Genomic DNA, 53,756 nt, shown 5'->3' with positions numbered 1-53,756 from the left:
CAGGGAGATGCCGATGGTCTGGAGCTGTATCTGGAGCATATCCATCGCCCCGAACAGCAGCGAAGCGAGGAAGGTCCCAATCGGGTTGTAGTTGCCGAACAGGTACGCCACGATGGCGATCCAGCCCCGGCCATCGACGATAGTCGCGCCGGTGCCGGTGAAGCCGCTGCCGATGCCAATCGAGAGGGTCGCGCCGGCCAGCCCCGCCATCGCGCCGGAGAACACGACTGTGGCGTACCGGACCCGGTTGACGTCGACGCCCGCGGTGTCGAGGGCGCTCGGGTTCTCGCCGGCCGCCCGCACCCAGTAGCCGTAGCGGGTGCGGTAGAGCACGACCCACGCCGCGACGGTCAGCAGGACGGTGAGCGGTATCAACGGCGACGAATCGAAGACCAGTCGCCCGAGTACGGGTATCGAGGAGAGTACCGGCACCGTGATGGCGTCGATGTTGGGGAGGCTCGGACTCGAAACCCCACCCCAGATGACCGTCGCGGTGAACGGACCGAAGCCGAGACCGATGAACCAGACCGCGAGTCCCGCGACGATCTGGTTCGCCTCGTACTTTACTGTGAGCACGGCGAACGCCACGGTCAGCAGCGAGCAGACGACGACGGCGGCGAGAAGCCCAACCCAGAGGTCACCCTGTGTGACCGCCCCGCCACCGGCGAGCAGCCACGGAACCGCCGCACCAGTGAGCGCTCCGAATATCATGAATCCCTCCAGCCCGATGTTGAAGACGCCGCTCTTTTCGGCGTACAGACCGCCGATGGCCGCGAGCGCGATGGGCATCGCGGACTGGAGCGCACGCTGGAACGCTCCGACGGTCACCAACTCGTCGCCCGGGAAGTCGAACAGCGTCGCTGCGCCGCCGAGCAGCAACACGACGACGATGATGCCGGTGACACTCACGGTGAGCCGGTTGCGGGCGGCATAGTCGGCGACGCTCATTTCCCATCACTCCCGAGTCCGAGCCGTCGTCCGGCCATCCGAAACAGTTCGGGTGCGGCGACGAACAGCACCACGAGCCCGACCACCCCATCGACCAGCTCCGGTGGCATGTCGAGGGTGAACCCGATGTACTGTCCACCGGCGTCGAGTCCGCCGAAGAGCAGTCCCGCCGGCACGACCCCGAGCGGGTTGTTCGCCGCGAGCAGGCTCACGGCGATGGCGTCGAAACCGAAGCGCGGGAAGGTGTTCGGGTCGCTGTAGTAGCCGAGCACCATGATGGCAAAGAGCGCACCCGTGAGACCGGCGACCATCCCGGAAAACGTCATCGTGGTCACGATGGTCCGCTTCGTGTCGACGCCCGAGTAGGCGGCGACGGATTCCTGATGGCCGGTCGTCACGAGGTCGTAGCCAAAGCGCGTGCGGGTCATGACGACGTACACGCAGAGAACCGTCGCCAGCGCGACGACGAGACCGATTACCGAGAACGTGGCGCTGTCGAATATCACCGAAGGAAGGTCGACGTACGACGGAAACGGCTCGGTGTTCGGTGCCGAGGCACCTTCGGGACGGAGAAATCCATCGACGAGGAAGAAGACGACGCCCGACGCGATGAAGTTGAGCATGATCGTCGTGATGACCTCGTTCGCGCCGGCGTAGGCCTTCATTATCCCGGGGAGCGCCGCGTACGCGCCCCCGGCAACGAGCGCCGCGAGCGTGCCGAGAACGACGAGCGTGACGCCCCCGACCGCTCCCGTCGGCACCATCGGCGCGAGGAACAGAATCGTCAGCGTCGTCGCGAACCCGCCGACGACGAACTGGCCCTGGACGCCGATGTTGAAGACGCCGGCCCGGAAGGCGATGGCGACGGCCACGCCGGCGAGAATGAGCATCGTCGACTGGCGGAGCATGAACGCGACGTTCGAGGTGGTCCCCACCGCACCGTAGACCAGCGCGGAGAGAAACGCCACCGCATCGTAGCCCGTGGCGGCGACGATGACCGCGCCGAGCACCAGCGCCAGCGACGTCGACGCCACCGCGATGGCAAGCCGCTCCAGGACCGACGCCTGTAGCATTCGGTCTGCGGCCCGGTCGAGGGCCGTACGCGCCCGGCCGGTTGCACTGCTCACGACCGCACGCTCCTGTCACGCGTTCGTTCGTCGCCGTCGGTCTCGGTTTCGTCTGGCTCTTCGATTTCCTCGCGCGTGCGCCCGGCCATCATGAGACCGAGCTGTTCCTCGGTGACGTCGGCGGGGTCGACGACATCGACGAACCGTCCTTCGTACATGACCGCGATACGGTCGGCTAGCTGTTGGATTTCGTCGAGTTTCGAGGAGACGAGCAAGATCGCAAGCCCCTCGTCGCGCATCTCCCGCAGGCGCTCGTGGATGAACTCGATGGAGCCGATGTCCACCCCTCTGGTCGGATGCGTGGCCGCGACGAACGCCGGATCGTGACCGAGTTCGCGGCCGACGACGAACTTCTGTTGGTTCCCACCGGAAAGCGACCCCGCCTTCGCGTCGCGGTTTGCGGGTTGGACGTCGTAGGACTCGATGATGTCGTCCGCGTGCTCGCGGACGGCCGTCCAGTCGAGAAGCCCGTTGTGGGCGTACGGTTCGACCGTCTGATTGCCAACGAGGGCGTTGCGCACGAGGTCGTAATCCTGCACCAGCCCCGTCTCCTGGCGGTCTTCCGGGATGTACGCGATGCCCGATTCGATGCGATGGCGGCGACTCGTGTCCGTGATGTCGGCACTATCGAACGTTATCGTCCCGGATTCAGCGCTTCGAAGGCCGGTGAGCGCTTCGACGAGTTCGGACTGGCCGTTCCCCTCGACGCCCGCAATGGCAAATATCTCGCCCTCGCGGACGTCGAAGTCGACACCGCCGACTCGTTCGAGACCACGGTCGTCCGCGACGCGAAGGTCGTCGACGTCGAGGATGGTCTCGCCGGGCGACGTCTCTCGCGCTTCGGTGTCGAATAAGACGTCACGCCCGACCATCATCCGGGCGAGTTCCTCTTGGGACGTCTCCGCTGCATCGACGGTGCCGACGGCTTTGCCATCCCGGAGCACGGTGATGTCGTCGGCGGCCATCGCCTCGTCGAGTTTGTGCGTGATGAAGATGAGCGAGTGGCCCTCGGCAGTGAGTCCGTCCATCACTGCGAAGAGGTTCTCCACCTCTTGGGGAGTAAGCACCGCCGTCGGTTCGTCGAGAATCAACACGTCGGCCCCGCGATAGAGGCTCTTGACGATTTCGACGCGTTGCTGGACGCCGACGCCGAGTTCTTCGATGGGGGTGTCGAGGTACTCGTCGACCTCGAAGCCGTAGGTCGAACAGATGTCCGCGATGGCAGAGCGGGCACTCGTCACGTCCACCAACCCGCCATCGGTCGGTTCGTGGCCGAGAACGATGTTCTGGACGACGGTCATCGTATCGACCAGTTGGAAGTGCTGGTGTATCATCCCGATGCCGGCGTCGATGGCCGCCCGCGGCGAGTCGAAATCCCGACCACTGCCGTCGACGGTGATTCGTCCCTCGTCGGGGTCGTAGAGACCGTAGAGGACGCTCATCAGCGTCGATTTCCCCGCACCGTTCTCGCCGATGAGGGCGTGGACGGTTCCCTTCTCCAGCGTGAAGTCGACCCCATCGTTGGCGACGACATCACCGAAGCGCTTGGTGATGCCATCGAGGCGGACGGCGGGCGTTCGCGTGCTGGTCATGGCGTTCGTGGTTTGGTTCGTGTCATCAGTAGCGAGACGAGTGGGATAAACGGCTCACTGACACCCGGATGCGGTGCACGGGACCGTGACGTCGCCGTTGAGGATGGCCTGTTTGGACTCGTCGAGGTTGTCCTCGACGACGCTCGGGAGTTCCGGGCCGATGGCCTTGCCGAGCACCACCGCGACGGCGTCCTGTTCGAGTCCGAGCACGTTGTTGCCCTGAACGGTGTTCCACTTGTCCTGCACCACGGCTTTCGCCACCTGATACGTCCCTCTGTTGATGTATTTGACTGCCGACCCCATGATGACGTCTTGGTACTTCGAGAGGGTCGTGGACTGGTCGGCGTCGACGCCGATGGCGAAGCGGTTCGCACTCTGTGCGGCCTGGAAGACGCCCTGTCCGGCGGCCGACGCTGCATGATAGACGATGTCCGCGCCGGCGTCGTACTGCGAGCTGGCGATGTTGTTCGCGGTCTGGGTATCGGTGTAGTTGCCGATGTAGCCGACCTTGACGCTGGCGTCCCCGTTGACGTACTTCGCGCCGGCTTTGTACGCGCGCTCGAAGGCGTTGATGAGCGCGCCGTCCTCGCCGCCGACGAAGCCGACGGTCGCCTGCCCGGGACTCGTCGAACTCCCCTTGAACCCGAACTCGCGTGTCGTCATCGTGCCGGCGAGGACGCCCGCCTGATACGACATCTGGTGGTTCGCCCACGCGTAGCCCGCGACGTTCGGCTGCTCGACGTTGTCGTTGATGAGCATCCACTTCTGGTCGGGGTACTGGGTGGCGTTCGTTTCGAGGGCCTGCGTGTGGTTGTAGCTGACGAGAACGATGAGGTCGTAGTCGGGGTTCTGACTCTCCGCGAGCCGCGACTGGACAGTCTTATAGTTCGACTGGTTCGTCTCCTCGACCTGCTGGAGACTGACGTTGAACTCGTCTTTGGCGTTCTGGAGACCCTGCCACGCGAGGTCGTTGAACGCCTGGTCGCCGAAGCCTGCCGGACTCGAAACGATGGCGATGTTCGTGGTATCGCCACCGCCCCCACCGCTTCCGCCCCCACCGCTGCCGCTTCCGTTACCGCCGCCGGAACCGTTGCCGCCACCGCTCCCACCGCTACTGCTTCCACCGCTTCCGTTACCGCCACCGCCGACACACCCGGCGAGAGCCGCCCCACCCAACAGGGCGCTCCCCGACTTCAGAACGCTACGTCTGTCGATGTCGCCCGCCGTCAGTTTCCGTGCGTACGCACGCCTCGACTCCCCGTCCACCCGGTTGTCGTTTGTCATCGTAACTCAAGACATTACTACGTCAAGAGTTAAATGTTTCGGTAGTGAACATCCCGGAACACAACAACTCTAGTGGGGCTATCGTCATGCAGACCCGTCTCCGGCCGACGACGGCCTCATCCGGCGAACGTGGTCGCCATCAGTGGCCGGTCAGCATCGGCTCGAACGGGCGTTCCGAGACGTGTCGGAGACGTCTCATCGGAACGGACGACACCGACGGTCGTGGCCTGAGCTCACTCGCTCAATCGATTCCGGTGGACGATACCGACGTTGTTCGCGGTGGTCTCGGTGAACTCACGGAGCGCGTCGGCGGTGTCGCCCTCGCCGAGGACGAGCGGTGCACCCTCATCGCCCTCCCGCACACGCGGGTCAAGCGGTATCTCGCCGAGGAATGGCATGCTGGCCTCGTCGGCGAACTCACGGCCGCCACCCCGTCCAAAGAGGTCATGTTCGCTGCCACAGTCCGGGCAGACGAACCCGCTCATGTTCTCGACGATACCTAGGACAGGAGTCTCGTGTTTGCCGAACATCTCCAACCCCTTGCGCGCGTCGTCGACGGCGACCTCTTGAGGAGTGGTGACGATGACCGCGCCGGCGATTGGAACACTTTGAAGCAGGGTAAGCTGCGTGTCGCCGGTGCCCGGCGGGAGGTCCACCACCATGTAATCGAGCGCGCCCCACTCCACGTCCTCGAACAGTTGGGTGAGCACCTTGTGGACCATCGGCCCGCGCCAGATGACGGGGTCGTCCTCGCCCACGAGGAAGTCCATGCTCATGAGTTTCATGCCGTACTTTTCGGGCGGGATGAGCTGTTCCTCGGCGGTGGCCTGCGGGCGCTCGTCGCTGCCGACCATCCGCGGGACGTTCGGGCCGTAGATGTCGGCGTCGAACAGACCGACGCGCGCGCCGAGTTGGGAGAGACCGGCCGCGAGGTTCACGGCCACAGTCGATTTGCCGACGCCACCCTTGCCCGAAGCGACGGCGATGACGTTTTTCACGCCCGGTAGCACCTCGTCGTCGCGCTCGATATCGGCGGTGAGTTCGCTTTCGATGCCCTCCTCGCTCAATACCTCGCGCACGCGGGCCGCGATGGCGCTCTCGGTCGGCGAGTAGGGCGCGCCGAGCGCGAGCGAGATGTGGGCGACGCCGTCCTGAATGTCGATGTCGTTGACGAGGTTCGCCGTCACGATGTCCTCGCCGAGGTCCGGGTCTTCGACCTCCGCGAGTAGCGAACGCACGTCGGATTCGTCCATACGGGAGCTATCCTCGGACGAGCGATAAGGATTGTGAACCCAGTAGTCGTCGGGTGTGCTGACGAAAATCCCACAGCCGACATGCCGGTTCCAATCGTTGCCTCGACTGGTATCGTGACCGGGTTCGGTGGGCGAGAGCAGACTTTATGGCCCAGTGCATGGAATCCCCACGGTATGGGTGACGAGGCGACGCTGGACGAGTTTACAACTGAGAGTAACCAAGACACACCAAACAAAGAGCAGGATGCAGTTGGATTGGAACAGGAACAGTTTGGCCCGTTTACTCTATCAGCACCCGGCGATTGGACGGCGAAACGCCTCGGTGATATTAAACGGCTAATCACCAGAGGGAAGCAACCAACATATGACGACAACGGTGTTCCGGTAATCAATCAAGAATGTATCTACTGGGATGGCTGGCACTTCGAGAATCTCCGATATTTGAATGAAGAGGTTGCAGAGGGATGGAAAAACAAATACTTCCCACAATCGGGGGACATAATTCTCAACTCGACAGGACAAGGGACACTTGGACGAGCGCAGGTCTATCCCGATAACGACCGGAGAGCCATAGATTCGCACGTTACACTGCTCCGTACTGACGAAGAACTTAATCCATACTTTCACCGATATTTTTTGGAAAGCCGTCTTGGTCAGGCGCTTCTTTACTCGATGTGCGTGAACGGGTCAACCGGACAAATCGAACTCTCGAAAACCCGTCTTGACCTACTTCCGATTCCATTTCCACCACTCGAAGAACAGCGCAAAATCGCCACCGTACTCTACACTGTTGACCAAGCGATTCAGAAGACCGAGGAAATCGGAAAGCAGACAAAACGAGTGAAGCAAGGTCTGGCTCAGAAACTCATTCATACAGGAATAGAAGATTGCGAAACAAGAAAAACATGGATGGGCGAAATCCCGGTTCATTGGGACGTTCAGGAGTTGTCTGAGATAGTTGAGTTCAGCCAGAATGGAATCTATAAGCAAGAAGACGAATACGATGGAGATTATCCTATCATCAAGATGGGTGATATATTCGGAGGGGTAACCTTAGACCAACCAATCAAGGAAGCTGTCCGTCTTACTGATGAGGAAATAGATAAATACGCAACTAAGGCAGGTGATTTAGTGTTCGCAAGGCACGCGCAGGCGGGATGGGGAGCTGGAGACTGTACTTATGTTCCTGAAATGAAGAAACCTGCCGTTATCGAATCGAATATGGTTCAGGTTCGATTGAACCACGAGGTTAAACCTCTGTTCTATGCACAGTACTTCAATAACGAAATCGGAGTCAAATCTATCAAGCGAATCACGACGACAGGGAACATCAAAAGTATCTCACAGGGCGATTTGATGAATCTCAAAGTCCCTATCCCACCGGAGGAAGAGCAAAAAGAGATTGCGAAGGCACTGACTCTGTTCGATGAACAAGCTAATCATTCAGAGTCCGAAGTGGAACGCCTTCGCCGTTTCAAACAGGGCCTCATGCAGGACCTGCTCTCGGGCGCGGTCCGCACCCACGAGGCGGCCATCCCGGACGAGACACTGCAACCGAAGCAGGCGTGATGGCGTTCGGAGACGGCCGCCTCACGGGCCGTGAAGCGTTTCGTTGTCCTTAAATACCCGCGTCGGGTTAGCGTTCGTACGACGTACTGTAGGGGGCCGACCCCGAGTCCGGCAGGGCGCAACTACGGACGGGTCGTGGTAGCCAAGCTTGGCCCAAGGCGCAGGGTTGCTAACTCTGTGGCGCACAGCCTCCGGGGTTCGAATCCCCGCCACGACGCTCAGGACACATCATGAGTGCAGAAGACCCAGACACAGAGGCCGAGGACGAAGAAGAGGAGGACATCCGCTACTTCGTCCGCATCGGCCAGACCGACCTCGACGGGACGAAGAGCGTCGAGCGTGCGCTGATCGGCATGAACGGCATCGGCCGGCGCACCGCTCGCATCATCGCCGAACAGGCGAACATCGACCGAACCGCGACCCTCGGCCGACTCGACGACGGCGACGTCGAGTCCATCGTCGAGCACGTCCAGGAGTTCGCGTCGGACGTGCCCGAGTGGCTCACCAACCGCCCGAAGGACTACTTCACGGGCGAGGCGAGCCACGAGGTCGGCAACGACCTCTCGCTCACTCGCCAGCAGGACATCAACCGCATGCAGATGATAAGTTCATACAAAGGTGTGCGCCACGAGCGCGGCCAGAAGGTCCGCGGTCAGCGCACCAAATCCACCGGTCGCTCGGAAGGAACCATCGGCGTGAACGTCGAGGCGCTCCAAGAGGAGATGGAAGAGGAGGCGGAGGGCGAATAGAATGGCCCTCGGTTCCAACACGAAAGGCTACGAGACGCCGAACCATCCCTTCCAGGGCGAGCGCATCGCCGAGGAATCCAATCTCGTCGGGCGTTACGGCCTGAAGAACAAGGAGGAACTCTGGCGAGCGCAGTCCGAACTGCGCGGCTTCCGGCGCGAAGCCCGCCGACTGCTCGGTGAAGCACAGGGCGACGCCGACGAAGCCGAACAGGAAGGCGAGGAGTTCCTCGACCGGCTTCGACGGCTCGGCATCCTCAGCGAGACCGACAGCATCGACGACGTGCTGAGTCTCGAAGTCACCGACGTACTCGAACGCCGCCTCCAGACCGTGGTCTACCGGGAAGGGCTGGCGAACACACCGAAACAGGCCCGCCAGTTCGTATCTCATGGTCATATCGTCGTCGGCGACAGCCGAGTGACGGCTCCCTCGCGGAAGGTCGCCACCGTCGAGGAAGGCGACGTTGACTTCGACGAGACGAGCTCGCTCGCGGACGAACTGCATCCCGAGCGCGCGGAGGGCCAGGAATGAGTGCCGAAAACGAGACCGAGGACCGCTGGGCGGTCGCTCACGTCTTTGCCTCCTTCAACAACACCATCATCTCCGTCACGGACCAGACCGGCGCGGAGACGCTCGCCAAATCCAGCGGCGGCACCGTGGTGAAGCAGAACCGTGACGAGGCGTCGCCCTATGCGGCGATGCAGATGGCCGAGACCGTCGCCGAGGAGGTGCTCGCCCAAGGAATCGAGGGTGTGCACGTCAAGCTCCGCGGTCCCGGTGGGAACCTCCAGCAGAGTCCCGGTCCCGGTGCGCAGGCAACCATCCGGGCACTCGCGCGGGCGGGTCTCGAAATCGGGCGCATCGAGGACGTCACACCCATCCCCCACGACGGGACACGCGCGCCCAAATCGAGCGGGTTCTGACCGATGAGCACCGAGTACGACGTCGAGTTCGTCGACCGCGACGAGCGCGAGGCCAGATTCCTCGTGCGGGGCATCACGCCGGCCTTTGCCAACGGCATCCGCCGGGCGATGGTCGCGGACGTGCCCACGCTATCGATAGATACGGTCAGAATGGTCGAGAACTCCTCGGTGATGTTCGACGAGCAGATCGGCCATCGACTGGGAATGGTTCCCTTGAGCGCGCCACCCGAGGAGTTCGAGATGGGCGAGAGCGTCACCCTCGGACTCGACGTATCGGGTCCCGAGACGGCCTACTCGGGCGACCTCCAGAGCACGGACTCGATGGTCGAGCCAGCGGAGGAAAACGTTCCCATCATCGAACTCAAGGACGGTCAGCGCCTCGAAGTCGAGGCCGAGGCCGTCCTCGACACCGGCAAGGCCCACGCCAAACATCAGGGTGGGGTGGCAGTGGGCTATCGCCATCTGCAAACCGTCGAGGTCGTCGGCGACCGCGAAGAGTTCGCCGACGAGGAGCCGAACATCCTCCGCGGAGTCATCGAAGATGACGGCGAGTTGATTCCGACCGAGGAGTTCGACCACGACCTCACCGAGCGCTATCCGGGCAAGGACCTCGACGTGCAGGACGTGCCCAACGCGTTCGTCTTCCACGTCGAAACTGACGGGTCGATGAGCGTCGAGGAGTTGGTGCTCGCGGCGGTCGACTCGCTCGAAACGCGCGCGAACGAACTGGGCGAGGCAGTCCAACTGTGACCCATCGCCCCACGAACCGGTCGCGGTCGCCCACCGAGAGCGGACGACGAGCAGCCGTGACGCCGGCGACCGAAACCGATTTGTGGGGACGGGAAAAAGACGATTTCGCGTGCAGGGATAGCCAAGTCAGGTCAACGGCGCAGCGTTCAGGGCGCTGTCTCGTAGGAGTTCGCAGGTTCGAATCCTGCTCCCTGCATGGTTTCTGGGACAACTTATGAACAAAACGAACCCGAGACTCACGAGTCTCATCACCGAGTTACAGTCGGCCGCCAGCGAGCGGGACAGTCCCGTCTGGCAGACGGTGGCCGACCGCCTCGAAAAGCCCCGGCGCACCCACGCCGAGGTGAACCTCGGGCGGATAGAACGCTATGCGAACGAAGACGAGACGGTCGTCGTTCCCGGCAAAGTCCTCGGGAGCGGCGTGCTCGAAAAGTCCATTACAGTTGCGGCGGTCGACTTCTCCGGCACGGCCGAGACGAAGATCGAACAGGTCGGCGAGTCAGTCAGGCTCGAAGACGCCCTCGAACGCAATCCCGAGGGGTCGAACGTACGGGTGATTCGATGAGCGACGAGTTCGAACCGGACGTCGTCGTGGACGCACGCGACTGTATCCTCGGTCGTGTGGCCAGTCAGGTCGCCGAGCGCGCCCTCGACGGCGAGACGGTCGCGGTCGTCAACGCCGAGGAGGCCATCATCACCGGCAGCGACGAGGACGTGATGGGCGTGTTCGAACAGCGTGCCCAACTCGGTTCGGACAGCGGACCGTACTACCCGAAACGTCCCGACCGCATCATGAAGCGGTCGATTCGGGGCATGCTGCCCTACAAGCGCCCGCGCGGCCGCGAGGCGTTCGAGAGCATCCGTGTCTACGTCGGCGACACCTTCGAGGACGACGCAGAAGTGCTGGAGGGGACGTCGCTGGATAGGCTTTCGAACATCAAGTTCGTCCAGCTCGGCGAGGTCAGCGAGAACCTGGGCGCGAACGTGACGTGGTAAGATATATGGTAACAAACACATCAGGGAAGAAGAAGACAGCCATCGCCCGCGCGACCGTTTCGGACGGTGAAGGTCGCGTGCGCGTGAACGCACAGCCCGTCGAACTCGCAGAGCCGGAACTGGCTCGATTGAAGATGCTCGAACCGTTCCGTATCGCCGACGAGCAGCGCGAGAACGTCGATATTTCAGTCGATGTCCGCGGCGGCGGCACGGTCGGGCAGGCCGACGCGGTGCGGACGGCCATCGCCCGCGGACTCGTCCAGCACGAAAACGACGCCGAACTCCGGGATGCGTACATGGAGTTCGACCGGTCGCTGCTCGTGAACGACGTCCGCCAGTCCGAGTCCAAGAAGTGGGGCGGGCCGGGCGCACGGGCACGCTATCAGAAGTCCTACCGTTAATATGTTCGAGGTGACAACAAGGAGTCCACGACGATGATGGTACCCGTGCGGTGTTTCACGTGTGGCAACGTCGTCAGCGAGCACTGGGAGGCCTTCGAGTCCCGCGTCGATGACGGCGAGGACCCGGGTGCGGTGCTCGACGACCTCGGGGTGGGCCGGCATTGCTGTCGGCGCATGCTCGTCTCGCACACCGACCTCGTGGACATCGTGGCTCCCTATCAGTGATGTCGATGGTGAGCCAACGCTACAACCGATACGAGAAGGCGCGCATCATCGGCGCGCGGGCGCTCCAGATAGCCTACGGCGCACCCGTGTTGGTCCAAACTGAGAGTACCGAACCCATCCTCATCGCGGCCGAGGAGTACGACGCCGACGTGTTGCCCTTCACGGTAAAGCGGGGCGGGCGATGACGCTCGTCACCGAGATTCGCCTGCGCGAGATACTCGATTCGCGCGGGAATCGCACGGTTGAAGCCGAGGTCACGACCGAATCGGGCGGATTCGGCCGGGCGGCGGCTCCGAGCGGCGCGAGCACGGGGGCCCACGAGGCGACCTCGTTGCCCGCCGGCGAGGCCATCGCCAGCGCCCGCGAGCACGCCGTCCCGCGCATCGAGGGGCAGGTCTATGCGGGCGACCAGCGCTCGGTCGACGGCGCGCTGCGCGCCGCCGATGGTACTGATGACTTTTCGGAAATCGGCGCGAACAGTGCAGTAGCCATCTCGATGGCGAGTGCGAAGGCCGCCGCCGACACGCTCGGCGCGCCGCTGTACCAGCATCTCGGTGGAGCCTTCCGCGGCAACGAGCTTCCTGTTCCTCTTGGAAACGTCATCGGCGGCGGCGAGCACGCGAAAGAGGCGACCGACATTCAGGAGTTCCTGTCGGTGCCGGTCGGTGCACCCAGCGTCACGGACGCGGCCTTCGCCAACGCGCAGGTCCACGGCGAAGTTCGGAGCATCCTCGACGAGCGGGGGATTGCTGCCGCGAAGGGCGACGAGGGCGCGTGGGCACCGGCCATCGACGACGAGGAGGCGTTCGAAATCGTCGCCGAAGCCACCGAGCGGGTGGCCGGCGAGGTCGGCTTCGCCATCGGTATGGGTCTCGACGTGGCCGCAGCGGAGCTGTACAACGCCGACGAAGACGTCTATCGGTACGGCGACATCGAGCGCACGCCCGACGAGCAGGTCGAATATATCACCACTCTCGCCGACGAATACGACCTCACCTACGTCGAGGACCCGCTCGACGAGGAGGACTTCGTGGGTTTCGCCGACCTCACCGAACGAATCGACGAGACGCTGGTCTGTGGCGACGACCTGTTCGTGACGAACGTCGAGCGTCTCGACCGCGGCATCGATGAGGGGAGTGCGAGCGCCATCCTGGTGAAGCCGAACCAGATCGGCACGCTGTCCGATGCCGTCGATGCAGTCGAGCGCGCCGTCGAGAACGGTCTCACGCCCGTGATTTCTCATCGCTCTGGCGAGACCGAGGACACGACGATTGCACACCTCGCCGTGGCGACCGCGGCCCCGTTCGTCAAGACGGGCGCGGTCGGCGGCGAGCGAACAGCCAAACTGAACGAACTCATCAGAATCGAGGAAACCGCATGAGCAACAACGAAGAGGGTCTCGACGCGGCCGAAACGGAGATCGAAGAGGAGCCGACCGGCGAGGCCGGCGCGAATCCCGCCGAGGACCCCGACACGGACGTCAGAGACGAACCGAGCGACGACCAAGAGACCGGTCCAACCTTCGACGAGGACGTGATGGCCGACGAGGAGGCCGACCTCCTCATCCCCGTCGAGGACTATCTGGGGGCCGGCGTTCACATCGGCACCCAACAGAAAACGAAGGACATGGAGCGGTTCATCCACCGCGTGCGCACGGACGGGCTGTACGTCCTCGACGTGGGTCGGACCGACGAGCGCATCCGCACGGCCGCAGATTTCCTTGCGAACTACGACGCCGAGAACGTGCTCGTGGCCTCCTCGCGCCAGTATGGGAGGTTCCCCGCCGAGAAGTTCGCCGACGCCATCGGCGCGCGCGCCCGCACCGGACGATTCATCCCGGGCACGCTCACCAACCCCGACTACGACGGCTATATCGAGCCGGACGTACTGGTCGTGACCGACCCCATCGGCGACTCGCAAGCGGTGACGGAGGCCGTCACGGTCGGCATTCCGGTGATCGCGATGTGCGACTCGAACAACTCCGTGAGCAACGTCGACCTCGTCGTGCCGACGAACAACAAAGGTCGGCGAGCGCTGTCGGTCGTCTACTGGCTGCTCGCCAACGAGACCGTCGACCGCACCGGCGGCAAGCCGGGCTATGCGCTTGAGGACTTCGAGGAAGGGATTTGAGGCTACCTCTCTGGAGTCAGTAGTTTATTCCGCCACCACCGGCGGACCCACCACCGCCATCGGTCCCGATTGTCGTCTCGCTTCCAGTAGTGGTTCCCGTCACGGATATCCTCGATCCGTCGGGGGCGGCGACGAACCAGACGCCGCCGACGCCCTGCCCCGTCGCGTCGCCCGGCTGCGTGTCGGGGGCGTAGTAGTAAAGCGGCGTGCCGCCGACGGTGACCTGCATCGAGCCGTCGCCGCGCTCGATGGTCCCGAGGTCGGCGGTCACGCCCTCGCCGGCGGTCGGCTCGCCGTCGACGGTCAGCGGGGGCCACGCCTCGGCACAGTCGCCGGTACAGTTGCTCCGTCCCCCGGAGTCTTCGGTGAACAGGTACAGCGTCATCCCATCGGGACCGACGAGGATGTCGCCGAGTTCCGGATGTGAGGTGACCGCGACGGTCGGGCCTCCTGTTCCACCCCCGGCCGCCGTGCCGGTCGCTCCGCCGGTGGTCGTCCCGTCGCTCGGCTGCGCTCCGCCAGCCGCTGTCGTCTGCCCATCCGCCGTCGGTTCGCTATCACCGTTGTCGGCGGTCGTCGCGCCACCGCCGTTGCCGCCACCACCATCGCCCCCGAGACAACCGGCGACCGCGCCCATCAGTCCGGTTGTCCCCGCTGCGGCGAGTCCGTGGAGGAGTGTTCGTCGGTTCATCACGACCGGAACGTACGGGTCACGACAACATATCAGTTTTCCAAACACTCTCCGAACTCTCTCCAAACTTCAATGGAAACCGACGGTCACTCGACCGTCACCCACGAGAGTGCGCCGAGCGCGCCGAACTGGAGGAGGGTCAACACCATGAACGCGATGTTGTATCGTGCCGGAATCTCGGCGAACCACGCGCTCGTCGTCGGGTCAACGACGAAGAGATAGAACGCGAAGCCGTTCTCGACCAGCAAGAACCCGCCGAAAAGCAGAAAGCCGAGCGTGACTTTCGTCCGCAGTTCGAGGTGGGTTCGAACCCAGAGGTAGCCCAGTCCGCAAAGCACCGCGATGTTGAGGACGGTGACGAGTCGCGTCACGTCGAACCAGATGGGCATCTATGCGTTTCTCCGTTGGCGTTCGCTCGGCAAGTAGTTGTCTCTCAGTCGTCTTCGACCCTCTCGATGACCGCTTCGACGAGCGGCCAGTCGTCTTTCACCCGGTCGGTCAGCGAGTACATCGTCCCGTAGTCGTCGCTGCTGTTCTTCACCACGTCGTGGTCTGTGAGCACGTCGAGGTGGTGGCGGACGGTGGTGTAGTCGAGGTCGAGTTCCGCCGCGAGCTGGTTTGCGTTCCACGGTCGCTCGTCGAGCGCTCGGAGGATGCGTATCCGGTTCGGACCCCCGCGAGCGCCTGCGAGCACGTACCAGAGGACGCTCTCCATTGTCCCTTCGTTATGACTCACTCCCTATATATGTCCACTCCGGTGGGCGGCGAACCGCTGTTCGCTATCCCACTTCCTCTCCCGCCCGATTCGGAACGACTGTTATCCCACGGCTCCCGAGTACCTGCCATGACCTCCACGTCGAGCGCCCCCGGCAAGGTCTATCTCTTCGGCGAACACGCGGTCGTCTACGGCGAACCCGCAGTGCCGTGTGCCATCGAGCGCCGTGCGACGGTCGAGGTCACCACCCGCACCGATGGCCGACTCCGCGTCGATGCTGGCGACCTCACTCTCGATGGATTCACAGTGGAATACGGCGGCGACGGCGCGCCCGACGTCGATGTTCCGCAGTCGCTGGTCGAAGCCGCGACCGGGTATGTGGACGGCGCGGTCGCACAGGCCCGCGATGCGACAGACACGCCCGAGGTGGGCTTCGACGTGGCCATCGAGAGCGCGATACCATTGGGAGCGGGACTCGGCTCCTCGGCGGCGGTCGTGGTCGCGGGCATCGACGCCGCGACGCGCGAACTCGGCGTCGAGCTCGCGCCCGCAGAACTCGCCGAGCGCGCCTATCGCGTCGAACACGAGGTCCAGAGCGGCGAGGCCTCCCGTGCGGACACGTTCTGCTCGGCGATGGGCGGCGCGGTGCGAGTGGAAGGCGACGACTGCCGGCAGCTCGACGCGCCGAACCTCCCGTTCGTCATCGGGTACGATGGGGGCGCTGGTGACACCGGCGAGTTGGTCGCAGGCGTGCGCGCGCTCCGTGAGGAGTACGGCTTCGCCGCCGACACGGTCGGAGCGATTGGGGACCTCGTCCGCCGGGGCGAGCGCGCGCTCGACGAGGGGAATTTCGACGAACTCGGGCGGCTGATGGACGTCAATCACGGCTTGCTCTCCGCACTCGGGGTGTCGGCGCGCTCGCTCGATTCGATGGTGTGGGCCGCCCGTGAGGCCGGCGCACGCGGCGCGAAACTGACGGGAGCGGGCGGCGGTGGCTGCATCGTCGCGCTCGACGAGAGCGACGCCAGCCGGACGGCACTCAGCTACACGCCGGGCTGTGTGGAGTCGTTCCGCGCCGAACTCGATTTCGAGGGCGTGCGCCGGGAGGACGGATGACGGTCGTTTTGAAACTCGGCGGGAGCGTCATCACCGACAAGCAGCGCCCGGAGACGCTCGACGAGGGGAACCTCGCGCGTGCGGCCGCAGCAGTCGCGGACTACGACGGGGAGATAGTGCTCGTCCACGGCGGCGGGAGCTTCGGCCACCATCACGCCAGCGAGCATGGCATCACCAGCGAGACGGGCAGTCACGACGTGACTGGCGCGCTCGCGGTTCATGATGCAATGGGACGGCTGAACGACGCCGTGCTCGCCGCTCTCCACGAGCGAGACGTGCCCGCGCTGCCGGTTCAGCCCCTTTCGGCGGCCGCGCGCGACGGCGATGGGATGCTGTCGCTGTCGACGACACAGGTGAAAACGATGCTCGCCGAGGGGTTCGTTCCAACTGTTCAAGCCGACATCATCGCCCATTCTGGGGCGGGCGTCACGGTCGTGAGCGGCGACGAACTCGTGGTGGAACTCGCCACACAGTTGCATGCCGACCGTGTGGGGCTGTGTGCGGGCGTTCCGGGCGTGTTCGGTTCCGATGGTGAGGTCATCGGGCACATCGAGTCCTTCGCCGCGGTTCGGGAGGCGCTCGGCGGGAGCGACGCGACCGACGTCACCGGTGGAATGAGTGCGAAGGTCCGGGCGCTGCTCGAACTGGACGTACCAGCGTCGATTTTCGGTCTCGACGGATTGGAGGACTTCTTCGACGGCGACTCACCCGGGACACGCGTCGGCTGAGCGCCGGTCGGACGGCTCGTCGGCGACCCACGGAGTTTATACCACCCCTGCCCATAGCCCCATCTATCCGAGAGACCGCCCCGGGTGCGGTTCGGGGCGGGCGGGCGGGTCACGCGACCGGCCAGCCTAGTCCTTCGTGCACGCGGGCGGCTCGGGAGCAACAACTATGGAAATCGATATCGCGACAATCGGCGGCTACGAGGAAGTGGGCCGGCAGATGACGGCCGTGCGGGCGGGCGAGGACATCGTCGTCTTCGACATGGGACTCAATCTCTCGAAAGTCCTCATCCACGACAACGTCGAGACCGAGCGGATGCACAGTCTCGACCTCATCGACATGGGGGCGATTCCCGACGACAGAGTCATGTCCGACCTCGATGGCGAGGTGCAGGCCATCGTGCCGACTCACGGCCACTTGGACCACATCGGGGCCATCTCGAAGCTCGCCCACCGCTACGACGCACCCGTGGTGGCGACGCCCTTCACCATCGAACTCGTCAAACAGCAGGTCGAGAGCGAGGAGAAGTTCGGCGTCGGCAACGACCTCGTGAAGATGGACCATGGGGATTCGATGGAAATCGGTGAAGGACTCGAACTGGAGTTCGTCAACGTCACCCACTCCATCATCGACGCCATCAATCCCGTGCTTCACACGCCCGAGGGGTCGATTATCTACGGGCTGGACAAACGGATGGACCATACGCCCGTGATCGGCGACCCAATCGACATGGACCGATTCCGCGAAATCGGTCGCGAGGGCGAGGGCGTGCTCTGTTACATCGAGGACTGCACGAACGCCGGCCGCAAGGGACGCACCCCGAGCGAGCAGCTCGCGCGCAACCACGTCAAGGACGTTCTGTACAGCATGGAGGATTACGACGGCGGTATCGTCGCCACCACCTTCTCCAGCCAGATCGCCCGCGTCAGCTCCATCGTCGAGTTCGCCAAGGACATCGGTCGCCAGCCAGTTCTCCTGGGTCGGTCGATGGAGAAGTACTCGGGGACTGCCGAGCGCCTCGACTTCGTGGACTTCCCCGACGACCTCGGCATGTTCGGCCATCGCCAGTCCGTCGATAGGACCTTCAAACGAATCATGAACGAGGGCAAGGAGAACTTCCTGCCCATCGTGACGGGCCATCAGGGCGAGCCGCGTGCGATGCTCACCCGGATGGGTCGCGGCGAGACGCCCTATCAGCTCGACGAGGGCGACAAAGTCATCTTTAGCGCGCGCATCATCCCCGAACCGACCAACGAGGGCCAGCGCTACCAGTCCGAGCAGTTGCTCAGAATGCAGGGCGCGCGCATCTACGACGACGTCCACGTCTCGGGGCACATGTCCCAAGAGGGCCACTACCAGATGCTCGATGCCATCCAGCCCCATCACGTGATTCCGGCGCACAACGACATGGAGCACCTCGCGCGCTACGTCGACCTCGCGGAGGGGAAGGGCTACCGGATGGGGCGGGACCTCCACGCGACGCGCAACGGCAACGTCATCTCGCTGGTCGAATGAGCGCGTCGGCGGAGGCGGTCGAGACGGCTATCGAGACCCGGCGGGAACTCGTCAACGCGGCGCTCGACGAGCACCTGCCAGTCGAGGAGCCCGAACGCCTCTATCGGGCTTCACGCCACCTCCTCGACGCCGGTGGCAAGCGTCTCCGCCCCGCGCTGACGCTGCTGGTCGCCGAGGCGCTCGTCGACGGCGCAAGCGAGCCGTACGAGACCGTGCCGACGCTCGACGGGGAGAGCGAAATCGACCTGATGGCGGCGGCGGTGAGCATCGAGACCATACAATCCTTTACGCTGATCCACGACGACATCATGGACGACGACGACCTCCGTCGGGGCGGTCCCTCGGTCCACCGGGCGTTCGACACCGAGACGGCGATCCTCGCCGGCGACACGCTCTATTCGAAGGCCTTCGAGTTCATGCTCGAAACCGGCGCGCCGCCAGGGCGCACGGTGCAGGCGCTCTCGGAGCTCGCTCAAACGTGTACGCGCATCTGCGAGGGCCAGTCGCTCGACGTCGAGTTCGAGCGCCGTGCGGACGTCACGACCGAGGAATACATCCACATGGCCGAGCAGAAGACCGCCGTTCTCTACGCGGCGGCCGCGCGGATTCCCGCTCTCTTGCTCGGGGCCGACGACGAAACGGCCGACGCGCTCGGGGCGTACGGACTCGACATCGGGCGCGCCTTCCAGATACGCGACGACGTGTTGGACCTCACCGTCCCAAGCGAGCAGCTGGGCAAGCAGCGCGGCAGCGACCTCGTTGAGGGCAAGCGCACGGCGGTGACGCTGCACGCACGCGAACAGGGCGTCGACGTCGAATCGCTCGTCGAGACGGACGACCCACAAGCCGTGACCGAGGAGGAAATCGACGCCGCCGTCGCCACGCTGGACGAGGCCGGCAGCATCGAGTACGCACGAACGCTGAGCCGTGACCTCGTCGAGCGTGGTAAATCCCGGCTCGACGTGCTGCCGAACAACGAGGCGCACGAACTACTCTGCGGGCTGGCGGAGTATCTCATCGAACGGGGCTACTGACAGCCGAAAGCGGACGACTTAGGGACCATCGGACCGTATGGCGGCCGTGAACGTACTCATCGCGGGCGCACACGGCGGAGTCGGCCAACACATCACTGAGGTTTTGAGCGAGAGCGACCACGAAGCGACGGCGATGGTCCGGGCGGAGTCACAGGTCGCGGAGATGGAGGAATTCGGTGTCGAGACGGTCGTTGCTGACCTGACCGAGGACGTCGCGCACGCGGTCGCCGGCCATGACGCCATCGTCTTCGCGGCGGGGTCGGGCGGCGAGGACGTCGAGGGCGTCGACCGCGACGGCGCAATCGGGATGATCGAGACCGCCGAAGCCGAAGGTGTCGAGCGCTTCGTCATGTTGAGTGCGATGAACGCCGACGACCCCGAGAACAGTCCCGACGCGCTCTACGACTACCTGCTCGCAAAACAGGCAGCCGACGACCACCTGCAAGCGAGCGACCTGACGTACACCATCGTCCGGCCCGGTGCGCTGACTGACGACCCGGCGACCGGCACGATTCGGACGGCGAAGAAACTCGACCGCGGCGAGGTGACGCGTGCCGACGTCGCGCGGACGCTCGTGACGGCACTCGACATGGAAAGCACCCACGGCGAGACCTTCGAGATGCTCGACGGCGACGAGCCTATCGAGGAAGCGCTCGAAAACCCCGCGACCGAGTGAGTCTCAGCCGTCGAAGGCCGCTTCGGTGATGCGGACGACGAGTCCGTCTTCGTGGTCGCTTTCCGTGGAAAACGTCGGCTCCGTGAGGCTGTCGCCGTCGATGCCGTAGATTTTGTACGCATAGCCGGTTTCGTCGGGAGTGACTCGTCCGTCGCGGACCGCCTCGGCGAGCGGACGCGAGAGCCATTCTTCGTCGCTGATGGAGGGCTCGCGGACGAGCGCGTCGCTCGCAAAGCGGACCAGATACCAGTTCAGGTCATTCAGGAGCGAAACGGCCGCGCCGAGGCTCACGGTGGTGAGGACGAGCGTGTTCGTGTACGGTTCCGCGAGGTCATACGTCGAGAGCGCGCGGCGGGCAGTCTCGCGGGAGAGCAACTCATAGCGAATATCACAATCGCCGCCGACGAGACAGACCTGCGTCACGGACGGGAGAACGGCGGGCGCGGTCAAAGCCGTTTCGTCACTCGCCCTCAGCGCTCGCCGAGGAAGCGCTCGGCCGTCCACGCGAAGATATCGCGAAATGCGCTTTCGGAAAGGTCCCGGTCCAGCAGTCCGGCACGTTCGCACTCGTAGGGATAGGGAATGTTCGGATAATCAGAGCCATAGAAAACCGATTCCGAGAGCGCTTCGAGCCGGTCATCGGAGACGTCGATTTCCGCACCGAGGTGTTCGGCGGCCTCGGTGGACATGGCAAAGGAAGTATCGAGGAAGGCGTTGTCGTGGTCGGCGACGAGCGCGAGGAACCCCTCGGTTTGGAACGCACCCATGTGGGCACAGGCCGCACGCACCTCCGGGTAGGACTCGGTGAACGTCTCGAAGGACTCGATGCCGACGTGCGGACTGTCCTCGTACAACGGTGCGGTGCCGGCATGGAAGAGAATGGGTCTGTCATGCTCGGCGGCGAGTTCGAAGGCGGGGTCGAGCCGCGGGTCGGCCGGCCCGCATTCTTGAACTGGGCACTGGAACTTCAGCCCGCGTGCGCCCGCCGCGAACGCCTCCCTCACGACCGCCCCCACGTCATCGTCGCCGTGGACGGTGGCAAAGGGAACAGTCATCTCGGAGTCGGCGGCCCGGTCGAGCAGCCACTCGTTCAGGTCGACGGCCATGCCCGGTTTGTGGGCGTACGGCAGGGCGAGATACCGTTCGACGCCCGCCGCCCGGAACTGTGCTTCCATCCCCTCGCGGGCGGTCGGATGGTCGAACTGCCAGCCGGCCTGCTCGGCGAGCGCGCCACGAATCGCACCCATCAGGCGGTCGGGCAGCAGATGGGTGTGGCCGTCGATGGCCGGTGCGAACGGCTCAGATGAGGCGGAAGCCATACCGTGCGGTCGCGCTCGGCGGTGATGAGTTGCCGGGTCAGACGCACCTGTCCAGCGGGCTTTTGTCCCGCAGGCTCCATCCCCGTGCATGACATTCGAACCGGTCGACCTCGACCACGTCGCCATCCGTGTCGGCGACCTCGACAGGGCACTCGAATTCTATCACGACCTGCTCGGACTCCCCGTCCGCGACCGCGAGCGCTTTGAACGGGACGAACTCCCGTTTGTGGCCGTCGCCGCCGGCGGCCGACACCTCCATCTCGTTCCCACGGAGGAACCGTTCGACGTCGACGGCGAGCACGTCTGCATCCTCCTGCGCTCGAACGAGACCGACACGCGCGAGGCGATGGCGACGCTGCTCGACGACCTCCGGGAAGCCGACATCGAGGTCGAGGAGGGCGAACCGCGCGAGCGCCTCGGTGCGTACGGCCGCGACTGGGCGGCCTACGTCCGCGACCCCGACGGCCGGCGGGTCGAACTCAAACTCCACTGAGCAGGTCACGACGCGATAAATCACCACCTTTCTTTCATTTTTAAATAGCTAGCGTGATTCGTTACTTCGCTCCGGTTCGTTGTCCTATTCGGATGAACCCCACAATGCAGCCCACCCGCATAGAAAAGAACGCGACTGACGTCTGCCACATGGTTCTCGACAGCGCCACTGAAGACGTGCTCGCGGTCGGTCCCTCACCGGCGGTCATCGATGGTCTCGTGGCGGTGCTCTCACAGCACGAAAGCGCACCGACCGTCCGCCTGCTGGCCACGGAGTCGGTGCTCAAGGAAGCAGTGGGCGAGTTCACCGATGCCAGCGCCATCGCCGATCTGGTCGCCGATGACGTCCTCTCGCTGCGGGCGAGCGCCGCGCGCCTCGACGGGCCGCTGTTGCTCACCGACGAGCGGGTCGTCTCGCTCGTGACCACCGACGAGCGGGCCGCCGGACTCGCCACCGACGACGCCGAGTTCGTCGGTGCCGCCCGCAACCACTACGCCGACTACTGGACGGACGCCGACCCGTTCAATCTACGCACGCCGCCGCTCTCGCGCGTGCAGGAGACCCTCGAAACCGAGTTCGACGCGGAACTGGCCGACGACTTCGAGGCGATGCGCATCGCGCTCGCCGAATCGGAGGGAGACCTCGACGAGGTGGACATCAGCCTGCTCACCGCCGCCAGAAACGAGGCGCTGCTGTACGACATCAGCACGTGGGGCGAGAGCGTCGGCCTCGCCAGCCGGGCAACGTTTTCGCGCAAGAAAACCCACCTCGAAGAGCGTGGTCTCATCACTACCGAGAAGGTGCCAATCGACGTCGGTCGTCCACGCCTGCGGCTCCTGCTCGGCGACGACCGCCTCCAGGAAGCCGACGCCGGCGAGGTCGTGGCCGTGGCGGCGGGACTGCTCGCGGCGGTTCAGTAAGTCAGCGTGTAGCCGCCGTCGAACAGCAGGTCGCCACCGTCGAGATGGCTGGCGTGCTCGGAGAAGCCCATCGTGAAGACGTTCGCCACTTCGATTGGGTCCATCATCTCCTTGACTCTGGCCTCGCCGAGCATCACGTCCTCGACGACCTCCTGTTCACTGATGCCGCGCTCTTCGGCCGTGTCGGCGATCTGGTTCGTGACCAGCGGGGTCTTCACGTAGGCCGTCGAGAATGAGAAGGCGCGGACCTCCCCCTCTCCCTCGGCGGCAATCGACTGGGTGAGACCCCTGAGTCCGAATTTCACCATGTTGTAGGCGACCTTATCCCGGGTAACGTAGTGACCGTGAATCGAGCACATGTTTCCCACTGCGCCGCCGTCACCCTCACGCATGTGCGGGAGACAGCCCTTCGTCAGCGCCAGCGGCGCGCGTAACATTGCCTGCTGCATCCGGTCGTATTTGTCCATCGGGAACTCCTCGATTGGAGCCACCGTTTGAAGACCGGCGATGTTCGCCAGAAAGGTGATTTCTCCGCAGTCGGCCGCGCGCTCGACCACGCGGTCGATGTCGTCGTCATCGGTCAGGTCGCCGGCGACGGTCTCGACCGCCCCGTCGAGGGCGAGTTCGGCGTGTTTGTCGACCGTCCCGTCGAGTCCGCTCGCGTCGATGTCGGTCGCCACCGTCGTGAGTCCGTTGTGGGCGAGCGCGAGCGCCGTCGCCCGACCGATGCCCGAGCCGGCACCGGTGACGAGCGCGACGTTGTCGCCGTCGAACCGTGGGTCGTCGAGCGTCAGCACGTCCTCGCGGGCGAGTTCCGGCGGCTCCGTCGGGTCCGTCATACGGTGAACTGCTCCGGTGGCAGCCATAAATCTGCTGGGCCGACACGAACGCGCCCGATGAACGCGGCGGTGCGGCGGTGCGGCGGTGCGGCTGCCGTGCGGTTGCGGTGCAGCGGCGGCCCCTGGCGGATGAAGGGCGAACGCCCGCAGGGCGTGAGGGCTTCGGCGGTGCTGTTCGGTGGTGGTCGCGGAGAGCGGTGGTGTCCGCGCGAGTGAAACGAGCGCGGTTCACGAGAGACGCGAAGCGTCTCTCTGGTTCCCGTTCACTCCCTGCGGTCGTTCACGAGAACACCGCGAACGAGCAACGCGAGTGAGCGGAGGTTTTTAGTCCAGGTTTTGGAAGGGGTTCGAACGCGAGTGCAGCGAGCGCGAGGACCCCTTGTAAAAAAGTGGAGGTACGTTACGGGACGATGGCGGTGAGCACCGCCGCCTCGATTTTGCGGAGGTGTTCGCCGACGGTACCGCCGGTGCGGTCGAGTTCCTCGGCGATGTCGGCGTGGGTCGCCCGGCGCGGAACCTCGTAGTAGCCCGCATCGATGGCGGCTCTGAGGGTCTGCTGCTGGCGGGTGGTGAGTCGGGCGAACAGCCGTCTGGCGCTCGGTTCGTACTCGCCGGTCTCTTCGAGTTTGAGACCGACGTCGTCGGGAACGGACGCTATCGTCTCCCGAATCGTCGCCTCCTCGCCGACGACGGTCATGCGCAGCCCACCACGCGAGGTGTATTCGATTGGCGTATCGAGGATGATCTCGTGTGATTGAGGTACGGCGAGCAGGCCCGCGACGGTGGTGTTGGTCTCGAAGTGAATGTAGGCGTGGACGCTGTCGCCGGTCTGTGAGACGTTGTGGGCGAGCACCTCCGGGCAGTCGGCGAGGACCTCCTCGACGTGCGCTTCGGTGCCGTCGAGTTGATAGAGCGTGACGGCAGTCCCGTCGTCGAGGCGGTTGATGTTGTGCAGCGCCGTGCGCGTCACGTCCGCGTCCTCGGCCAGCCGCCGGTCGGAGGGATGAATCCCGCCGTCGGGCGGGATGAGAACGAAGGTGACGTACCGCATACTGGGGATGCACGGAGCGGCTGTATATACCTTTCGCGCGTGATGGATTTTCCGGCCGTATATAAATGGCCGCGAATGCCCCGAGGAACCTTCATTGTCGTGGCTGCGAACCGTCAACTGGTGTCATCCAATGACTGAGGCAGATTACGACCCGGACCCGCTGCTCTTCCCGAGTCAGGCGTGGTTCGCCGAGTACGAAGACCAGATCAACAACGACGCGGAGTACGCGGAAGTGAGCGAGGGCTGGGGCGTCGATTTCAACGGCCATTTCGTCTTCGAGATGACCGAGATGCCCGTCGACGACCTCGACGTCGATGCGATGCCCGAGTACCTCCAGGAGGAACTCGACACGTATCTCAAAGAGACCAACGACCGCGGCTACGTCGGCCACGCCTTCTGTGGTCTCGAAGACGGCGAGTGCACCGGCGCGTACCTCATCGAAAGCCCGGACGACGTCGACGAGGGTTTTCTGCTGTCGGCGACCACCGAGAAGTGGAAGGCGCTGTTGAAACAGGAGATGGGCGTCATCGACGGGCTGATGGGAGGGGATTTCGAACTCGATGGCGACATGCAGAAGGTCCTCCAATACTCGGACGCCGCCGTTAGACTCACTGAACTCGCCGGCAACCCCGACCACGAGTTCGCCGACGAGAAATACGCCAACTGAGCCACCCGCATCACTTTTTGGCGCGTTCCGACGCGATAGGCTACTGTCCCTCGAAGTCAGGGTCGTCGTCGGTCACAAACGCCGTGATACCGGCGGCAAGGTCATCGGTATCCAGCAGGTGGCCGAAAGCCTGCGATTCGACTTCGAGACCCGCGTCGATGTTCTCGAAGCCCTCGCGCATGGCGCGTTTCGTGTACCGCTGGGCGATTGGCGGGCCGCCCGCGATGTCGGCGGCGAACTCGGTCGCCTGCTCGTCGAAGTTCTCGTCGTACACCGCATAGAGGTACCCGAACTCCTTCATCCGCTCGGCCGGGAATCGCTCGGCGGTGAAGACGACCTGTTTGGCGGCGCTCTCGCCGATGAGTCGCTGGAGCCGCTGTGTCCCGCCCCAGCCCGGCAGCAACCCGAGGTCGTGTTCGGGCAGTCCAAATTTCGAACTCGCGCTCGCCACCCGGAGGTCCGCACACATCGAGAGTTCGAGACCACCACCCAGACAGTGGCCGTCGATGGCCGCCACCACAGGCATATCGGTCTCTCGGAATCGGCCGAACACCTGCTGGCCGCGCCGGGAGTGTTCGGTCCCTTCTCGGTGGTCCATCGCACCCGAGGATTGGACATCGGCTCCGGCCGAAAAGGCGTCCTCGCCCGCGCCGCGCAGCATGATGGCGCGGATTTCGTCCGCAGCCTCCAACTGGTCGACCGCCTCGCCCAGTTCGTCGAGCATCCGGTCGTTGATGCTGTTCATCGCGTCCGGCCGGTCGAGGACGAGCGCCGCGAGGTGTTCCGCCGGCTCTTCGAGCCGAATCGTCTCGAAATCGTCGGTGAGCTCGTCGGTCATCAGAACGTGAAGAGGTCGATGCCGCCGGTGACGCCCACCACTTGGCCGGTGATGTAACTCGATTGCTCGCTGGCGAGATAGGCGACGAGATTGGCGACGTCCGCCTCGCGGCCGAGCTGGCGCATCGGGGTGGCCTTGGCGATGCGCGCGAAGTGCTCGTCGACCTCCTCCAACTGTTCGGGCGGGAGGTCCGCGAGTGCACCCACGACGATGCTCGGCGCGACGATATTGGATGTGACGCCGGACTGTGCGCCCTCAAGCGCGAGCGTCTTCCCGAAGCCGATGAGGGCTGCTTTCGTGGCCGAGTAGGAGAGTTGGCCGAACCCGCCCTGCCAGCCGGCCATCGAGGACATGTTGATGATGCGCCCCCAGCCCCGGTCGCACATCGCGGGGAACACCTCGCGGGTGACGTTGTATGAGCCGGTGAGGTTCACAGATATATCGCGCTCCCAGATGTCGTCCTCGAAGTCTTCGACCCGTGCGCGGGCGTCGACCATTCCGGCGTTGTTCACGAGCACGTCGACCCCTCCTGTCTCCTCGCGGATGGCCTCGATAGTCGCGGAAACGTCCTCGCGGTCGGTAAGGTCACATTGAACGGCGTGGGCCGTGCCGCCGTCGTCTGCGATGCCGTCGGCGACGGTCTCCGCACCGTCTTCGTCCACGTCGAGGACGACGATTTCCGCACCTTCGTCGGCAAGGGTCTCGCAGTCCTCGCTGCCGATGCGTCCGCCGCCGCCGGTGACGAGTGCCGTCTTGTCGTCGAGTCCGAAGTCCATGTGCGCGTGGACACTCGCGGGCCGCCGTGAAATCCGTTGCTCCCCGAATGCGTGGCCGTTTATGAGTGGACGCGCAAGCGATGGACTGGAGTGCGTCGAGAGCGTTCGTCGACCGATGGAAGAACCGGACGATACGACGCCGAACCCCGGCCGGGAGACCGAGAGCGCGACGTGTGAGAACTGCGGCGCGCGCCTCGACCCGCTCGAATGGGAAACGCTCGACGACGACGCGGAAGCCAACGAGGACCTGCATTTCTGTGACGAGGACTGCATCGAGGAGTGGCGAGCAGAGGGATAGACGAACCAATATGTGTCGATAGCGGTGGCGCGCGGTGAAACCGGCCGCAGGCCGGTGAGCGCGCGAGGGATGAGCGGAGTGAAGGCGAAGCCCGAACGGAGCGAATCGGTTGGGGAGGGTGTGGCTGTCGCGGTGCGGTAGCGGATAGTTATTCGCACCGCGAACGAGCGAAGCGAGTGAGCGGGAGTTTTTAGTCCAGGTTTTTGCGAACCCGTGAGCGGAGCGAACGGGTGAAGTAAAAAAGTGGGGCGGACGAATTATACCGCTCACCCACCAAGGAGTCGTATGCCCAAATACTCCACCGGCGATTCGGCGGGTGGCGGCGGGAGCTGTGAACTCTGCGGGACATCGAGCGACGATTTGACCACGGCGACGGTCGCCGGGGCCGAACTCGACCTCTGTCCCGACTGTGTGCCCCACGGCGAGGGGGACCGGCGGTCGAGCCGCGATAGCGGAAGCCGTGACGGGGATTCCGGCGGCCGCGAACGGGACAGCCGACAGCGGGCGGCCAGAAACGTCGCCAAACTCGCGGATGCCCAGACGGGTGATTCCAGCCGCTGGGAGCGCGAGGGGACGAACTACGACCGCGACCAACTCCCATACCTCGTCTCGGGCTACGGTGACCGGGTGCAGAGTGCGCGCGAGGACGCCGACCTCGGCATCGAGGAGCTGGCCGACGAACTCGACGCCGACCCGAAGAGCCTCGATGCAATAGAGGAGGGGCGGGCCGCTCGCGCGGGCGTCGGCGGCTCGCTGGTCGAGGCGCTCGAAGACCGTCTCGACGTGACGCTCGTCGACGATTGAGGAGCGCCGTGCGGAACGGGAAATTTTTGCGCGTTCGGTGACGTGTGAGCGCTATGGACCTCACTGCCGAACAGCGCGCCATCCGCGACACCGTCCGGAAGTTTGCCCGCGAGGAAATCAGGCCCGAGGCCGAGCAAGCCGACCGCGAGGAGACCTTTCCCGAGGAGGTCTGGGATGGACTCGCCGAACTGGACATGACCGGGCTGACGACGCCCGAGGAATACGGCGGGTTCGACGCCGATTCGCTCACCTACAGTCTTGTCAACGAGGAACTCGCGGGCGGAATGTTGGCGGTGGTAACGGCGCTTTCGGTCCACTGTCTGGCCACCTCCTGTATCGCGGAATTCGGCGACGACGACCAGCGCGAGCGCTGGCTGCCCGATATGAGGGAGGGAAGACCCGTGGGCGCGTTCGCGCTCTCGGAACCCCACGCTGGCTCGAACCCCGCCGCGATGAGCACCGAGGCGCGGCGCGAAGGGGACGAGTACGTCATCAACGGCGACAAGCAGTGGATCACCAACGGCGACCGTTCCGGGGTCATCATCCTCTTTGCGAAAACCGACCGCGAGGACCCGAAAAGCATCACGCAGTTTCTCGTTCCGAAGGACACGGAGGGGCTGGAAGTCGGCCCCAAAGAGGACAAACTCGGGCTGCGCGCGAGCGACACGACGAGTCTGACGTTCGACGGCGCACGGATTCCGGCCGAGAACCGGCTGACTGAGGAGGGAAGGGGTCTGTCGGCGGCGCTGTCGATTCTCACCGGTGGGCGTATCGCCATCGCCTCTCAGGCTGTGGGTCTCGCCCAGCACGCACTCGACGAGTCGCTCGCGTATGCCCAAGAGCGCGAGCAGTTCGGCGACGCCATTAGCGAGATTCAGACGATTCGGCACAAACTCGCCGAGATGCGGACGAAGACGCAGGCCGCGCGGCTGCTGACACGGGCTGCGGCCCGGCGAGCCGACAGGGGCGAGGAGTATCGGGAAGCGGCGAGCATGGCGAAGTATTTCGCCAGCGAGAGCGCCGTCGACGTGGCCAACGAGGCCGTCCAGATCCATGGCGGCTACGGCTACACTACTGACGGCGGTGTCGAACGGCTCTACCGGGACGCCAAAATCACCACCATCTACGAGGGGACGACCGCCATCCAGAAGAACGTCATCGCGCGCGAACTGCTCGACTAACCGAAGCCGACTTCCCCCGTCCTGTCCTCCTCTCGGTATGACCGTCACCGTTCCCGAGGACGTCGAGGCCGTCGTCTACGACCTCGACGGAACGCTCGTGCGCCTCACCGTCGATTGGCAACGCGTCGAGACCGACATCGCCAGTATGCTCCGCGAGGAGGGTATCGACCCGGTCGGTCTCGATGCGTGGGCCATGCTCGATGCCGCCGAGGACGCGGGCGTCGAAAGCGAGGTGGAGTCGCTCATCGCCGCGGCCGAGCGCGACGGCGCACACGAGTCGCGTCGACTGGCCTTCGCCGACGAGATCGAAACCCGGCTCCCCGTCGGGGTTTGCTCGCTCAACTGTGAGGAAGCCTGTCGTATCGCGCTCGAAAGACACGACCTCGCCGAGCGGATGGGCAGCGTCGTCGGGCGCGATTCGGTGGCCGAACGAAAGCCCGCTCCGGAACCGCTGTTGGCCGCCGTCGAGGAACTCGGTGCGACTCCCGAGCGAACCCTTTTCGTTGGTGATTCGGCCGGTGACGCCGAGGCCGCCGAACGGGCCGGCACGCGCTTTTCCTACGTCGGCGACGGGCCGACGAGTTACTAAGTGTGGGTTCGGCGTGCATAGCCATAGACCGCCACTGCGACGAGAATCCAGACGACAGCACCGACGCGGACCGCAAAGGAGACGCGCGCGTTCCACGAGTCGAGGGGGGTACCCGCCGAGAGCACGGCGACGACCGGCGCGCCGACGACGATGGTGAGGACGAACGTGACCTGCATCACCCAGCCGTAGTCGACGCCCTCGGGGTCGCTGGTCTCGACGGGGTCGGGCACAGTCGGAGGTCCGCGCGCGCGGCGATAAGTCGTGTGGTCGCTCATCCGGATACGTTTAACCCCACCGGGTGTGAGAGGCGGGTATGCCAACGACAGTCGGCGAGTTCCGTGCCGGCGACGCGCCGCTGACGATGCTGACCGCCTACGACGCCCCCACTGCGGATGCCTGCGAGGCGGCAGGCGTCGACGCGATTCTCGTCGGCGACAGCATGGGTAACGCCGCGCTGGGCTACGATTCGACGCTCCCAGTCACCGTCGATGAGGTCGCCAGCCGGACGGGTGCGGTCGCGCGCGCGACCGAGGAGACGCTCGTCATCGCGGACATGCCCTTCCTGAGTTTCGGCGTCGACGAAGCCGAGAGTATCAAGAACGCCGGCCGGATGGTCAAGGAAGCGGGCGCACACGCAGTCAAGCTCGAAAGCGGTTCGCACACCGTGGAACTCACCGAGCGCCTCGCCGACCTCGGGATTCCGGTGATGGCCCATCTCGGACTCACACCCCAAAAAGTCAACCAGTTGGGCTACGCACGGCAGGGGACCAGCCGCGAGGCCGCCGAGGAGATCGCGGCGCTCGCCGACGCCCACGAGGAGGCCGGGGCGTTCGCGCTCGTGCTCGAACACGTGCCGGCGAACCTCGCCACGCAGGTCACCGATGAACTCTCGGTTCCGACCATCGGCATCGGCGCGGGTCCCGACTGTGACGGACAGGTGCTCGTCGCCAACGACGTGCTCGGACTCGGCGAGGGGCTTCCACCCTTTGCCGCGTCGTTCGGTGACGTTCGCGGCGAGATGGAAAAGGCGGTTTCAGGCTACGTCGACGCCGTCGAAAGCAAGGAGTTTCCGGCCGACGAACACAGTCACGTCGAATCGGAGCTAGACGACCTCTACTGAGACGGCTGGCGATGGCGGTTGCGGTGGCGGTCCTGGCGGATGAAGGGCGAGACCACGAACGGAGTGAGTGGTCGAGGGCTTCGGCGGTGCTGTGCGGTTGGCGGCGCGGTCGCGGAAAGTGGAGTCGTCAGACCGCGAGCGAGTGAAACGAGCGAGCGGGCCGAGGAACCCCCGGAGGGGGTGACGATGGCTTTTGGTGGAGGTTTTGCGAGCGAGCGGCCGCAGGCCGCGAGCGTGGTTCGAGACGGCGAAGCCGTCTCGTCATCACGAAAGGCGCTTCGCGCCTTTCGAACGATAGCAAAAGGTCCTACATGTAGCCGAGGTCGCGCAGGCGCTCCATCAGGTCTTCCTTGTCTTGGGCGCGGCCGGCGCGCTCGGTGGTGCCCTCCAAATCCTGGAGCCACGCGGGGTCCTCGTCGGATTTTTCCGTGCTGACTTCGCTGCCGAGCGAGCGGAAGCCGGCGAAGTATTTCGGGCTGATGGGGATGTCAGCGTTGGTGAGGCCGTTCGGCAGGTCGTCGGCGCTCTGGGGGACGTAGCCCTCCTCGGGGAAGCCTTCTACCGTCTCCGGCACCGCGAAGTTCCAGAAGGCGTCCCAGACGTCGCGCTCTTTGAACTGGACGATTGGCTGGATGCGGTCGTGGGGCGGGTAGATGTCGGGGTCGTGGCGCGGACTGAAGAAGGTCTCGTTCGCGCGGGCCTCCTGTTCGTCCCAGCGCACGCCCGAGATGACGCCGTCGACGTCGTACTCTTCGAGCGCGTCGTTGAGCGCCACAGTTTTCAAGAGGTGGTTGCCGACGTAGGTATCCAAGAGGAACGGGAAGGTGTCCTCCTCGTATTCGAGAATCTCCCGGACGTGATGTCGATTGTGCTCGGAGAGCTCCTCGATGGGGATGTCGTCGCCGGGTTCGAGCCCGTGTTCGTCGACGTAGTTACCGACGTCCTCGTTGCGCGCATACCGCACGTCGAGGTCCCACTCGTCGGCCCACTTCTCGACGAAATCGTGGATTTCGTCGAAGTGCTGGTAGTGGTCGATGAAGATGGCGGGCGGCACGTCGAGGTCGAAGCGCTCGGCGACTTCCTTGATGAAATAGAGGGTGAGCGTCGAGTCCTTCCCGCCGGTCCACATCACCGCGGGGTTCTCGTACTGTTCGAGACCGCGTTTGGTGACCTCGATGGCCTTCTCGATCTTGTCCTCGATGGTCGGGTAGTCCTCGGGGTCTTCGCCCTCGCCGTCGGTGTAGTCGACGTCGAGGTACTCCGGAAACTGGACTGACATGGCATAATGAGATATAATTACCTCCCTAAAAGCGTTTGTGACTTCGCTCCGGGTTGGTATGCTATCGCACGCTCAGCGTGTCGCACGGTACTCGCCGTGCTGGATGCCGACAAACAGCGTCAGCACGCCGAAGACGAGCAGGCCGCCGAGCACCATCATCACCGTGCTCATCGCCATCGGACTCATGAACGTGCCGATGGCGATGACAGCGAACAGCACCACGAACGCCCCGACCGTCTTCCCGAGATCGAACTCCATACCGACGCTTCGAGCGCCGCGAGAATAAGGGTTGGTAAACCGGTCGGTCGCCGTCGCGTCGTGGCCTCACCACGGAGCGAAGCCGGGGTCGACCTGCCGCTCGCGCTCGTCGATGTCGTCGATCTTCTCCACATCCTCGTCGTCGAGTTCGACGCCGAGGGAGGCCCAGTTGTCCGCGATGTGGTCGTCGCTGGTGGCCTTCGGAATCGCCGTAATGCCCTTCTCGCGGAGCCACGCGAGGCTGACCTGCGCCTCGCTGGCGTCGTGTTTGTCGGCGACCTCGGAAAGTTCGTCGACCTCGAAGACCTTCCCGCGGGCCAGCGGCGAGTACGCGACGAGTTCGATGTCGTGGTCGTCGCAGTACTCTCGAAGTTCTTCCTGCTGGAGCAGGGGATGGCACTCGACCTGATTGGCGAAGATCGGCTCGTCGAGCACTTCCCGAGCCTCGTCGAGATGTTCGGGTTCGAAGTTCGAGACGCCGATGCGGTCGATTGCGCCCCGGTCTTTGAGTTCTTCGAACGCTGGGAGGGTATCCTCGGGGTCGTACTCGCCGGACGGCCAGTGGGTGTAGAGCAGGTCCACCGCGCCCGTGTCGAGTTTGTCGAGGCTCTCGGTCGTGGAGTGAATCACGTCGTCGTAGTTCAGATTCGACTTCCAGACCTTCGTGGCGAGGAAAATTTCCTTGCGCGGGACATCTGCCTGTGCGATACCCTCGCCGACGCTCTCCTCGTTGCCGTAGGCCTGTGCGGTGTCGATGTGGCGGTATCCCATGTCGAGCGCGCTGCGGACGCTCTCGGCACACTGTTCGGGGTCCTCGTTCTCCCACGTGCCGAGACCGAGCATCGGCATGCCGCTGGCGCGCTCGACGCTGTCGGGACTGAATTGCTCTTGAGACATACACCGAACGAAAGGGACGACGACTGAAAAGCGGTTGGGAAACCGGCGAATCGGACCCGTTTCGCGCCCGATATCCCGACGGTGCGAACGGCCCTATCGCTCGAACATCCCGGTCGACATGTAGCGCTCGCCGCTGTCCCAGAAGACGGTAACGACGAGCGGGTCGTCAGTATCGGCGGTATCGCCAGCATTGGCATCGCTGGCGTCGTCGGCGAGGCGGTCGGCGACCCGGCGGGCAACGAGGTTCGACGCGCCGCTCGACTGGCCCACCAGAATCCCCTCCTCGCGGGCGAGTCGGCGACACTCCTCCTCGGCGGCATTGAGTGCGACCGTTTCGACTGCATCGAGCAGGTCGCTGTCCAAAATCTCGCTCACGAACCCCGGTCCCATCCCCTCGAAGTCGTCCGCGCCGGCCTCGCCGGTCGAGAGTACGGCGTTGGTTGCGGGTTCGACGGCCACGACCTCCATCTCGGGAAATTCCTCACGCAGCCGGCTGCCGATGCCAGTGATGGTCCCCCCGGTACCGACCGCGGCGACGAGCGCGTCGACAGTTCGGTTTTCCACCTGTTCGAGTATCTCCTCGGCGGTCGTCTCGTAGTGTGCGCGGACGTTCGCGGGGTTTTCGAACTGGCGGAGCTGGACCATTCCCTGATTTTCGAGTTCGTCGGCGCGCTCTCTGGCCTCGTCCATCTCCCCGTCGACGAGTTCGAGGTCAGCGCCGTAGGCGGCCATAATATTCCGACGCTCTTCGGATTTCGAGGCGGGCATCACGACCGTGAGGTCGTAGCCCTTCGCCGCCGCGACGACGGCGAGTCCGATGCCCGTGTTCCCGCTGGTCGGCTCGACCATGCGGTCGCCCGGCTCCAGTAGTCCATCCTGCTCTGCGGTCTCGACCATCGCGCGCGCCGGGCGGTCCTTCGCCGACCCGCCCGGGTTCTTCGATTCTATCTTCGCGGCGACGGTCGCCCCCGCCAGCGCGTCGACTGCCACCAGCGGCGACCCGATGGCGTCGAGAACACTGTCGTCCATCGGCAGCAGTACGTCGCCGGAGCCTAAACCGGTGACGGGATGGGAGCGAGGGCTACGTGATGGTCGTGTGAATCGACTCCTCGTTGAGTGCGAGATTGGTGGCGATTTCGGCGTTGCGGACGGCGTACTGAGCCGTCTGGGCGAGGCTGACGAGCACCTCGCGCACGCGAAGGAGTGCGTCGTTGCTCATCTCCGGCAGGTCGTCGAGGATTTCGCTCTCGCGGTCGTTGATGTCGGCGAAGCGGTCGCGCACCTCGACAGTCAGTTCGAAATCACGCTCGACCGCGGCCCGCACCGCGAGCTCGGAGATGTCGTCGACGGCATCGGTGAACTCCCTGATGCGTCGCATCGTCGCGTCGTCGACCTCGAGGGTGTGGCCCGGCGACTCCATCGCAATCGTGGCGATGTCCTCGGCGTTGTCGGCGGTGAGTTCGAGGTTCTTCGCGATGGAACGGTAGCCGATGAGCGGGAAGCCGTCCGCAAGCCCCACCGCTCGGGCGAGCGTCGGGTTCTGATAGGCAGTGAAGGTCAGCCGCAGGAGCAGGACGAATATCTTGTTCGCCTGGCGCTCGCGGTTCAGTGCGCGCTCGGCGAAGTCGGGGTTGCCGAGTGCGAGCGCCTTCATCGCCTCGTCGCGCATCGTCGAACCCGTCGATTCGAGCCGTTCGAGCAGGTTATCGAGCGTGAAGTCCTCCGGGTCGACCGAACACCGGATGGCGATGCGCTCGGGGGTTTCCTCGATGACGCCCAGCCCCATCAGTTGGGTCTCGGCGTTGTAGACGGCGTTGATGTGGGCCGAATCGAGCGTCCCCTCCTCGACCTCGATGTGGATGACCCGGCGACCGAGGACGTACTGGGCGACGATGGCGCGTTCGAGCGCGCTCGCATCCATGTTTGCGGCGTGAATCGTCGCTCGGGACTCCTCGGTCTGGGCGGATTCCGGCATCACAGTCAGGGTACCTTTCCCGCCCGAGCGCAACGACACCTCGTCGCCCTTCTCGACGCCGTGTTCGCGCGCCCACTCGGCGGGTAAGGTCATCGCCAGCGTCGAGGGACCGAGCCGCTGGACTTTTCGCGTTTCGACCATGCGAACACGGTGTCCCCAATCACCTTAATCTTCACTATACTCCACTAAACTATCCGCCCATCCTACTAGCGATACTGCTATACGACCTTCAGCAGCCGCCGCTCGACGCGGCCGATCCTGACTTTCCGCCAGCCCCGGAGGTCCTCGTCGAGGTCCCGGTCGCCGGTATCGACCCGCAGCACGCCGATGTCGTCGAGCTTGGACCGCGAGGCGACGATTTCGATCCCCGACTGTCGGAGGACGGCCGGCGAGAGCTGCTGGTTGCCCCGCCCGAAGACGAACCCCTGCCCGCCGATGGGCGAGACCATCACGACGCTGTGCTCGTCCAGGCTATCGAGAATCTCGTCGGCGCTCCCGTCCCTGACGAGCAGTTCGCCGCCCTCCTCGCCCGCCCGCCAGACGTCGACGCCGAGCGGACTGCCATCGAAGCCGAGTTCGCGCTTTATCGCACCGAGGGTGCTTCCGGGTCCCAGCACGTAGGTCACACCTGCTTCGACGTCGGCGGCGACGCCCGCTGCGAGCGTTGCGACGCTGCCGCCGGAGAGCTGCTTGCTCGATTGGAGTTCCTCGGCGACCGGAACCTCGGCAAGCCCTTTCAGTTCGCTCGTGACCTCGCCCGAGCGGTAGGCTGCCTCGTCGATGTCGTTGACCTCGCGGGTTGCGGTGCGTTCGAAGGTCGCCGCGATACGCCCGGCCGCACGCGGCGAGACCGCGAACACCGACGAATAGATCTTGACGCCGGCCGGCACGCCCAACATCGGTATCTCCCGGTTGCACTCGGCGAGCGTCTCGGCGACGTCGACCGCCGTGCCGTCGCCGCCGACGAACAACACGAGGTCCACGCCCGTCGTGGCGAACGCGCGGACGGCGTCGCGCGTGTCCGCGGCGCTCGTCTCTCCCGGTGGGTCGCTGACGGTCTCGTACTCGAAGCCGGCTTCGGTGACGACCGTCTCACCCATCGCTCCGCCGGCAACGAGCAGTTCGATATCCACCTCGGTGGCCGCAAGCGACTGGAGCGCCTCACGGGCACGCTCGGGTGCGCGCGGTTCGGCCCCGCGCTCGCGTGCCTCCGCGACCTTGCCGTCGGTTCCCTTCAATCCGACGCGACCGCCCATCCCGGCGATGGGGTTCACCACGAAACCGACACGTCGCATACCCTCCGTACTCCTGTCGCCGGCAAAAGCCGTCCGACTCGAACGACCTAAAGGGGCGGCCGGACAAGGATGGGCATGAACGCGGTACTCCTCCAGGAAGGCGTGCAGACGGGCATCATCAACGGGGCCGGTATCGTCGTCACCGTCGCGGGACTGGCCATCGTCGCCGCGTGGTGGGCGTATCTCTATCGCTGAGAGGGACTGTTGTGAGTGTTTTCGAGGGTCGTTGACTGCGGATTGCTCTGAGTTTGACGAACCGTTCGGTTTCACCATGCGGCACAGAATCACAACAGTCCCTCTGGCTCAGTCCTCGACGAGCGTGACGTGTTCGCCGAGCCAGTCGGCCGCCGCCGTGGCTTCCTCCCGATTCTCGCTCTGAACCTTGAGCCGGACGTGCTCGCCGGGGTAGCTTCCCACACTCACATCGAAACGCTCGCGGACCGCCTCGATCCTGTCGAGCAGCGCGCTCTCGGGTTCGTCGGCGTGGACCGTCTCGACGTGTTCGATGGTTCCAGAGAACTCCTCGGCGACCGATGCGAACATCGCCTTCATCTCGTCGGGCACGCCCGGAAAGACATAGACCGATTCGACGACACAGCCCGGCGCGACGCCCTCCTCGTTGTGGAGCACGCGCGCCCCGCTTGGGAGGTCGGTCGTGCCGGCGGCGAGGTCGTCCCGTTCGTAGCCGCCGTGTTCTTCGAGCCATGCCACCGCTTCGTCGCTTTCTTCGAGGTCGCGGTCGAACGCCCGCGCGACGGCGTCCATCGTCAGGTCGTCGTGGGTCGGCCCGAGACCCCCTGTGACGAGGACGGCATCGTAGCGCCCGTGGAGGGTAGTAATGGTGGCGGCGATCTCGTCGATACGGTCGGGGACGACGACCGCGCGCTCGACGTCCGCACCCCGTTCGGTGAGGCGCGTGCCGAGCCACGCGGCGTTCGTATTCACCGTATCGCCGGCCAGCAGTTCGTCGCCGACAGAAACCAGCGCGACGCGCATACCATACGCTGGGGGGCGAGTGCGGAAAAAGCCGTAGGTCCGGTCTCGAAAAGCGCGCGTTTCAGAGGTCCGACCACGCCTGCGCCGCCCGCGCCGTCCCGCCGACGTCACGGATCCAGCGCGCGGCGATACCCTTCTTCAGAACCTCCGCCGCCGGCCCGCCGAAGGTGTTGATGGGGACGCCGACGACGTCGTGGGCGACGGCCGCGTCGCCAATCGATACCACTGTGCCCTTGTCCTCGTGGGTCCACTCCGAAAGTGGCTGACCGTGGAGCGCGCGAGCGACGTTCCCGCCAGCGACCTCGGCGGCCTGCCAGGCGGCCTGTGCGGTCGGCGGGCATGGTCCATCAGGTTGGTCGACGATGGCCGAATCGCCCAGCGCGAACACCCGGTCGTCACTGGTCTCGAAGGTCGCGTCGGCGTTCACCCGGTTGTGTTCGTTTTCGAGGCTCGCATCGCCCATCGCGTCACGGCCCGTGATGCCACCGGTCCAGACGAACACGTCGTGGGCGAGCGATTCCTCGGACTGGAAGTGGATCTCCTCGGCGTCGGCTTCGGTGATGGGGTCGTCGGTCGAAATCTCGATATCGCGCTCCAGAAGGCGCTTTCTGAGCGCGCCCTGTAGCTCGGGGTCGTTGCCCGGGAATATCTCTTCGAGGGCTTCGACGAGCGTGATGTCGATTGGCGCGTGATGCATGTCACGGAACTCGGCGATCTCGCCGGCGGTCTGGATGCCCGAAAGCCCAGCGCCGCCGATGACGACCTGTGCGGGCTCGTCGGCGGTCGCCTCGCGGGCGGCTTCTTTCACCTGGTCGTGGATCTCGAAGGCGTCGTCGAGGCTCTTGAGCGTGAGCGAGTGCTCTTCGAGACCGTCGATACCGTAGTACGCGGTCTGAGAGCCGAGCGTGACGAGTGCGTAGTCGTAGGCTACCGTCGAGCCGTCAGCCAAGGAGACTTCGCGGTCGTCGCAGTCGAGACCGGTGACCTCGCCCTGAATGAAGCGGGTGCTCGGCGATTTGATGGACTCGATTGGTATCGTGACGTCCTCTTGGACGCTCGGGTCGCGGATACAACGATGGGACTCGTGAAGCACGAGGTGGTAGTCGTTGTCCGAGACCCAGACGAGGTCGGTGTCCTCGCCGAGGGCGTCTTCGAGGCTCATGATTGCACCGGCCCCGGCATAGCCAGCACCGAGGACGACAACCGTTTCGGTCATACCCGCCCTGCGCGGGCAGCCGTTACAAAGGCTTTGAAACGGCTCGCGGCGGCGTTCGGGTTGCCGTCGCGCTTGCAGGAGGTTTTAACCGTCGCGGCACCCAGCCGTGGGCATGGTCTCGCGGCTCGTTCTGGGATGTGGCGCTGTCGGGCGGACGCTCGTGAGCGCGCTCGCCGACCGACGCGGGTCGGTGCTGGTCTGTTGTGAGAACGAACACCGCATCGAGACCCTCCGCAGCGACCGCGTCGCCGCCCGACGGGCCGACCCGACCGACCCCGAAACGTTCGCTGCGGTGGCGCGACCGGTCGACGTCGTCGTCGTGGCCAGCGACGACCCCGCGGTGAACCGGGCGGCCGCCGACCTCGCCCGCGAGCACTACCCCGACGCCTTCGTCCTCGCGTACGCGGGCAAGGAACCCGCTGCCGAGACGCGATTGGAAATCGAGTCGGTCGCCGACCGCGTCATCGACGGCGAGGCGACCGCCGCAGCCGACCTCGTCGAGCGCGTCGGCGAGGCGAGCATGCGGCCCCGACGGCTCCGGCGCGTGCTCCGTTCCATCGAGGGAGCGCTCGCGGTCGTCACCCACGACAACCCGGACCCCGACGCGATAGCGAGCGCGCTCGCCCTCGGTGAGATAGCGCGCACGACCGGCCGCGAGGCGGACATCTGCTATTTCGGCGAGATAACCCACCAGGAAAACCGTGCGCTGGTCAACGTCCTCGACGTCGACCTCCGCGAACTCGAACCGGGCGACATCGACGACTACGATGGGATTGCCCTCGTCGACCACTCCCGGCCGGGCGTCAACGACCAACTGCCCGAGGACACCCCGGTGGACGTGCTCATCGACCACCATCCACCGCGCGCGCCCGTCGAGGCACGCTTCGTCGACCTCCGTAGCGACGTCGGTGCGACGAGCACGCTCCTCGTGGAGTACCTCCGCCAGTTGGGCATCGATATCGACGAGACCGTCGCGACCGCGCTGCTGTACGGGATTCGCGTCGACACCGACGACTTCCGGCGCGAGGCCTCGACGGTGGATTTCGACGCCGCAGCCTTTCTGCTGCCCTTTACCGACGAGTCGGTGCTCGAACGGATAGCGACGCCGAGCATGAGCGCCGAGACCCTGGAATCGATGGGACGGGCGATCTCCAACCGCGAGGTCCGCGGGTCGGTGCTCGTGAGCCACATCGAGGATCTCCACGAGCGCGACGCGCTCGCCCAGTCGGCCGACCAACTGCTCGATATCGAGGGCATACGGACGACGCTGGTCTACGGCATCATCGACGGCACAGTGTACTGCTCGGGGCGGACCCGCGGGGCGGCCCTCGACATCGGCGAGACGCTGCGGGACGCCTTCGACCGGATCGGCAGCGGCGGCGGCCACGCCGACATGGCCGGCGCACAGATTCCCCTGGGACTGCTCGGCGAGAGCGACGAGACCGAACTCGCCGACATCGTCCACGACCTCATCGTCGAGCGCTTTTTCACCGCCATCGAGGCGCGCCCGAGCGTGCGCTCGGCCGACCAGTTCACCGAGGACGACCGCGAGGACTCCGGCCCGGCACGTGGTTGATACTGCCGGTTGGAGGTGATACTGGCCTCAATCGCGCTGCTTTCCGACGGTTTTTCGCATAGCGAATGGACTTCCTTCCGACCGACGGGACGAGCGGGAGGCTTTTGTCCGCCGACGGCGAGTGCTCACCAATGGCCGAAGGGAGCGAGAAACCGCGGGTCGAAGACTACATGACTCGTGAGGTCGCGACCGTCTCGCCGGACGACACGGTTGCGGCGGTCGCGCGCCGTATCGCCGGGAGCGAAGAACACAGTGGTCTGCCGGTCTGTGACGGCCGCAACTGCATCGGGTTCGTCAGCGCCCGCGACCTCCTGCTCGCCGACGACGACGCGCTCGTTTTTACTGTGATGAGCGAGGACTTGGTGGTCGCCCACCCGGAGATGGCCCTCAGCGACGCCGCGCGCGTCATCCTGCGCTCGGGTATCCAAAAGCTTCCAGTCGTCGACGACGCCGGCAACCTCATCGGCATCATCGCCAACACCGACGTCGTGCGCAGCCAGATCGAGCGCGCCACGCCCGAGAAGGTGGGAAAACTCTCACGCACGCTCGAAAACATCCACGACGTCACAACGAGCGAGCAGCGCCGGCGCGTCGCCCTCGACAGCCTGACGCCAACCCAGTCGAAGGTCTACGGCGACGAACTCGAAGGCCGGAGCTACGAACTCGAACATGGATTGACCGAACCCCTAGTGGTGATCGACAACGATGGGGAACTGCTGCTCGCCGACGGCCATCACAGAGTGAAAGCCGCCGCCCAGTCGGGCATCGATGAGATGGACGCCTACGTCATCGTGGTCGACGAGCGGGTCGAACTCGGCATGGCCGAGACCGCCCGCAACGAGGGTCTCTCGACCATTGCCGACATCGCGGTGGTCGATTACGCCCACCATCCGCTCATCGAGAGCGTCGAGCGCCTCCAGAACCACGAGTAGGCGGCCGCCGACTACTCCGCTGCCCGGAACCTTCATTGACGACCCCGGCAAACGTTGCGCGCATGTACGACGAGGAGGACCTCGAAGCCATTCGGGAAGACAAGGAGCGCTGGGCCGACGAGACCCTCGACCCCGTGCTCGACCGCCACGGCGAACGCCAAGAGAACTTCGCCACGGTCTCGAATCTCGAAGTCGACCGACTCTACACGCCCGAGGACGTTTCGGATATCGACTACGACGAGGATTTGGGATTTCCCGGCGAGGAACCCTATACCAGAGGAGTGTATCCGACGATGTACCGCGGGCGGACGTGGACGATGCGCCAGTTCGCCGGGTTCGGGACCGCCGAGGAGACCAACGAGCGCTTTCACTACCTCGTCGACGAGGGGCAAACTGGGCTCTCGACGGCCTTCGACATGCCGACGCTGATGGGCATCGATTCGGATGACCCGATGGCCGACGGCGAAGTCGGGAAAGAGGGCGTCGCCGTCGATACCCTCCGGGACATGGAAATCCTCTTCGACGGCATCGACCTCGAAGACGTTTCGACCTCGTTTACCATCAATCCGAGCGCCCCAGTCATCTATGCGATGTACGTCGCACTCGCCGACAAGCGCGGGGTTTCCCGCGAGAAGCTCCGCGGGACCATGCAGAACGACATGCTGAAGGAGTTCATCGCCCAGAAGGAGTGGGTCATCCCGCCCGACCCGTCGCTCGACCTCGTGACCGACACCATCGAGTTCGCCGTCGAGGAGACCTCCAACATCAAGCCCGTCTCGATTTCTGGCTATCACATCCGCGAAGCCGGCTCGACGGCGATTCAGGAACTCGCCTTCACGCTCGCCGACGGGTTCGCGTACGTCGAGGACGCGATGGAGCGCGGACTGGACATCGACGCGTTCGCCCCGCAACTGTCCTTTTTCTTCAACTCGCACAACTCGCTGTTCGAGGAGGTGGCGAAGTTCCGGGCCGCCCGGCGCATCTACGCGCGCGTGATGGACGAGTGGTACGGCGCTGCGGACCCGAAATCCAAACAGTTGAAATTCCATACCCAGACCGCCGGCCAGAGCCTCACCGCCCAGCAACCCCTGAACAACGTCGCACGGGTGACGGTGCAGGCGCTTGCGGGCGTTCTCGGCGGCACGCAGAGCCTCCATACGAACAGCTACGACGAGGCGCTTGCGCTGCCGAGTGAGCAAGCGGTACGGGTCGCGCTGCGCACCCAGCAGATAATCGCCGAGGAGTCTGGCGCGGCGGACATCGTCGACCCGCTCGGTGGAAGCTTCGCCGTCGAGAGCCTCACCGACGAGACCGAGGCAAAGGCGATGGCCTACATCGAGGAGATTCGGGAGATGGGCGACGGCTCGGTGCGCGATGGCGTGCTTGAAGGCATCGAACAAGGTTATTTCCACCGCGAGATTCAGGACGCCTCCTTCGAGTATCAAGAGCGCGTCGAGGAGGGCGAGGAGACGGTCGTGGGGGTCAACGCCTACGAGTCCGACGAAGACACCAAACCCGAGATGCTCCACGTCGATGAAGGGGTGCAAAAGCGCCAGCGCGAGCGCCTCACAGAGGTGAAGGCCGACCGCGACGACGCGGCCGTCGAGGACGCACTCGACACGCTCGGCGAGGTAGTCGAGAGCGGCGAGAACGCCATGCCGGCCATCGTCGAGGCGGTCAAAGTGGGCACGACGATGGGCGAGATCATGGAGCTGTTCGAGCGCCGCCACGGCTCCTACCGCGAGACCGTCGGCGTGGCCTGATTCGGGCGCGTCGACACGCGCTCGGCGTCTTTCGTCGGTCCAGTTTTCGTCGCCGTTCGCGGTCGAGTCGGTACTGGGACAACAATTATGTGCCACGGTGCCGTCGGCCACATTTGAGGACGACAATTCATGGCAACAGACGACGAGTTGACGATAGAATCACGGCTGGCCGAACAGGACTACTTCGAGCCACCGACGGCGTTCGTCGGGCAGGCGAACATGGCCGACCCGGCGGTCTACGACCGCTTCGACGAGTTCCCCGACGGGTTCGAGGAGTACGCAGAGATGCTCGATTGGGACGAGCGCTGGGATGAGGTGCTCGACGACTCGAACCCACCCTTCTACGAGTGGTTCGTCGGCGGGAAACTGAACGCCAGCCACAACTGTATCGACCGCCACCTCGACGAGCGCAAGAACCAGACCGCGCTGCTGTGGGAGGGCGAGGACGGCGAGCAGCGCAACGTCAGCTATCAGGACCTCTACCGCGAGGTCAACGCAATGGCCGCCGCACTACGGTCGGCGGGCGTCGAGGAGGACGACATCGTCACCATCCACCTCCCGATGGTGCCGGCGCTGCCCATCACGATGCTCGCGTGTGCACGCATCGGCGCACCGCACAGTGTGGTCTTCGCCGGATTTTCGGCGAGCGCGCTCGCCGAACGGGTCAACGACGCCGATTCGGACCACGTCGTCACCATCGACGGCTACTACCGCCGCGGCGATTTCCTCGAACACATCGAGAAGGCCGACGACGCGATGGACGAGATCGACGGCTCGCCCGAGGTGCTCGCATGGACGCGCCACGACGAACCACAGGTTGACGTCAGCGACGACTACACGATGGTCGACGACCTTCTCGAAGACCACCGGGGCCAACGGGTGGAGCCGGTCAGCCGCGACGCCGAGGACCCGCTCTTTCTCATGTACACCTCGGGGACGACGGGCAAGCCGAAGGGCTGCCAGCACCGGACAGGAGGGTATCTCGCGTATGCGACGGGCACCGCGAACTACGTCGAGGACATCAAGCCGGGCGACACCTACTGGTGTTCTGCTGACATCGGCTGGATCACCGGCCACAGCTACATCGTCTACGGGCCGCTCGCGCTCGGCACCACCTCGGTGATGTACGAGGGCACGCCCGACTACCCGCACAAGGGTCGGACGTGGGAGATCGCCGAGAAGTACGACGTCGACATCTTCCACACCTCGCCGACGGCGGTCCGGCAGTTCATGAAGTGGGGTGAGGAGGAACTGGAGGGCTACGATTTCGACTTCCGACACATGACGACCGTCGGCGAGCCGATCCAGCCCGAGGCGTGGCTGTGGTACTATCAGCACATCGGCGACGAGGACGCCGTCATCGTCGACACGTGGTGGCAGACCGAAAACGGCGGGCACATGATTACCAATCTGCCGGCGATTCAGGACATGAAACCCGGCAGCGCCGGCCACCCGGCCCCGGGAATCGAACCGGCCATTCTCGACGACGAGGGCACCGAAATCGCGGCCGAATCCGGCGAGGCGGGCAATCTCGCCATCACGCGGCCGTGGCCAGGCATGCTCCAGACCATCTACGGCAACGATGAACGGTTCATCGAGGAGTACTGGGAACGCTTCTCAAATACGGACTCCGACGACACCGACGACTGGATATACGAGGCGGGCGACGCGGCCGTGCAGGGAACCGACGGCTACTACCGCATCCTCGGCCGCCTCGACGACGTGATGAACGTCGCCGGCCACCGGTTGGGAACGATGGAGCTCGAAAGCGCGGTCGCGGAGGTCGAGGACGTCGCCGAGGCGGCGGTCGCCGCGCGTGACGACGCCGAGAAAGGTCAGGTGCCCGATATCTACGTCACCGTCAGGGAAGGTGTCGAGGAGAGCGAGGAACTGCGCGAGCGCATCGTCGAATCGGTCGAGGAGGGCATTGGCAAGTTCGCTCGGCCGTCGAACGTGCTGTTCGTCGACGAACTGCCGAAGACACGTTCGGGCAAGATCATGCGCCGGCTCCTGGAGGACATCTCCAACGACGAGGAGCTCGGCAACACGAGCACGCTCGCCGACCCGAGCGTGCCCGAGACGATTCGCGACCAGATACAGGCCGACTGAAACGCGGCCGAAAACCGCACCGGCGACGGCGCATTATTATCAAATATACAGTATTAGAGTAAAAACATCCGTCAGTAGCCAGCAAAAAGCTCTTGTGTTGTGATCTTTCGCCGTCAGTCATTTTCGAGCATCGAAACCGTTATTAGGACTCCTTCATAGTCGATACCATGTCCCAAGATGACATGGTCCGCGACCGCCGGGATGTGCTGAAACTCACCGGAGCAGCGGGAACCGCCGGCATCGCTGGACTCGCAGGATGTCTCGGCGGTAGCGGCGGTGGTGGCGGCGGTAGCGGGAACGGGAGCGGTGGCGGGAACGGGAGCGGTGGCGGGAACGGGAGCGGCGGTGGAAACGGGAGCGGCGGTGGCGGGAACTATCCTTCCATCGGGAACTTCCCCGTCGAGGGAGATACCGCGACCTTCGGGTTCACCGTTCCGCTGAGCGGTTCGTATCAGGAGGAAGGACAGGACGAGCTTCGGGCGTACAAACTCGCCGTGAAACATCTCAACAACGGCGGCGGCTGGGTCAATCTATGGGGGGACGTGAGCGGCAACGGGGTTCTCGGCAAGCAGATAGACTACGTGAAAGGTGATACAGCGACGGACCCCGACACGGCGCGCAACGCCGCACGGACGATGATCAGCCAGGACAACGTCATCATGTTCACCGGCGGCTCCTCAAGCGCGGTAGCGGTCGCACTGGAGAGCCTCGCCCAACAGGAGAAGGTGCAGTATCAGTGCTGTCTGACTCACTCGAACGCCACCACCGGTTCGGACTGCCGGCGGTACGGCTTCCGCGAGGTGTTCAACGCCTACCACACGGCGAAAGCGCTCGTGCCGCCGGTCACGAAGGCCTACGGGAAGAACAAGAAGTTCTTCCAGATGTACGCTGACTACACGTGGGGCCAGACCGTCCAGTCCTCGATGAAGCGGTTCTTCGAGGAGGCGGGCTGGTCGCAGGTCGCCTCGGTCCCGACCGAACTCGGGACCTCGGACTTCTCGACGGTGCTCTCGGAGGCACAGAGTTCCGAAGCATCAGTGCTGTTCGTCGTCGAGTACGGTCTCGACGGCGCGAACGCGCTGAGTCAGGCCCAGAACATGGGTCTCACCGAGCAGATGGAACTCGTCGTGCCGTTGTACAACCAGCTGGTGGCCGACGGCGCGCCGAAGGCGATTCCGGGCGTCTACGGCACCGTCGCGTGGGACTCGGAGATCGACAACAAGCCATCGCGGACGTTCACGAAGGCGTTCCGAAACGAGTACGACCGCACGCCGTCGGGACCGGCCCAGCTCGCCTACGCCCAGACCTTCCAGTACGCGGCGGCCGCAGAGCGCGCCGGCACGTTCTACCCGCCGGAGGTCATCAAGCAGCTCGAAGGCTACCAGTACGACAACGCGGGTATGGGGAAGGAGACGATGCGCAAGTGCGACCACCAAGCCCAGCGGAAAGTGCCGGTCGCGCAGGGACGACCGGAGAACAAACAGCAGCCGGGCAACCGGCTGAAGGTCACCGACCTCGTCTCGCGCCAGGACGTCGTCTATCCCTGTGATGGGGGACCGGCGGCCGAATGTCAGCTCGGCTCCTACGAGTAGAGGGGACGAACGACCATCCACCGGGACGGACAGCGAGCCATCTGCAACTACATGAAACCGAAACCCACCACACGGACCGTTCGCACCGACGACCGAAAGCACCGAACCGACCGCTCGAATCGGGTGAGTCGATGACTCTCCTCACGGACGTGGCGCGGCTTCTGGTTCAGGGTCTCCAGCAGGGGTCGATATACATCCTGCTCGCGGTCGGTCTCTCGATAATCCTCGGCACGCTCAAATTCGTGAACTTCGCCCACGGCGCGCTGTACCTCATCGGTCTCTACGTCGGCATGTTGGTCGCCCAGACGACGACCGTTCGCGGACAGGTCGCCGAGTGGGGGTTCTCGACAGTGGGTCTCGACTGGGGGTTTCTGGCCGCGCTCGTCATCGCACCGCTGGTCGTGTTCGTGGTCGGGCTGGCGATGGAACGGTTCGTCGCGCGGCCGTTCTACGGCCGGTCGGACGTCGACCAGATACTGTTCACGTTCGGTCTCGCCATCGTCATCCAGCAGCTGTTTCGGGTGCTGTTCAGCGGGTCGAGCTACTCGCTTGCCCGTCCCGCGTGGGCGCAGGGCACCGTTCCGCTCCCCATCGTCGGGGGCTTCGCGGCGTGGCGGCTGTTCATCATCGGTATCACTGCGGTGCTGGTGCTTGGCGTGTTCGCGCTCATCGAGTTCACGGACTTCGGGCTGGTGGTGCGTGCGGGCACACAGGACGCCGAGATGGTGCAGCTTCTGGGCATCGAAATCGAGCGCGCATATCTCATCGTCTTCGCCATCGGTGCGGCGCTCGCGGGCATCGCGGGCGTTCTCAGCGGTCCCATCGGGCAGGTCAACCCCACGGTCGGCACCGACATCCTCGTGCCGGCGTTCATCGTCGTCGTTATCGGTGGGCTGGGCAGCATCCGCGGGGCGGTACTCGGCGGGCTGATTCTCGGGTTCACCGAGGCGTTTTTCGTCCTCTGGTCGCTGTCGATTCCCTCCCTCGGCATCGAGTACGGTTTGAGCCAGTGGGCACCGGTCGCCATCTACGTCATCGCCGCCATCATCCTGCTGGTCCGTCCGCAGGGCTTGCTCGGCAGGGAGGTCGATATCTGATGGTGGCGAACGCACGCGGTCGTCGCCACGGGGTGGCACGGATGAGTAGCGTCGAAGCTCCGCTTCGGCCAACGAACGGCGACCACGCGGGTGGTCGCCGTGAGTGACGAGGGCGCAAGCGCCGGCGAGGGCAAGACGTTCGGCAGCGTCGCCCAGCAGGTCCGGAACCGGTGGTCGGCCGTGATAAGCGGCGAGGCGACCGTCGTCCTCCTCACCGTCGTCGGGGTCGTCCTCTTTCCGTATCTGTTCGTGCGCGCGCCGGTCATCGGCGACGTCCTCAACGGCACGCAGTCGCTCGCCGGGCTGATACTCATCTGGGGGATTTTCGCGCTCGGGTTCGACTTATTGCTCGGGCGGACGGGTCTGCTCTCGTTTGGCCACGCCGCGCTCTGGGGAGCCGGAGCCTACGGGGCCGGGTGGGTCATCGTCAACGTCACCGCCGCGCCGCTGGTCGCGCTGGTCGTCGGGACGGTCCTCGCTATCGTGCTCTCGTGGCTCATCGGCTGGCTCTCGCTGCGCCGGGGCGGCATCTACTTCGCCATCCTGACGCTCGCGTTCGGCCAGATGATATACTACACCGCCCTCGGGCCGGCCGCGGGCATCACCGGCGGCGACAACGGTCTCACGGGTGTCGACCCCGGACCGCTGCTCGGAACGTTCACCCTCGACAGCGAACTGCCGTCGATGGCCGGCACGCTGCTCGGAAACTGGATATACGTGCTCGTCGCCACGGTGCTCGTGCTGTCGGTGGTGGCCGTGCTCCGGATCCTGAACTCGCCGTATGGGACCGTGTTCCGCGCCATCCGGGAGAACGAACAGCGCGCGGAGTTCGTCGGGCTGAACACGTGGCGCTACAAGCTGATGGCGTTCGTTCTCTCTGGCACCTTCGCCGGCGTCGCGGGGGCGCTATTTGCGATTCACAGCCAGTACGTCCCGCTGTCGTCGCTGTACTGGGAGACCAGCGGCGAGGTCGTCATCATGACGGTGCTCGGCGGCGTCGGCACGCTGTTCGGCCCGATATTCGGCGCGGGGCTGTATCTCTATGTCGAAATCATCGTCGGTAACGGCCACCCGTTCGACTGGCTCGTCCCGTACTGGCATCTCGTGCTCGGCATCGTCTTCGTCGCGGTCGTCGTCCTGCTGCCCGAGGGCATCTGGGGTGGCGTCCGCACCCTTCGGGAGTGGGTCGGCACGCGACTGCGGGGTGAGCGGTGATGGCGCTGCTCGAAACCAGCGGGCTGACCAAGCGGTTCAACGGTCTCACGGCCGTCGATGGGGTCGACCTCGCCATCGAAGCCGGCGAGCGCGTCAGCGTCATCGGGCCGAACGGCGCGGGCAAGACCACGCTCATCAGCCTCATCACGCGCCAGCTCGACCGTACCGAGGGCGAAATCGTCTTCCATGGTGAATCGATCACCGACGACGCGCCCCACGAAATCGTCCAGCGAGGCATCAGCAAGTCCTTCCAGACCGCCTCCATCTTCCCCGACTTACCTGTGGAGGAAAACGCCCGCATCGCGGCCATCGCCGCCGAAAACGGCTCGTTTCGGTTCGACTTCTTCAGACACGAGCAGAGCTATCCCGGAATCGCGGACGCAGCGCGCGAGACGCTCCAGTCGGTGGGGCTGTGGGACCAACGCGAGACGGCGGCGAAGAACCTCCCCTATGGCGACAAGCGCCGACTGGAACTCGGCATCGCGCTGGCCGCCGAACCGGAGCTGCTGTTGATGGACGAACCCACCGCCGGGATGAGTCCCGAGGAGACGAACGCGACCGTAGAGCTCATCGAATCGGTCAAAGAGGAGTTCGGTCTCACCTTTGTGCTGGTCGAACACGACATGGAGATCGTCTTCAACGTCTCCGACCGCATCGTCGTGCTCAATCGGGGGCGGGTCATCGCGGAGGGACCGCCCGACGATATCCGCGAAAACGAGGACGTACAGGCGGCGTATCTCGGCGGGGGTGGTGAAGCGTGAGCCTGCTCGAACTCGACGCCGTCGATGCCCACTACGGCGAGAGTCACATCCTCCGTGACGTCTCCATGAGCGTCGAGGAGGGCGAAATCTGTGCGCTGCTCGGGCGCAACGGGGCCGGCAAAACGACGACGCTGCGGTCGATTGCCGGCACGACACCGCCCGAGGTGCGGGACGGTACCGTCACGTTCGCTGGCGAGGAGATAACGGGTATGGCGGCCGAGGACATCTCCGTGCGCGGCATCTCGCTCGTGCCCGAGGAGCGCCGCGTCTTCCCCGACGAGACCGTCGGCGAGAACCTCCACATCGCCGAGACCGTCCGCGCGCTGCCGAACCGCATCGGGCGGTCGCTCGGCTTCGACGGGGAGGCGATGTCGGACGCGGAGGTCTTCGAGTTCTTCCCACGGCTCGAAGAGCGCCGGGACCAGAAGGCGGGCACCCTCTCGGGCGGCGAACAGCAGATGCTCGCCATCGGCCGCGCGCTCAAACAGCACACCGACCTCCTGATGCTCGACGAACCCTACGAGGGGCTGGCCCCGCAGATCATCGACGCCGTCGAGGCGGCCATCGACCGCATCCACGAGGACGGAACCACCGTCCTGCTGGTCGAACAGAACGCCATCGCGGCGATGAACCTCGCCGACCGGTGTTACGTCCTCGACCAGGGTGAGATCGTCTTCGAGGGCAGCGCCGAGGAGTTGAGCGACGACGACCGCACTCGCGAGCGGTACCTCGGTGTCTGATGGCCGACCACGACCACACCGACGCGATGGACGGGCCGGTGGCGAACGGTGGGATGGACGCCGAACGACTCGTCGCAGCACTCGTCGACGGCGGCGTGCTGTCGCTCGATGCGGACGGCACCGCCGCGACGACCACCGCCTTCGAGGACACCCGCGGCATCTATCACGACAGCTACGCATCGGTTCCCGAAAGCGACTACCACGAGGCGGTCGCCGACGCCTTCGGGTTCGAATCGACCGAACGAGCCGCGGCCCGCATCGACGCGCTCGGCGTCACCCGCGAGGAGTTCATCGCGTTCCTCGCACTCGATTCGGAACTCGATGAGGGGTACTCGACCGCGACGCTCGCGCGGATGGCGGCGGTCGTCACGGAACTCGATCCGGAAACGCCCGTCCCCGAGGACGTCGAGACGCTGACCGACGAGACCTACCCGGCGTTCGTGGCCGACCACGACCGCGCAATCGTCACCGTCTGGAAACACCACTGTGACCCCTGCGAAGCAATGAAAGAGGAGCTGGACGCCATCCTGGAGCGGATACCGGATGGCGTCGCCGTCGGCGGCATCGACGGCAAACATGCGCCCTCCTTTCGCCGCGCGTACGACGTCGATGCGGCCCCGGCGATGGTGTTGTTCGAGAACGGCGAACTCCGGGAGGGGTTCACCGGCCGGGCGACGCCCGACCGTGCCGCGGCGGCGTGTGTGGAGGCGTACGAGTCGTGAGCCTACGCACCGGGACCCGACCCCGTTATCTGCACGGGACGGTCGGCACTGAGAATCAACGACTGGGCGACGCTGCCGAACAGCGCCTTGCCCGCGGGGCTTCGCTTCCGCCCGCCGATGTAGATGGTATCGGCGTCGTGCTCGTCGGCCACCCGGAGAATCGCGTCGGTCGGGTCGCCGCTCTCGCCGACGACCGACGCCTCGATATCGGCGTCGTCGAGCGCATCGAGTGCGCGCCGAACGGACGTGACCTGTGTCGCGGACGCCCCGGACGGGTTGTCGCCGAAGACGTGACAGACGGTGACGTGGACGCTCTCGGCGGCCGCCGGCAATGCGGTGACGGCTGCAATCAGCCTGTCGAGACCCGTTCCGTCCGCATCGACACACAGCAGGACGTCGTACATGGGCGGGACTGCGGGGAGTGATGACTTAGCTGTTGTGACGAACGGGGCACGATGACGCGACCATCACGAGTCGATGGAATCGGACGTCAGGCCGCGGCCGTGGCGCTCGTGGTGTTGGTCGTGCTCTCCGGGTGCAGCGCCATCCTCGATGACGATAGCCAGAAGACGGCAACGCTCACCCCAGCAGCCGTGCCGACCGACCAACCGACGCCCACGCCCGCCCCGCGACTCGCACCGGGACTCACGGCGGCGCGCGTCGAGAACGCCAGCGCGCTCGCGGCGGCACACGACGCTACCCTCGACGGCACGTCGTTCACCGTTCGTGAAACGACGGTCTATCGAGCCGCAAACGGGACGACGATTCGTCGAGTGACGAGCGTGACTCGGGTCGGCGGCGACGGGCGAGTCAGCGTCACGAGGCGATGGAACGGAGCAACGACGCTGCGGCGCAGTGTGTCCTATTTCGACGGGACACGCCGACTGGTGGCGACAACCAGGGACGGCGAGACGACCTACCGCCGAACGCCGGCAACGGCCACCGAACCAATCGCTGCCGAGACGGATCGCAAACGGATAGCGCGAACGTTCACCGTCGCCGAGGTACACGTCGCCGACCGCATCGAGAGCCGTGAGACGACGGCGTATCGTCTCGTTCCGGACGAACGACCAAGCGCCACGCCCGGCCGGTCGGTTCGTGTCCATGCCACCGTCACCGCTCGCGGTCTGGTTCGCAACTACACGCTCGACCAGCGACTCAGCGGTCGAGCTGACGACGTGTCGTCCATCCACGTTTCGACGCACTATGCCGCCATCGGCTCGACGGCCGTCGAGCGACCCGCGTGGTACGAGCGGGCGATGGCCGAGACGAACACGACGGTCAACGCTGCCACGAGGCACATGAGTCACGGTGGCCGTCAGTAATCGCCGGGTTCGCCCGCGACCAACACCGGGCGGTCGGTGTTGACCATGACCGACTGCGCGCCGCTTCTGAGCTGTGCCTTCCCGGCCGGCGAGCGCTGTCGGCCGCCGACACAGATGAGGTCGGCCTCGCGGTCGGTCGCTATCTCGACGAGCGCGGTCGGCGGGTCGGTGGATACCGTCTCGACGGTGCTGTCGATGTCGTGCTCGTCGAAAAACGAGACGACCCGAGCGGTGTCCGGCGTATCGGCGGATGAACCGCCCGCCTGTACCACCACGACCGCGAGTGATTCCGGCGGTGCGGGCAGGTCGGCGATGGCGTGGGCCTTTCGCAGCGTGCGCTCGTGGTCGGTACCGACACCCATGACGACGGTGTACATGGTGAAGCCATCGGGGCGCGCCGCCTTACCGGTCTCGATTAGCCGTAGCGCCGAGCGATGAACCGAACGGCGAGCAGGAGCACCCCGAGGATGGTCGCAAGCGTCACCATCCCGTAGACCGCGAGACCGAGGGGGGTCGGCGGCATCTCGATGAGGAAAAACAGCCGGACCGAGCGGAGCGCGTTCGGGCCGACCATCCCGAGGAGAAATCCCATCACTCCGGCGATGCCGACGGCAACGAGATAGATGACGAACACGACGCTCCGGCCGCTGTAGTCCGCTTGCCCTCGGCGTGTTGGAGTCTCGGACACGCGACTC

Annotated in this window: 62 protein-coding genes and 2 tRNA genes (1 of these 64 only partly in view); 38 read left to right on the top strand and 26 right to left on the bottom strand. The window is 65.0% G+C overall.

From position 1 onward, the window contains the following. The 5 genes from ACQUQO_RS00975 to ACQUQO_RS00955 form a co-directional block, all read right to left on the bottom strand. Positions 1-948: the 5' portion of an ABC transporter permease gene (locus ACQUQO_RS00975; protein ID WP_435076064.1), read on the bottom strand. It extends 114 nt beyond the left edge of the window; 948 of the gene's 1,062 nt are visible here — the first part of the coding sequence; its start codon is at positions 946-948; the stop codon falls past the left edge of the window. Beyond that, complete coding sequence (locus tag ACQUQO_RS00970; RefSeq protein ID WP_435076063.1) at positions 945-2,075, bottom strand: ABC transporter permease; 1,131 nt, start codon at positions 2,073-2,075, stop codon at positions 945-947. The genes ACQUQO_RS00975 and ACQUQO_RS00970 overlap by 4 nt, the downstream gene beginning before the upstream one ends. Next, positions 2,072-3,667 (bottom strand): ABC transporter ATP-binding protein, encoded by a 1,596-nt coding sequence (locus ACQUQO_RS00965; protein WP_435076062.1) that lies wholly within the window; start codon positions 3,665-3,667, stop codon positions 2,072-2,074. The genes ACQUQO_RS00970 and ACQUQO_RS00965 overlap by 4 nt, the downstream gene beginning before the upstream one ends. A gap of 54 nt (positions 3,668-3,721) precedes the next feature. Next, complete coding sequence (locus tag ACQUQO_RS00960) at positions 3,722-4,951, bottom strand: BMP family lipoprotein (RefSeq protein ID WP_435076061.1); 1,230 nt, start codon at positions 4,949-4,951, stop codon at positions 3,722-3,724. 233 nt (positions 4,952-5,184) lie between these two features. Further along, complete coding sequence (locus tag ACQUQO_RS00955; protein ID WP_435076060.1) at positions 5,185-6,204, bottom strand: Mrp/NBP35 family ATP-binding protein; 1,020 nt, start codon at positions 6,202-6,204, stop codon at positions 5,185-5,187. Between the two features lie 174 nt (positions 6,205-6,378). Between ACQUQO_RS00955 and ACQUQO_RS00950 the strand changes: the two genes are divergently transcribed. From ACQUQO_RS00950 to rpsB, 14 genes are all read left to right on the top strand, one after another. Further along, a complete protein-coding gene (locus ACQUQO_RS00950; RefSeq protein ID WP_435076059.1) occupies positions 6,379-7,773 on the top strand; it encodes a restriction endonuclease subunit S in 1,395 nt (464 codons plus the stop codon). A gap of 132 nt (positions 7,774-7,905) precedes the next feature. Continuing rightward, positions 7,906-7,990, top strand: a tRNA-Ser gene (locus tag ACQUQO_RS00945). 13 nt (positions 7,991-8,003) lie between these two features. Further along, positions 8,004-8,522 carry a 30S ribosomal protein S13 gene (locus tag ACQUQO_RS00940; RefSeq protein WP_435076058.1) on the top strand — a complete coding sequence of 173 codons (519 nt, stop codon included), beginning with the start codon at positions 8,004-8,006 and terminating at the stop codon, positions 8,520-8,522. 1 nt (position 8,523) lies between these two features. Then, the gene (locus tag ACQUQO_RS00935) at positions 8,524-9,051 is read left to right on the top strand and encodes a 30S ribosomal protein S4 (protein WP_435076057.1); all 528 of its coding nucleotides are present in this window, start codon (positions 8,524-8,526) and stop codon (positions 9,049-9,051) included. Continuing rightward, a complete protein-coding gene (locus ACQUQO_RS00930) occupies positions 9,048-9,443 on the top strand; it encodes a 30S ribosomal protein S11 (protein ID WP_007742328.1) in 396 nt (131 codons plus the stop codon). Before ACQUQO_RS00935 ends, ACQUQO_RS00930 begins: the two co-directional genes overlap by 4 nt. A 3-nt stretch (positions 9,444-9,446) precedes the next feature. After that, positions 9,447-10,193 carry a DNA-directed RNA polymerase subunit D gene (locus tag ACQUQO_RS00925; protein ID WP_435076056.1) on the top strand — a complete coding sequence of 249 codons (747 nt, stop codon included), beginning with the start codon at positions 9,447-9,449 and terminating at the stop codon, positions 10,191-10,193. Between the two features lie 111 nt (positions 10,194-10,304). Further along, positions 10,305-10,389, top strand: a tRNA-Leu gene (locus ACQUQO_RS00920). 18 nt (positions 10,390-10,407) lie between these two features. Then, a complete protein-coding gene (locus ACQUQO_RS00915) occupies positions 10,408-10,758 on the top strand; it encodes a 50S ribosomal protein L18e (protein WP_435076055.1) in 351 nt (116 codons plus the stop codon). Further along, on the top strand, positions 10,755-11,189 hold the full coding sequence (locus ACQUQO_RS00910; RefSeq protein ID WP_435076054.1) for a 50S ribosomal protein L13: 435 nt from the start codon (positions 10,755-10,757) through the stop codon (positions 11,187-11,189). Before ACQUQO_RS00915 ends, ACQUQO_RS00910 begins: the two co-directional genes overlap by 4 nt. Positions 11,190-11,194: 5 nt before the next feature. Next, positions 11,195-11,590: a 30S ribosomal protein S9 gene (locus ACQUQO_RS00905; RefSeq protein WP_435076053.1), complete on the top strand. Its 396-nt coding sequence runs from the start codon at positions 11,195-11,197 to the stop codon at positions 11,588-11,590. Positions 11,591-11,623: 33 nt separating this feature from the next. Continuing rightward, a complete protein-coding gene (locus tag ACQUQO_RS00900) occupies positions 11,624-11,815 on the top strand; it encodes a DNA-directed RNA polymerase subunit N (RefSeq protein WP_435076052.1) in 192 nt (63 codons plus the stop codon). 8 nt (positions 11,816-11,823) lie between these two features. After that, entirely contained in the window at positions 11,824-12,000 is a 177-nt protein-coding gene (locus ACQUQO_RS00895; RefSeq protein ID WP_435076207.1) for a DNA-directed RNA polymerase subunit K, read from the top strand. Beyond that, the gene (gene eno, locus ACQUQO_RS00890; protein ID WP_435076051.1) at positions 11,997-13,196 is read left to right on the top strand and encodes a phosphopyruvate hydratase; all 1,200 of its coding nucleotides are present in this window, start codon (positions 11,997-11,999) and stop codon (positions 13,194-13,196) included. The genes ACQUQO_RS00895 and eno overlap by 4 nt, the downstream gene beginning before the upstream one ends. Then, positions 13,193-13,945: a 30S ribosomal protein S2 gene (gene rpsB / locus ACQUQO_RS00885; protein ID WP_435076050.1), complete on the top strand. Its 753-nt coding sequence runs from the start codon at positions 13,193-13,195 to the stop codon at positions 13,943-13,945. The genes eno and rpsB overlap by 4 nt, the downstream gene beginning before the upstream one ends. Before the next feature lie 16 nt (positions 13,946-13,961). Here rpsB and ACQUQO_RS00880 read toward each other — a convergent pair whose 3' ends face one another. From ACQUQO_RS00880 to ACQUQO_RS00870, 3 genes are all read right to left on the bottom strand, one after another. Then, a complete protein-coding gene (locus ACQUQO_RS00880; protein ID WP_435076049.1) occupies positions 13,962-14,636 on the bottom strand; it encodes a COG4315 family predicted lipoprotein in 675 nt (224 codons plus the stop codon). 86 nt (positions 14,637-14,722) lie between these two features. After that, positions 14,723-15,025 carry a hypothetical protein gene (locus tag ACQUQO_RS00875; protein WP_435076048.1) on the bottom strand — a complete coding sequence of 101 codons (303 nt, stop codon included), beginning with the start codon at positions 15,023-15,025 and terminating at the stop codon, positions 14,723-14,725. Positions 15,026-15,069: 44 nt separating this feature from the next. After that, positions 15,070-15,351 carry a winged helix-turn-helix domain-containing protein gene (locus tag ACQUQO_RS00870; protein ID WP_435076047.1) on the bottom strand — a complete coding sequence of 94 codons (282 nt, stop codon included), beginning with the start codon at positions 15,349-15,351 and terminating at the stop codon, positions 15,070-15,072. A 129-nt stretch (positions 15,352-15,480) separates the two neighbouring features. Between ACQUQO_RS00870 and mvk the strand changes: the two genes are divergently transcribed. The 5 genes from mvk (at position 15,481) to ACQUQO_RS00845 (ending at position 20,418) form a co-directional block, all read left to right on the top strand. After that, positions 15,481-16,467 carry a mevalonate kinase gene (gene mvk, locus ACQUQO_RS00865; protein ID WP_435076046.1) on the top strand — a complete coding sequence of 329 codons (987 nt, stop codon included), beginning with the start codon at positions 15,481-15,483 and terminating at the stop codon, positions 16,465-16,467. After that, on the top strand, positions 16,464-17,195 hold the full coding sequence (locus ACQUQO_RS00860; RefSeq protein ID WP_435076045.1) for an isopentenyl phosphate kinase: 732 nt from the start codon (positions 16,464-16,466) through the stop codon (positions 17,193-17,195). Before mvk ends, ACQUQO_RS00860 begins: the two co-directional genes overlap by 4 nt. A 166-nt stretch (positions 17,196-17,361) precedes the next feature. After that, positions 17,362-18,708: an RNase J family beta-CASP ribonuclease gene (locus ACQUQO_RS00855; protein ID WP_435076044.1), complete on the top strand. Its 1,347-nt coding sequence runs from the start codon at positions 17,362-17,364 to the stop codon at positions 18,706-18,708. Further along, positions 18,705-19,742 (top strand): geranylfarnesyl diphosphate synthase, encoded by a 1,038-nt coding sequence (idsA3, locus tag ACQUQO_RS00850; protein ID WP_435076043.1) that lies wholly within the window; start codon positions 18,705-18,707, stop codon positions 19,740-19,742. Before ACQUQO_RS00855 ends, idsA3 begins: the two co-directional genes overlap by 4 nt. Before the next feature lie 46 nt (positions 19,743-19,788). Then, complete coding sequence (locus tag ACQUQO_RS00845) at positions 19,789-20,418, top strand: SDR family oxidoreductase (RefSeq protein WP_435076206.1); 630 nt, start codon at positions 19,789-19,791, stop codon at positions 20,416-20,418. Between the two features lie 3 nt (positions 20,419-20,421). On the opposite strand, the gene ACQUQO_RS00840 is transcribed toward ACQUQO_RS00845, so the two are convergent. Both ACQUQO_RS00840 and ACQUQO_RS00835 read right to left on the bottom strand, forming a co-directional pair. Next, on the bottom strand, positions 20,422-20,841 hold the full coding sequence (locus tag ACQUQO_RS00840) for a DUF5804 family protein (RefSeq protein WP_435076042.1): 420 nt from the start codon (positions 20,839-20,841) through the stop codon (positions 20,422-20,424). 47 nt (positions 20,842-20,888) lie between these two features. Beyond that, entirely contained in the window at positions 20,889-21,737 is an 849-nt protein-coding gene (locus tag ACQUQO_RS00835) for an amidohydrolase family protein (protein WP_435076041.1), read from the bottom strand. Between the two features lie 88 nt (positions 21,738-21,825). Between ACQUQO_RS00835 and ACQUQO_RS00830 the strand changes: the two genes are divergently transcribed. Together ACQUQO_RS00830 and tbsP are read left to right on the top strand one after the other, a co-directional pair. Then, positions 21,826-22,230, top strand: a complete 405-nt coding sequence (locus tag ACQUQO_RS00830; RefSeq protein WP_435076040.1) for a VOC family protein — start codon at positions 21,826-21,828, stop codon at positions 22,228-22,230. Positions 22,231-22,322: 92 nt separating this feature from the next. Continuing rightward, positions 22,323-23,150, top strand: a complete 828-nt coding sequence (tbsP, locus tag ACQUQO_RS00825; RefSeq protein ID WP_435076039.1) for a transcriptional regulator TbsP — start codon at positions 22,323-22,325, stop codon at positions 23,148-23,150. Here the strand turns inward: tbsP and ACQUQO_RS00820 are convergent. Further along, positions 23,144-23,989 carry an SDR family NAD(P)-dependent oxidoreductase gene (locus ACQUQO_RS00820; RefSeq protein ID WP_435076038.1) on the bottom strand — a complete coding sequence of 282 codons (846 nt, stop codon included), beginning with the start codon at positions 23,987-23,989 and terminating at the stop codon, positions 23,144-23,146. The genes tbsP and ACQUQO_RS00820 overlap by 7 nt on opposite strands. A 400-nt stretch (positions 23,990-24,389) precedes the next feature. Beyond that, positions 24,390-25,040 carry a helix-turn-helix domain-containing protein gene (locus ACQUQO_RS00815; protein WP_435076037.1) on the bottom strand — a complete coding sequence of 217 codons (651 nt, stop codon included), beginning with the start codon at positions 25,038-25,040 and terminating at the stop codon, positions 24,390-24,392. A gap of 130 nt (positions 25,041-25,170) precedes the next feature. On the opposite strand from ACQUQO_RS00815, the gene ACQUQO_RS00810 reads away from it, so the two are divergent. After that, positions 25,171-25,707 carry a sterol carrier protein gene (locus ACQUQO_RS00810; protein ID WP_435076036.1) on the top strand — a complete coding sequence of 179 codons (537 nt, stop codon included), beginning with the start codon at positions 25,171-25,173 and terminating at the stop codon, positions 25,705-25,707. Between the two features lie 40 nt (positions 25,708-25,747). Here ACQUQO_RS00810 and ACQUQO_RS00805 read toward each other — a convergent pair whose 3' ends face one another. Together ACQUQO_RS00805 and ACQUQO_RS00800 are read right to left on the bottom strand one after the other, a co-directional pair. Continuing rightward, positions 25,748-26,545, bottom strand: a complete 798-nt coding sequence (locus tag ACQUQO_RS00805; RefSeq protein WP_435076035.1) for an enoyl-CoA hydratase/isomerase family protein — start codon at positions 26,543-26,545, stop codon at positions 25,748-25,750. After that, a complete protein-coding gene (locus ACQUQO_RS00800; protein ID WP_435076034.1) occupies positions 26,545-27,321 on the bottom strand; it encodes an SDR family NAD(P)-dependent oxidoreductase in 777 nt (258 codons plus the stop codon). The genes ACQUQO_RS00805 and ACQUQO_RS00800 overlap by 1 nt, the downstream gene beginning before the upstream one ends. 61 nt (positions 27,322-27,382) lie before the next feature. Between ACQUQO_RS00800 and ACQUQO_RS00795 the strand changes: the two genes are divergently transcribed. The 4 genes from ACQUQO_RS00795 (at position 27,383) to ACQUQO_RS00780 (ending at position 30,193) form a co-directional block, all read left to right on the top strand. Beyond that, positions 27,383-27,619: a DUF7576 family protein gene (locus ACQUQO_RS00795; RefSeq protein ID WP_435076033.1), complete on the top strand. Its 237-nt coding sequence runs from the start codon at positions 27,383-27,385 to the stop codon at positions 27,617-27,619. Between the two features lie 285 nt (positions 27,620-27,904). Next, positions 27,905-28,423 (top strand): helix-turn-helix domain-containing protein, encoded by a 519-nt coding sequence (locus ACQUQO_RS00790; protein WP_435076032.1) that lies wholly within the window; start codon positions 27,905-27,907, stop codon positions 28,421-28,423. A 53-nt stretch (positions 28,424-28,476) separates the two neighbouring features. Then, positions 28,477-29,604 (top strand): acyl-CoA dehydrogenase family protein, encoded by a 1,128-nt coding sequence (locus ACQUQO_RS00785; protein WP_435076031.1) that lies wholly within the window; start codon positions 28,477-28,479, stop codon positions 29,602-29,604. Positions 29,605-29,641: 37 nt separating this feature from the next. Further along, a complete protein-coding gene (locus tag ACQUQO_RS00780) occupies positions 29,642-30,193 on the top strand; it encodes an HAD family hydrolase (protein ID WP_435076030.1) in 552 nt (183 codons plus the stop codon). Here ACQUQO_RS00780 and ACQUQO_RS00775 read toward each other — a convergent pair. Continuing rightward, positions 30,190-30,423, bottom strand: coding sequence for a DUF5822 domain-containing protein (locus ACQUQO_RS00775; protein WP_435076029.1), 234 nt, complete (start codon positions 30,421-30,423; stop codon positions 30,190-30,192). The two genes, ACQUQO_RS00780 and ACQUQO_RS00775, sit on opposite strands and share 4 nt — an antisense overlap. 83 nt (positions 30,424-30,506) lie before the next feature. Between ACQUQO_RS00775 and panB the strand changes: the two genes are divergently transcribed. Next, entirely contained in the window at positions 30,507-31,313 is an 807-nt protein-coding gene (panB, locus tag ACQUQO_RS00770; RefSeq protein WP_435076028.1) for a 3-methyl-2-oxobutanoate hydroxymethyltransferase, read from the top strand. Between the two features lie 307 nt (positions 31,314-31,620). On the opposite strand, the gene ACQUQO_RS00765 is transcribed toward panB, so the two are convergent. From ACQUQO_RS00765 to ACQUQO_RS00730, 8 genes are all read right to left on the bottom strand, one after another. After that, the gene (locus tag ACQUQO_RS00765) at positions 31,621-32,592 is read right to left on the bottom strand and encodes a phosphoadenosine phosphosulfate reductase family protein (protein WP_435076027.1); all 972 of its coding nucleotides are present in this window, start codon (positions 32,590-32,592) and stop codon (positions 31,621-31,623) included. Between the two features lie 72 nt (positions 32,593-32,664). Further along, positions 32,665-32,850: a DUF7333 family protein gene (locus ACQUQO_RS00760; RefSeq protein ID WP_435076026.1), complete on the bottom strand. Its 186-nt coding sequence runs from the start codon at positions 32,848-32,850 to the stop codon at positions 32,665-32,667. A gap of 66 nt (positions 32,851-32,916) precedes the next feature. Next, on the bottom strand, positions 32,917-33,747 hold the full coding sequence (locus tag ACQUQO_RS00755; protein ID WP_435076025.1) for an aldo/keto reductase: 831 nt from the start codon (positions 33,745-33,747) through the stop codon (positions 32,917-32,919). A gap of 93 nt (positions 33,748-33,840) precedes the next feature. Beyond that, complete coding sequence (locus ACQUQO_RS00750) at positions 33,841-34,776, bottom strand: PLP-dependent cysteine synthase family protein (protein ID WP_435076024.1); 936 nt, start codon at positions 34,774-34,776, stop codon at positions 33,841-33,843. A gap of 52 nt (positions 34,777-34,828) precedes the next feature. Next, the gene (locus ACQUQO_RS00745) at positions 34,829-35,863 is read right to left on the bottom strand and encodes a PhoU domain-containing protein (protein ID WP_435076023.1); all 1,035 of its coding nucleotides are present in this window, start codon (positions 35,861-35,863) and stop codon (positions 34,829-34,831) included. Positions 35,864-35,940: 77 nt separating this feature from the next. After that, positions 35,941-37,017 (bottom strand): ATP-NAD kinase family protein, encoded by a 1,077-nt coding sequence (locus tag ACQUQO_RS00740; RefSeq protein ID WP_435076022.1) that lies wholly within the window; start codon positions 37,015-37,017, stop codon positions 35,941-35,943. A 303-nt stretch (positions 37,018-37,320) separates the two neighbouring features. Beyond that, positions 37,321-38,013, bottom strand: a complete 693-nt coding sequence (locus tag ACQUQO_RS00735) for a competence/damage-inducible protein A (RefSeq protein WP_435076021.1) — start codon at positions 38,011-38,013, stop codon at positions 37,321-37,323. A 61-nt stretch (positions 38,014-38,074) separates the two neighbouring features. Beyond that, complete coding sequence (locus ACQUQO_RS00730; RefSeq protein WP_435076020.1) at positions 38,075-39,229, bottom strand: NAD(P)/FAD-dependent oxidoreductase; 1,155 nt, start codon at positions 39,227-39,229, stop codon at positions 38,075-38,077. A 112-nt stretch (positions 39,230-39,341) separates the two neighbouring features. On the opposite strand from ACQUQO_RS00730, the gene ACQUQO_RS00725 reads away from it, so the two are divergent. The 10 genes from ACQUQO_RS00725 (at position 39,342) to ACQUQO_RS00680 (ending at position 51,736) form a co-directional block, all read left to right on the top strand. Further along, positions 39,342-40,805 carry a DHH family phosphoesterase gene (locus ACQUQO_RS00725; RefSeq protein WP_435076019.1) on the top strand — a complete coding sequence of 488 codons (1,464 nt, stop codon included), beginning with the start codon at positions 39,342-39,344 and terminating at the stop codon, positions 40,803-40,805. A gap of 131 nt (positions 40,806-40,936) precedes the next feature. Next, complete coding sequence (locus ACQUQO_RS00720) at positions 40,937-41,737, top strand: CBS domain-containing protein (RefSeq protein WP_435076017.1); 801 nt, start codon at positions 40,937-40,939, stop codon at positions 41,735-41,737. A 62-nt stretch (positions 41,738-41,799) separates the two neighbouring features. After that, positions 41,800-43,500 (top strand): acyl-CoA mutase large subunit family protein, encoded by a 1,701-nt coding sequence (locus ACQUQO_RS00715; RefSeq protein ID WP_435076016.1) that lies wholly within the window; start codon positions 41,800-41,802, stop codon positions 43,498-43,500. 129 nt (positions 43,501-43,629) lie between these two features. Beyond that, complete coding sequence (acs, locus tag ACQUQO_RS00710; protein WP_435076015.1) at positions 43,630-45,609, top strand: acetate--CoA ligase; 1,980 nt, start codon at positions 43,630-43,632, stop codon at positions 45,607-45,609. A 167-nt stretch (positions 45,610-45,776) separates the two neighbouring features. Then, positions 45,777-47,201, top strand: a complete 1,425-nt coding sequence (locus ACQUQO_RS00705; protein ID WP_435076014.1) for a substrate-binding protein — start codon at positions 45,777-45,779, stop codon at positions 47,199-47,201. A 131-nt stretch (positions 47,202-47,332) separates the two neighbouring features. Beyond that, on the top strand, positions 47,333-48,298 hold the full coding sequence (locus tag ACQUQO_RS00700) for a branched-chain amino acid ABC transporter permease (RefSeq protein ID WP_435076013.1): 966 nt from the start codon (positions 47,333-47,335) through the stop codon (positions 48,296-48,298). Positions 48,299-48,397: 99 nt separating this feature from the next. After that, positions 48,398-49,513 (top strand): branched-chain amino acid ABC transporter permease, encoded by a 1,116-nt coding sequence (locus ACQUQO_RS00695; protein ID WP_435076012.1) that lies wholly within the window; start codon positions 48,398-48,400, stop codon positions 49,511-49,513. Next, on the top strand, positions 49,513-50,274 hold the full coding sequence (locus ACQUQO_RS00690; protein ID WP_435076011.1) for an ABC transporter ATP-binding protein: 762 nt from the start codon (positions 49,513-49,515) through the stop codon (positions 50,272-50,274). The genes ACQUQO_RS00695 and ACQUQO_RS00690 overlap by 1 nt, the downstream gene beginning before the upstream one ends. After that, positions 50,271-51,014: an ABC transporter ATP-binding protein gene (locus ACQUQO_RS00685; protein WP_435076010.1), complete on the top strand. Its 744-nt coding sequence runs from the start codon at positions 50,271-50,273 to the stop codon at positions 51,012-51,014. Before ACQUQO_RS00690 ends, ACQUQO_RS00685 begins: the two co-directional genes overlap by 4 nt. Continuing rightward, positions 51,014-51,736 (top strand): thioredoxin family protein, encoded by a 723-nt coding sequence (locus ACQUQO_RS00680; RefSeq protein WP_435076009.1) that lies wholly within the window; start codon positions 51,014-51,016, stop codon positions 51,734-51,736. Before ACQUQO_RS00685 ends, ACQUQO_RS00680 begins: the two co-directional genes overlap by 1 nt. Positions 51,737-51,738: 2 nt before the next feature. On the opposite strand, the gene ACQUQO_RS00675 is transcribed toward ACQUQO_RS00680, so the two are convergent. After that, a complete protein-coding gene (locus ACQUQO_RS00675; protein ID WP_435076008.1) occupies positions 51,739-52,140 on the bottom strand; it encodes a universal stress protein in 402 nt (133 codons plus the stop codon). A 51-nt stretch (positions 52,141-52,191) separates the two neighbouring features. On the opposite strand from ACQUQO_RS00675, the gene ACQUQO_RS00670 reads away from it, so the two are divergent. Further along, the gene (locus tag ACQUQO_RS00670; protein WP_435076007.1) at positions 52,192-53,061 is read left to right on the top strand and encodes a hypothetical protein; all 870 of its coding nucleotides are present in this window, start codon (positions 52,192-52,194) and stop codon (positions 53,059-53,061) included. Here ACQUQO_RS00670 and ACQUQO_RS00665 read toward each other — a convergent pair. Then, positions 53,055-53,438, bottom strand: coding sequence for a universal stress protein (locus tag ACQUQO_RS00665; protein WP_435076006.1), 384 nt, complete (start codon positions 53,436-53,438; stop codon positions 53,055-53,057). The two genes, ACQUQO_RS00670 and ACQUQO_RS00665, sit on opposite strands and share 7 nt — an antisense overlap. A gap of 38 nt (positions 53,439-53,476) precedes the next feature. Next, positions 53,477-53,749, bottom strand: coding sequence for a DUF7520 family protein (locus ACQUQO_RS00660; RefSeq protein WP_435076005.1), 273 nt, complete (start codon positions 53,747-53,749; stop codon positions 53,477-53,479). Positions 53,750-53,756 lie beyond the last annotated feature (7 nt).

The organism is Halococcus sp. AFM35, assembly GCF_051195015.1.
Taxonomy (GTDB): Archaea; Halobacteriota; Halobacteria; order Halobacteriales; family Halococcaceae; genus Halococcus.
This window is presented reverse-complemented; position numbering and strand designations above follow the sequence as displayed.

Excerpts from the sequence above, each read along its gene's own strand:
- ACQUQO_RS00965 (WP_435076062.1), bottom strand. The coding sequence starts at position 3,667 with ATGACCAGCACGCGAACGCCCGCCGTCCGCCTCGATGGCATCACCAAG.
- ACQUQO_RS00960 (WP_435076061.1), bottom strand. The coding sequence starts at position 4,951 with ATGACAAACGACAACCGGGTGGACGGGGAGTCGAGGCGTGCGTACGCA.
- ACQUQO_RS00955 (WP_435076060.1), bottom strand. The coding sequence starts at position 6,204 with ATGGACGAATCCGACGTGCGTTCGCTACTCGCGGAGGTCGAAGACCCG.
- ACQUQO_RS00950 (WP_435076059.1), top strand. The coding sequence starts at position 6,379 with ATGGGTGACGAGGCGACGCTGGACGAGTTTACAACTGAGAGTAACCAA.
- ACQUQO_RS00940 (WP_435076058.1), top strand. The coding sequence starts at position 8,004 with ATGAGTGCAGAAGACCCAGACACAGAGGCCGAGGACGAAGAAGAGGAG.
- ACQUQO_RS00935 (WP_435076057.1), top strand. The coding sequence starts at position 8,524 with ATGGCCCTCGGTTCCAACACGAAAGGCTACGAGACGCCGAACCATCCC.
- ACQUQO_RS00930 (WP_007742328.1), top strand. The coding sequence starts at position 9,048 with ATGAGTGCCGAAAACGAGACCGAGGACCGCTGGGCGGTCGCTCACGTC.
- ACQUQO_RS00925 (WP_435076056.1), top strand. The coding sequence starts at position 9,447 with ATGAGCACCGAGTACGACGTCGAGTTCGTCGACCGCGACGAGCGCGAG.
- ACQUQO_RS00915 (WP_435076055.1), top strand. The coding sequence starts at position 10,408 with ATGAACAAAACGAACCCGAGACTCACGAGTCTCATCACCGAGTTACAG.
- ACQUQO_RS00910 (WP_435076054.1), top strand. The coding sequence starts at position 10,755 with ATGAGCGACGAGTTCGAACCGGACGTCGTCGTGGACGCACGCGACTGT.
- ACQUQO_RS00905 (WP_435076053.1), top strand. The coding sequence starts at position 11,195 with ATGGTAACAAACACATCAGGGAAGAAGAAGACAGCCATCGCCCGCGCG.
- ACQUQO_RS00900 (WP_435076052.1), top strand. The coding sequence starts at position 11,624 with ATGATGGTACCCGTGCGGTGTTTCACGTGTGGCAACGTCGTCAGCGAG.
- eno (WP_435076051.1), top strand. The coding sequence starts at position 11,997 with ATGACGCTCGTCACCGAGATTCGCCTGCGCGAGATACTCGATTCGCGC.
- rpsB (WP_435076050.1), top strand. The coding sequence starts at position 13,193 with ATGAGCAACAACGAAGAGGGTCTCGACGCGGCCGAAACGGAGATCGAA.
- ACQUQO_RS00880 (WP_435076049.1), bottom strand. The coding sequence starts at position 14,636 with ATGAACCGACGAACACTCCTCCACGGACTCGCCGCAGCGGGGACAACC.
- ACQUQO_RS00875 (WP_435076048.1), bottom strand. The coding sequence starts at position 15,025 with ATGCCCATCTGGTTCGACGTGACGCGACTCGTCACCGTCCTCAACATC.
- ACQUQO_RS00870 (WP_435076047.1), bottom strand. The coding sequence starts at position 15,351 with ATGGAGAGCGTCCTCTGGTACGTGCTCGCAGGCGCTCGCGGGGGTCCG.
- mvk (WP_435076046.1), top strand. The coding sequence starts at position 15,481 with ATGACCTCCACGTCGAGCGCCCCCGGCAAGGTCTATCTCTTCGGCGAA.
- ACQUQO_RS00860 (WP_435076045.1), top strand. The coding sequence starts at position 16,464 with ATGACGGTCGTTTTGAAACTCGGCGGGAGCGTCATCACCGACAAGCAG.
- ACQUQO_RS00855 (WP_435076044.1), top strand. The coding sequence starts at position 17,362 with ATGGAAATCGATATCGCGACAATCGGCGGCTACGAGGAAGTGGGCCGG.
- idsA3 (WP_435076043.1), top strand. The coding sequence starts at position 18,705 with ATGAGCGCGTCGGCGGAGGCGGTCGAGACGGCTATCGAGACCCGGCGG.
- ACQUQO_RS00835 (WP_435076041.1), bottom strand. The coding sequence starts at position 21,737 with ATGGCTTCCGCCTCATCTGAGCCGTTCGCACCGGCCATCGACGGCCAC.
- ACQUQO_RS00830 (WP_435076040.1), top strand. The coding sequence starts at position 21,826 with ATGACATTCGAACCGGTCGACCTCGACCACGTCGCCATCCGTGTCGGC.
- tbsP (WP_435076039.1), top strand. The coding sequence starts at position 22,323 with ATGAACCCCACAATGCAGCCCACCCGCATAGAAAAGAACGCGACTGAC.
- ACQUQO_RS00820 (WP_435076038.1), bottom strand. The coding sequence starts at position 23,989 with ATGACGGACCCGACGGAGCCGCCGGAACTCGCCCGCGAGGACGTGCTG.
- ACQUQO_RS00815 (WP_435076037.1), bottom strand. The coding sequence starts at position 25,040 with ATGCGGTACGTCACCTTCGTTCTCATCCCGCCCGACGGCGGGATTCAT.
- ACQUQO_RS00810 (WP_435076036.1), top strand. The coding sequence starts at position 25,171 with ATGACTGAGGCAGATTACGACCCGGACCCGCTGCTCTTCCCGAGTCAG.
- ACQUQO_RS00805 (WP_435076035.1), bottom strand. The coding sequence starts at position 26,545 with ATGACCGACGAGCTCACCGACGATTTCGAGACGATTCGGCTCGAAGAG.
- ACQUQO_RS00800 (WP_435076034.1), bottom strand. The coding sequence starts at position 27,321 with ATGGACTTCGGACTCGACGACAAGACGGCACTCGTCACCGGCGGCGGC.
- ACQUQO_RS00795 (WP_435076033.1), top strand. The coding sequence starts at position 27,383 with ATGAGTGGACGCGCAAGCGATGGACTGGAGTGCGTCGAGAGCGTTCGT.
- ACQUQO_RS00790 (WP_435076032.1), top strand. The coding sequence starts at position 27,905 with ATGCCCAAATACTCCACCGGCGATTCGGCGGGTGGCGGCGGGAGCTGT.
- ACQUQO_RS00785 (WP_435076031.1), top strand. The coding sequence starts at position 28,477 with ATGGACCTCACTGCCGAACAGCGCGCCATCCGCGACACCGTCCGGAAG.
- ACQUQO_RS00780 (WP_435076030.1), top strand. The coding sequence starts at position 29,642 with ATGACCGTCACCGTTCCCGAGGACGTCGAGGCCGTCGTCTACGACCTC.
- panB (WP_435076028.1), top strand. The coding sequence starts at position 30,507 with ATGCCAACGACAGTCGGCGAGTTCCGTGCCGGCGACGCGCCGCTGACG.
- ACQUQO_RS00765 (WP_435076027.1), bottom strand. The coding sequence starts at position 32,592 with ATGTCAGTCCAGTTTCCGGAGTACCTCGACGTCGACTACACCGACGGC.
- ACQUQO_RS00760 (WP_435076026.1), bottom strand. The coding sequence starts at position 32,850 with ATGGAGTTCGATCTCGGGAAGACGGTCGGGGCGTTCGTGGTGCTGTTC.
- ACQUQO_RS00755 (WP_435076025.1), bottom strand. The coding sequence starts at position 33,747 with ATGTCTCAAGAGCAATTCAGTCCCGACAGCGTCGAGCGCGCCAGCGGC.
- ACQUQO_RS00750 (WP_435076024.1), bottom strand. The coding sequence starts at position 34,776 with ATGGACGACAGTGTTCTCGACGCCATCGGGTCGCCGCTGGTGGCAGTC.
- ACQUQO_RS00745 (WP_435076023.1), bottom strand. The coding sequence starts at position 35,863 with ATGGTCGAAACGCGAAAAGTCCAGCGGCTCGGTCCCTCGACGCTGGCG.
- ACQUQO_RS00740 (WP_435076022.1), bottom strand. The coding sequence starts at position 37,017 with ATGCGACGTGTCGGTTTCGTGGTGAACCCCATCGCCGGGATGGGCGGT.
- ACQUQO_RS00735 (WP_435076021.1), bottom strand. The coding sequence starts at position 38,013 with ATGCGCGTCGCGCTGGTTTCTGTCGGCGACGAACTGCTGGCCGGCGAT.
- ACQUQO_RS00730 (WP_435076020.1), bottom strand. The coding sequence starts at position 39,229 with ATGACCGAAACGGTTGTCGTCCTCGGTGCTGGCTATGCCGGGGCCGGT.
- ACQUQO_RS00725 (WP_435076019.1), top strand. The coding sequence starts at position 39,342 with ATGGTCTCGCGGCTCGTTCTGGGATGTGGCGCTGTCGGGCGGACGCTC.
- ACQUQO_RS00720 (WP_435076017.1), top strand. The coding sequence starts at position 40,937 with ATGGCCGAAGGGAGCGAGAAACCGCGGGTCGAAGACTACATGACTCGT.
- ACQUQO_RS00715 (WP_435076016.1), top strand. The coding sequence starts at position 41,800 with ATGTACGACGAGGAGGACCTCGAAGCCATTCGGGAAGACAAGGAGCGC.
- acs (WP_435076015.1), top strand. The coding sequence starts at position 43,630 with ATGGCAACAGACGACGAGTTGACGATAGAATCACGGCTGGCCGAACAG.
- ACQUQO_RS00705 (WP_435076014.1), top strand. The coding sequence starts at position 45,777 with ATGTCCCAAGATGACATGGTCCGCGACCGCCGGGATGTGCTGAAACTC.
- ACQUQO_RS00700 (WP_435076013.1), top strand. The coding sequence starts at position 47,333 with ATGACTCTCCTCACGGACGTGGCGCGGCTTCTGGTTCAGGGTCTCCAG.
- ACQUQO_RS00690 (WP_435076011.1), top strand. The coding sequence starts at position 49,513 with ATGGCGCTGCTCGAAACCAGCGGGCTGACCAAGCGGTTCAACGGTCTC.
- ACQUQO_RS00680 (WP_435076009.1), top strand. The coding sequence starts at position 51,014 with ATGGCCGACCACGACCACACCGACGCGATGGACGGGCCGGTGGCGAAC.
- ACQUQO_RS00675 (WP_435076008.1), bottom strand. The coding sequence starts at position 52,140 with ATGTACGACGTCCTGCTGTGTGTCGATGCGGACGGAACGGGTCTCGAC.
- ACQUQO_RS00670 (WP_435076007.1), top strand. The coding sequence starts at position 52,192 with ATGACGCGACCATCACGAGTCGATGGAATCGGACGTCAGGCCGCGGCC.
- ACQUQO_RS00665 (WP_435076006.1), bottom strand. The coding sequence starts at position 53,438 with ATGTACACCGTCGTCATGGGTGTCGGTACCGACCACGAGCGCACGCTG.